We start from the raw sequence: 56,231 nt of genomic DNA, 5'->3' as shown, positions 1-56,231 counted from the left end.
ACCTGCGGGCAGCGTGGGACCGTCATTGAGCGTTACCCCGTTACGCAGCGCATTAAGCGCTTCTGCCGTCGGCTCGCCTTCGACCTGGACGTAATAAATTTTCCCGGTACGCTTACCGGGCTGCGTTAACCGGGCCTGCAGCGCACCATCATTGGTCAGCACCAAAAGCCCTTCACTGTCCCGATCGAGTCGACCCGCAGCATAGATCCCCGACACGGGAATAAAATCTTTTAACGTTCTTCTGCCAGCCTCGTCAGTAAATTGCGGCAAAACATCGTAGGGTTTATTGAACAAAACCACGCGTTTTGGCTGGTTTTCTTTACGCTGTCTGGTGACTTGTCGTGAGCTGAATCGCTCAACCCGGTGATTTCTAAAAGAAGTTTTTTGCATGGTATTTTCAGATTATATCAATTGCCGCATTATAGCCTAAGAACGAGTGTCTTTCATGGCGGCGAACATTAGGGTAGTATTGACATGCTCATTACAAAACATTAACAAAAAATTGCTCTAACGCATTCGTGCAGCAGGACGCAAACGCACATGCAGCGCGATGACAGACGAGCAGAACCAGAAGCGCTCGAAGGAGAGGTGAATGGAAAGCAAAGTAGTTGTTCCGGCGGAAGGTAAGAAGATCACCCTGCAAAACGGCAAACTCAACGTTCCTGAAAATCCGATTATCCCGTTCATTGAAGGCGACGGTATCGGCGTTGATGTAACCCCACCGATGATCAAAGTTGTCGATGCTGCTGTCGAGAAAGCCTATAAAGGCGAGCGTAAAATCTCCTGGATGGAAATCTACACCGGCGAGAAATCCACCCAGGTTTATGGCCAGGACGTCTGGCTTCCTGCTGAAACCCTTGATCTGATTCGTGAATATCGTGTTGCCATCAAAGGGCCACTGACTACTCCAGTTGGCGGCGGTATTCGCTCTCTGAACGTTGCCCTGCGTCAGGAACTTGACCTGTATGTCTGCCTGCGTCCGGTGCGTTATTACCAGGGTACGCCTAGCCCGGTTAAACACCCAGAACTGACCGACATGGTCATCTTCCGTGAGAACTCTGAAGATATCTACGCGGGTATCGAGTGGAAAGCGGACTCTGCCGACGCTGAGAAAGTGATTAAATTCCTGCGCGAAGAAATGGGTGTGAAGAAAATCCGCTTCCCTGAGCATTGCGGTATCGGTATCAAACCATGCTCTGAAGAAGGAACTAAACGTCTGGTTCGTGCAGCAATCGAATATGCCATCGCTAACGATCGTGATTCTGTTACCTTAGTACATAAAGGTAACATCATGAAGTTCACCGAAGGCGCGTTCAAAGACTGGGGTTATCAGTTGGCGCGTGAAGAATTCGGTGGTGAGCTGATTGACGGCGGTCCTTGGGTCAAAATCAAGAACCCGAAAACCGGCAAAGAGATCGTGGTTAAGGACGTTATTGCCGATGCGTTCCTGCAACAGATCCTGCTGCGTCCGGCTGAATATGACGTGATTGCCTGTATGAACCTGAACGGCGACTACATCTCCGATGCGCTGGCAGCACAGGTTGGTGGTATTGGTATCGCTCCGGGCGCGAACATCGGTGACGAATGCGCGCTGTTCGAAGCAACCCACGGTACTGCACCGAAGTATGCCGGTCAGGATAAAGTGAACCCGGGTTCTATCATTCTGTCCGCTGAAATGATGCTGCGCCACATGGGTTGGACCGAAGCGGCTGACCTAATCGTTAAAGGTATGGAAGGCGCGATTAACGCGAAAACCGTAACCTATGATTTCGAACGTCTGATGGACGGCGCTAAACTGCTGAAATGTTCAGAGTTTGGTGACGCGATCATCGAAAACATGTAATCCGCATTCTGGGTTGTATGATAACGGGAGCCAGGTGGTTCCCGTTTTTTATGCCTGCAACATTGTTTCCCCAAAACTCTCTCCAAAACGTTTTCCCAAAAACCAGGCATGCTCACCTCTTTTTTACTTCGACAACTATCCAATCCTTACCTCTGTCGTCGTTATATTTGTCTGTCATTTTTCTTGATTTATGTCCCAATAATTTCTGTGTATCAATTCTTTGTTCCCTATTAATTCTTACTGAAAGCGATCGTTGCTCATGAAAGGTTGGGGCGGTTCCTGCTTCCCATTCAATGCCGTATTTGCCTCTGAAGTGGTCAACTTAAACTGGCTACAGCTTTAGGTTTTTTCCAGTATCAGTTTTTGGGATAACCCACTGATTCCGTTGCGAACTGCCGTTTATTGCACAACTGCTTTACCCATCGGTCATGGTAGAAAGACCCACATCCATACCACTGCCCGCAGCTGCAACGGTGTCGTTCTGATTAAGAACCAATTGAGCGGGTTCGCGTCGAGATAGAGACTCGATTAGCCCTGATGGTCTGCTAAATTGACTACTTTTACCATATTTCGCCCAGACCTTTTAGCATCATAGAGTTTGGAGTCTGCCACTTTCAATAAATCATCAAAGGTAACAAGCTTCCCTTCTCTGGGATGGTAGGTTACTGCACCAATACTGATTGTGACCGGTCTTCTGAGCGAGCTCAGTTTCTCAATGCTTTTCCTTAATCTTTCGCAAGCCAAAAAACAGCCTTTTTCATCCGTTTCAGGGAAAAGCATGATAAATTCCTCACCACCAAATCGTGCGACTTTATCTTGGCTTCGCAGGGTATGGCTAAGTTCTTTGGCGATATTCTTAAGTGCATAGTCACCTTCCTGGTGGCCATAGGAATCATTATATGATTTAAAAAAATCGATATCGGCAATGGCAAGTGACACCGGTACGGGATGTCGCGCCATTCTGGTCATTTCATTCTCAAACCAGAGCATAAACTTTCGGCGATTTGCAATCTCCGTCAGACTGTCCTCAGTGGCCATTCGCTCCAGCATAGTATTGATTTTGTGTAACTCCTCCTTTTGCTTTTTGAGCTCAATTTCCATCTTTTTACGCTCATTAATACTTTGTATCTGAGCAATATAATATTTGACTTCACCATTATCTTCGCGTACCAAAGAAACACTCAGAAGTATCCAGATATAATTCCCGGTCGCTGTCAGATATCTCTTTTCTAGTTGGTAGAATGGAATTTCTCCTCGAGAAAGTGCATCTAATTGTTTTAAATCAGTGCTTAAATCATCGGGGTGGGTTATATTTTGAAAGTTAATGGAAAGCAGATGTTCTTCAGTATATCCCAGCATACGGGTCAGTGAATTGTTAACTTTTTTCCATTGGCCAGAAGAAGCGACAAGAGCCATCCCGATAGTTGAGTTCTTAAAAATAGCTTCGAGTATGTCATTGTTTTTTTGTAGTGCTGAAATAACAATTTCATTTTCACTGATTAATAAATTTATCTCGATTAACGAACCAATACCCTCGGCCATTAAACTAATAAATTCATAGTCATCCTCAGAGAATTCTATGGTTCTTATCTGAGTGGAGGAGAAATTGATTGTGCCCCATAATTTTTCTCTCACCCATATTGGCGCTGAGATATAACTTTCCAGCCTCATACCAATGTAGACTGGATGGGAATTAAAGTCAGGATGTGTTCCTGCATGTTCAACGCTTATTATTCTTTTTTCTCTGACCACTTGCTGACAATAAGTGTTTTTCAGATCAAAAACCATACCAGCTGAAATGTCTCCTCTTGTTGGAGAAACCGCAAGTAGAGAGTAACGCTCACCCTCTATCTGACTAATAATACCAAGAGACAGGTCAAAGGCTTTCAATCCTTCATTCAGAATGGCCAGGTATTTATCTTCAGGGGAAGCATGTCTCCTGGCCAACGCCTCATAAAGAAAGTGAATTCGGTTGATATTAATGTTGTTTTCTTTCATTTTTAACATCGCATTATCTTTTCGTCTTTTTACGCATCAAGATGGTTGCTATTCGGCCTTGATTAGTTTGTCACATTGTACCGTAGCAACAGCAGTCGGTATTCGAATAACTATCTTGCTCATTGCCCCTTGCTGCTTAAAAATTTATCAAAAAATCGAATGGTGATACTCTTTTTATAACAGGTATCTACGATCTTGACTAAGATTTTAGAAGGGTAGCTATTCGCTGCTTCTCATCTGGGCTTATCATCGTGAGGTCGCGCTATGTGTACAAAAAGGGTAGTTATTTGCCTGTCATTAGTTTCTATGCTGTTCACATCCACTACCTGGGCTATCAATAAAGATTATCGGCATAAACTTGAGCAGTCTGGTTGTACTCAGGTCTCTGAGGCGCAAGGTTGTGATATCAACAAATCTAAAGCTGAAAATGCAAAAGCTGGTTTTGTTAATGAGAGCAGCGATACCACAGCATCAGCAACCAGTCCTTATGCAGGTAAGTGGTTAGCTTTGAGTGATAGCGGTGATACGGTTGCGAACATCAGTATTGATAAAAATGATAAAGTCATCGTCAATGGAAAGAGCGTACATGCCACAAAAACAGATGGCGGGCTGCAGTTCAAGCAGGGGATGGTGATTTATACCCTCCAGGGAGACCGTCGCGTGAAAGGTGAGGATGTCTGGCGGGATACGGATGCCGGAACGCAGGGGAAAATCTTCAAAAAGTAAAAATATTTTAGGAACAACAGCTACCAGGAAGCCGTAAAGTTAATAGCCTAATATATCAATTAGTTAGAATTGAAAAATTGCGCGCTACTCTCAGGTTATTTTGTTTACGTCTTCCTGAAGGCGGTTGTATGGTATTTAGCAATTGTAAGGCAAGTAGTTTTCGCTTATCTAATCCAACGTAGTTCGTAGTATATTGAGCGTATTCTTTGTTATCAGGTGTTCTGTATGTCCTATTCCATCGGTGAATTTGCGCGGCTTTGTGGAATAACCGCCACAACGCTGCGTGCCTGGCAACGTCGTTATGGACTTCTCAAACCACAGCGTACGGATGGTGGGCACCGGTTGTATAGCGATGACGATATCCGGCAGGCGCTTAAAATTCTCGATTGGGTGAAAAAAGGCGTACCAATTAGTCAGGTAAAACCGTTGCTGGCCCGCCCTGGCGCCCGGCGAACGAATAACTGGCTCACCCTGCAAGAGAGTATGCTGCAGCGCCTGAATGAAGGGAAAATTGAATCCCTGCGCCAGCTTATTTATGATGCGGGCCGCGAGTATCCTCGTCCTGAATTGGTGAGTGAGGTGTTGCGACCTCTGCGAAGTCAGGTCTCGGCCAACGTGCCGGCTATCATGACACTGCGTGAAATCCTTGATGGCATTATCATTTCTTACACCTCATTTTGTCTGGAAGGGGATAAGCGTGCGCCGGGCGATAACTACCTGATTACCGGCTGGCATCTTACCGACCCCTGCGAAATCTGGCTTGAAGCGCTTTGTCGTACCGGACAGGGACTGCGCATTGATGTGCTTCCCGTGCCGCCCGCGACGCTTGCGCCTGAGATTTTTCCCGAGCGAAAATGGCTGCTGGTGACGTCTGGTAAGCTCACTGCGGCGCGTAAAAAACAGATAGAGCTCTGGCAGCAACAGGTCAACTCCCTCGAAGTGATCCCGCTTTAATCCTCTGTCACGACCTTTCCTGTGTGTCGATCAGCCACTGCTTTAGTAGCTTCTGAATGTTTTCTCTAAAATAATTATTTCTAATTTATTGAATTAAATATATTTATAAATATTTTTTAGCAAAAACTTGGACAAATTTAATTGTTTGTGTAAGTTTTAATTATGCCACTACGTCATGTGGTTCACTTAAGGGTAAGAGCTATGCGCGCACAGCCATCCGTTATCGACAGGTTTGTGGATTACTACGCCAGTTTGGATCGCCAGCCTGTCCCCGCGCTTGCCGGGTTGTACGACGTGCATGCGGTACTTGTCGATCCGTTCGGGGAACATAACGGGCTGTTTGCCATCCAGCGCTATTTCTCGCACCTCCTGGCGAATGTAAACGCCTGCCGTTTTGCTATAGATCCGCCGCTTTGTGAGAGCGGGCGGTTTGCCGTGACCTGGACCATGTACTGGTCGCATCCGCGGATTTCTGGTGGAGAAATACGATCTTTGCCGGGATGTTCAATGGTAGAGACGCATGGTGAGAAGATTTTTCGCCAGCGTGATTATTACGATGCCGGTGAGATGCTCTATGAGCATCTGCCACTGTTGGGCTGGGCCGTTCGCGGTGTGAAAAGGAGGGTGCGCGCATGATGACTGTCCTCATTACTGGCGCAAGCTCCGGGATTGGGGCCGGGCTGGCAAAGTCATGGGCCGATGACGGCTGTCACGTGATTGCCTGTGGTCGCAACCCTGAACGGCTGGAACAATTGCGCCAATCCCATGCCAACATTACAGTACGCCTGTTCGATATGACAGACAGGGACGCCTGTCGCCAGGCGCTGGCGGACTGCAAACCCGAACTGGTTATTCTCTGCGCCGGTACCTGCGAATATCTCGATCACGGCTGGATAGATGCCGAGAAGGTTGAACGGGTGATGGCGACGAATTATCTGGGACCCATCAACTGCCTGGAAGCGCTTCAGACGCAGTTAACCTCCGGTAGCCGCGTGGTGCTGGTCAGTTCGATGGCGCACTGGATGCCGTTTCCTCGGGCTGAAGCCTATGGCGCGTCTAAAGCGGCGCTAACCTGGTTTGCTAACAGTTTGCGTCTGGACTGGGAACCGAAAGGTGTCGCCGTGACTGTCGTTTCGCCAGGATTTGTCGATACCCCGCTTACCCGTAAAAACGATTTTCCTATGCCCGGTCAGGTAAGTGTAGAGCAGGCGGTGAAGGCGATTCGCCGTGGCCTGGTGAAAGGAAAAAATCATATTGCCTTCCCGACAGGCTTTGGCGTGCTGCTGCGTCTGTTGGCCGGGCTGCCTGAGTGTTTCCAGCGCATGTTGCTGCGCAGGATGGTACGTTCATGAAAATTGCTATCATTGGCAGTGGTATTGCCGGACTAACCTGCGCCTGGCGTCTGGCCGGACACCATCAGGTATCGCTTTTTGAAGCGGCGTCGACCCCTGGCGGCCATACTGCGACAGTGGATGTGGCGACTCCGCAAGGGAGTTTCGCGATTGATAGCGGCTTTATCGTCTATAACGACCGAACCTATCCGCGTTTTATGGGCTTGCTGAGCGAACTCGGCATTCAGGGGCAAAAAACGCAGATGAGCTTCTCGGTGCATAATCCGCAAAGCGGTATGGAGTATAGCGGTCATACGCTGACTTCATTGTTTGCCCAACGTCGAAATCTGGTCAACCCCGCATATTGGGGAATGCTGAAAGAGATTGTCCGTTTTAATCGTCTGGCGAAACAGGCATTTAATGAGACCGATGTGAACGCGACGCTTCAGACCTTCCTCGACCAACACCACTTCAGCGTGTTCTTTGCGCGGCATTATATTTTGCCGATGGGCGCGGCCATATGGTCATCTTCACTTCAGGAGATGCGCCGTTTTCCACTGGCGCTGTTCTTACGGTTCTTTGAGCACCATGGCTTGTTGGATATCTGGCATCGACCGCAATGGTATGTGGTGCCGGGCGGATCGCGCGAATACATTCGTGTCATGCTGGCGAAGCTGGGCGATCGTCTGAAATTGCACCTCAATTCACCTGTTCAGCAGGTTATTCGCTACGACAGCGGCGTCAAAATACAATTGGCAGGATCAATACAGACATTTGATCAGGTGATCTTCGCCTGCCATTCCTCGCAGGCTCTGGCTTTACTTGAGGATGCGACCCCAGCAGAACGTGACGTGCTGGGCGCAATTGGCTGGCAACGTAACGAGGTTGTGTTGCACAGCGATCGCCGCTGGTTACCGGTACGCGAACGCGCGTGGGCAAGCTGGAATTACCGCCTGAGTGAGCAAGAGAGGGCCAGCGCTTGCGTCACCTATAACATGAATATTCTCCAGGGATTACCTGAAGGAAGCCCGCTATTTTGCGTGACCCTCAATCCGGACATCCCCATCGACGACCGCTTCGTCTGGCGACGCTTTGTTTACGAGCATCCGTTGTTTAACCCTGAAAGCTGGCGGGCGCAGGCGCGTCGCGCTGAGATCAACGGTCAGCATCGGAGCTGGTTCTGCGGTGCTTACTGGTACAACGGTTTTCACGAAGATGGCGTACGCAGTGCGCTGGATGTGGTACACGGCATTGCCGCAGGAGAGAGGCGCTAAGATGAACAGCTGCCTGTACCACGGCGTATTACGCCACCGACGCCTTCAGCCGGCCACGCACCAGTTTACTTATCAGGTGTTTATGGCTTGGCTCGATCTGGACGAGCTCGCTCAGCTTCCGGGCGTGGGCGTGAAACGTAATCGCTTCGCTGCAACTGCTTTTCATGATGCGGATTACCCGCTGGGAACCCCGTTAAAAGAGAACGTGCTGAATCAGCTTGCCAGCCTGACGGGCGATCGTCCTGAAGGTCGCGTGATGCTCCTGACGCAGTTGCGCTATTTCGGTTTTCATTTTAATCCGGTCAATTTTTACTACTGCTATGACCGCGCGCAGAACCTGCGCTGGGTGCTGGCGGAGGTCCGCAATACGCCGTGGAATGAGCGTCATTACTATGCCGTAGATGCGCAGGAAAAGCGGCCACTGGAAAAAGCGTTCCATGTATCGCCGTTTAATCCGATGGATATGGTCTATCACTGGCGATTTAACTCGCCGGGTAAAACGCTGCATATGCATATCGAAAACCATCAGGCAGAGAAAATTTTTGATGCCACCCTGATGCTCAAACGCGAGCCGTTGACGCCGGCAAGTTTACGCACGTTGCTGCGACGACTGCCGATGATGACGCTGAAAACGGTGTCAGCGATTTACTGGCAGGCGCTACGACTGTGGCTCAAGCGAGTCCCTCTCTACAATCATCCCGTGAGCAGGAGTGAACGATCATGACCGATCCCACCTTTGCGATTGAACCCGATATTCCGCGCAACCTGCGTGTTGCGCGTTGGTTCCTTTTTCGTATGCTGAGCGGCCTTCGTCAGGGTTCAGTCACGGTGCGGGAAGGGGCCCAGGTCTTTCATTTTGGTGATGTTTCGGCTGAATTACGCGCCGACGTACATATTGTTTCGCCCACAGTGTATTGGCGGGTGTTGACGGGGGGAAGTCTTGCAGCGGCAGAGTCCTGGATGGATGGAGAGTGGGAAACGCAGCAGCTCACGCCGTTATTGCAAATATTTGCGCTCAACAGCACCCTGCTGGGGCGACTGGAAAGTGGATTCCGCCTGCTTGGCCGACCCGTTGAGCGTTTACGTCATTGGACGCGCCGCAACCATCGGCAACAGGCAAAAGAAAACATTGCCGCGCATTACGATCTCGGCAATGCCTTTTACGCGCACTTTCTGGATGAGGATTTACTCTATTCCAGCGCCTTGTTCACCTGCCCCGAGCAGTCGTTAGCGCAGGCTCAGCAGGCCAAAATGGCGCGACTTTGCGATCAGCTGGCGCTGACCGCGAATGATCATCTGTTGGAAATTGGGACCGGCTGGGGAGCGATGGCGGAATACGCCGCGCGTCATTACGGATGCCGGGTGACCACCACGACCCTGTCGCAGGAGCAGTTTGCCTGGGCGAAAGCGCGCATTGCCCGCGCTGGTTTACAGGAGAGAGTCACCGTATTGCTCTGCGACTACCGCGACCTGACCGGGGAATTCGACAAACTGGTATCAGTTGAAATGATCGAAGCGGTGGGGCAGCGCTATCTGCCGACGTTTTTCCGTACGTGTCAGACACGCCTGCGCCCTGGGGGCAAAATGGCGCTTCAGGCGATTACCATTCAGGATCAGCGCTATCGCGATTACAGTAAAAGTGTCGATTTTATTCAGCGCTATATCTTTCCGGGAGGTTTTTTACCCAGCATCACCGCGATGAGCGGCCTGATGACAAAACATACTGACTTTGTGGTTCGCAACCTGTTCGATATGGGGCCCGACTACGCCCGGACTCTTGCGCACTGGCGGCAAGGATTTGTTCACGGCTGGCATGAAATTGAAAAGCTGGGCTTTGATGAGCGTTTTCGCCGTATGTGGTTGTACTACTTCGGTTACTGCGAAGCCGGATTTAACGCCCGCACAATCAGTGTGGTGCAACTGACGGCGGAGCGTCCATGAAGCGCCATTTACAGGTCTTTCTCCTGGCTGTCGGGTTCGATCTGTACTGGTTCATGGTGGTGTTATTTCGTGAGCGCGGTCTGGTGTTATGGCTTGGTCTGGCTATTCTGGCCTGCTTCATGTTGCCTGCGGCGCAACGACTGTGCGCGTTAATGCTGACAGCTGCGGGCGGTGGTTTGGATGCGTTGTGGGCGCTGACCGGGTTGATTGATTTTCACGGCGAAGCATTGTTGCCGTTATGGATGCTTGCGCTCTGGCTCATGTTCGCCGTCATGTGGACGCACCTCACCTGTTCGACCTCCTTGCCAGGATGGATGCTGGTAATCATGGCCACCGGTGGTGGACCGATCGCTTATCTGATAGGAGAGCGTTTGGGAGCCATTACTTTTCTGGAGCCGACATTTATTGTGGTCGGTTTAATGGCGACGGGCTGGCTGGTGTTGATGCTGTTTTTTCATATTTTTATGGGGAGACACCAATGAAACTTGCCTTACTGATACTGCTGGGAGTAATGGCGATTGCGCCGTTTGCAGGTGCCACAGACTGGTTAAGCTGGCGGAAAGTCGGTGATGCGACGCTCACCTGGGGGCCATTCACGATCTATAACTCACAATTACGCACTCCGGATGGGCGCTATCGTGGGTTGAAAGAGGATCAGGCACTGATTATCACCTATCAGCGCAATATTGAACGGCAAGAACTGGTGGATGCCACCCGTGATCAGTGGCGAGCGCAGGGTATTTTGGCACGGGAAGCGCAGAGCGAGTCCTGGCTTCGCATGTTGGGTGAGTTATGGCCAGACGTTGCGCCGGGTACACAACTGGTTTTTGTCTTCCAGGATAAGCAGGGGCAATTTTGGTATCGCTTGTCAGTGGCACAAAGGCATTTCATCCCGCTTGGCCCACCACAGTCGGCGGCGTTCAGCGAAAACTTTCTCGCTGTCTGGCTGGGTTCCCGTACGCAATATCCTGAGCTGCGGCAGCAGCTCACCGGAGGTAATAAATGAAACGTTTATTAGCCCTAAGCTTACCGCTGATGATGCAACTTTCTGGTTGTAGCGCCGAAATTACCGAGTATCGCCAGCAGCAGCCGACGCTGGATATCTTTCAGTATTTTCAGGGAGAAACGCAAGCATGGGGGATGGTTCAGGATCGCAGCGGTAAACAGCTTCGTCGTTTCCATGTCGATATTAACGGCGATGTGGTGGGGGACACATTGACCCTCAATGAACGCTTTGTGTACGACGATGGAGAGAAGCAGCAGCGTGTATGGCATATCCGTAAAGTCAGCGCCGATCGTTACGAAGGTACCGCTGGCGATATTGAAGGCGTGGCGAAGGGGCAAGCAGCGGGCAACGCGTTCAACTGGCATTACAGTATGAATGTGAAAGCCAGCGGCAGAACCTGGTTGCTGAATTTTGATGACTGGATGTACATGCAGGATGCTAACCATTTGTTTAATAAAACGGAGATGAAGAAATTTGGTCTCACCGTCGGCACGGTGACGCTCTTCTTCTCCCGTAAAACGCAATAGCGAGGAAGACGCCATGAAAATGCAACCCATCGTTGGGATCAGCGGCTGTTTAACGGGTGCTGCCGTTCGCTTTGACGGCGGGCATAAGCGGGCAGAATTTGTGATGGAGAGGCTGGCCCACTGGGTGACTTTCCGGCCAATTTGCCCGGAGATGGCGATGGGCTTGCCTGTCCCCCGACCGGCGCTGCGGCTGGTACAGACGACGACCGGGGATATCCGTATGCGTTTTAGCCATGCCCCTCACGAAGACGTAACCGACAAAATGGACGACTTTTGCGAGATGTATCTGGCTGGGCTGGAAACATTGTCTGGTTTTATTGTCTGTGCCAAATCCCCCAGCTGTGGCATGGAACGCGTGCGTTTATATGATGAAAAAGGGAATCGTGGGCGTAAAGACGGGGTAGGGCTCTTTACTGCTGCGCTGATGGAGAAATATCCGTGGCTGCCGGTTGAGGAGGATGGACGGCTGCACGATCCGGTTCTGCGTGAAAATTTCGTCGAACGTGTTTTCGCGTTACATGAGCTCAATACGCTGCGCCAAAATGGTCTGACGCGGCGGACGCTACTGGAATTTCATAGCCGTTATAAACTGCAATTGTTGGCCCACCATCAGGCCGGATACCGGGAAATTGGTCCATTTGTCGCATCACTGCATGAGTGGGACGATCTGGACGCGTTTTTTGCGGTCTACCGCGACAAATTAATGGCAATCCTGAAGAAACCGGCCTCGCGTAAAAACCACACTAACGTGCTGATGCACATTCAAGGGTACTTCCGTAATCAGTTAACGATGCGCCAACGCGGTGAGTTACGCGAGGTTATCCTTAATTATCGCGCCGGGCTACTGCCCATATTGGCCCCGATGACGCTGTTGAAACATTATCTGGCGGAATACCCGGACGGCTACCTGCTGACGCAAAATTACTTTGATCCTTACCCGCAAGATTTAACATTGCGACTGTAAGATCTTTACCATCGAGGTTTGCAATTAACGGTAGCGTGTTGAACGTGCCTGCAATGAAATTGTTTCCCTGTCTTATTATCCACTCGTTAGCAGGGAGTCATCAAGGCTTGTTGTGGGCTCGTTATGAGCGATTTAGCTAATAAAAGGCAAAACGAGAGTAAAGCCTCCAACATAAAGTGCTGACCAGCTCGCCGCAGATATCAGACTGACTACATATACTTTCACTGGATGAAGCCGCAACATTCCAGCCACTAGTGGCACAATATAACGGAGTACGGCAATAAAGCGTGAAGTAAAAAGTATCGGTACTGAACTGTTTTGCAACCGGCGTCGAACCCGTACTACTGTATCGGCATGATGGGACATTATGCGTGCAAGCCAGGCCAGGTGTCCCATCATCATTCCAAGATGATAATTAACAATTGTCCCGCACCATGCTCCAATCATTACAGCAATTCCCGCTTCCCATGGTGAAAGCGTCGCCTTGCCGACAGAAATTACAGCAACCAACATAACAGATGCTGGCGGCAATACAGCAGAAATGAGGAACGTAGATTTTGCGAATGCTATTCCAAAAAGAAGGCTCCACAGGCTGAAAGGATGAAGCGCGAAATGGTTCATCAACGCGTTTACCCACTCCATCAGTAATTCTCCAGTTAAGGTCACTTTACAATTTAACCCTGATACGACTCAATCAGGCCTCAACACAGATGAATTACTGACTGTTGCATGAAATCCCGGTGGTGACAGCTATTTGCACATAGCAGCAGAATACAGTCGAGCGGGATAGAGTAAAGGAAGATGAATCGAACGCACTTAATCTGAAACCAGCCACATATCAGCCTCTTCAAACATTTCCTGAACAGTACGACTTATCTGTTCTTTCTCATGTTTGCTCGCGTCAGTGTTGATGGCTGGCAGGGTCATCATCGGTTTAACCCGGACCTCAGCATCGGGGAAGATTCGGTGAACTCTTTTTGTTAATTCGTCCAGAATGATATCTTTTGCACGGGGCAGTCCATCAAAATTCCTTTTGTCATAAACGAGTTCCACAAACATTGCTCATTGTCTCTTTGCTGGATGAATATACAGTATTTATACTGCGTTTTTATGCGGATTTCAATAGAAGGCGTAATCGATGCCACAACATAACGATGTTGAAATCGCCAGGCACGATTCGAAACGGCAAGAACTGAATGGGCCTCTTAGGCAATCCATGCCTGAATATCCCCTCTATCTCACTACAGCATGATTCTTTGTAGGTGCAGGGTTTTCATAAGCCGCTTAAGCGAAAACCGGACGGATGACCGTTGCAAAGGTTCAGTCAATGCTTACAGCACCGGCGTGTATGCCAATGATGAATCGCATTACGGCGCCTTGCTGGAAATGGGATAAGCCTGGAAAATGGGGGAATTTGCCGGAAGCCAGGGAACGCTGAACGAATGGTACATACAGTCAGACTGGCGTTTGTCAGTCTGACTATTTGCCAAAATTTAATAAATAACCGTTATAATGACAGCTTGTATGCTTTCATGTCTGCAATGCGGAATGAAGTAATTTCCCGTTATTTTAAGTGCTTAGACTCCGGCATCATTCTCACAAGCGTATTATCCTTCTGTATATAGTGATGGAATAATGCTGCCCCAGCATGGGCTGCAATCAGGAAGTAGCCGATATTGGCAAGTGTTTCGTGAATGTCCTTAACAACTGACTTTATCTCTCCGTTACTGTCAACGAAAGGAGGAATATTTAATCCCAAAAAAGTCCAACTCTTACCACCGAAAGCCATCGTTAAGATCCCTAACAATGGTAGTGCCAGAAAAGAAACATAGAGCAGGATATGCATCAATTTGGCAGACGCCAGTTGCCATGCTGGTGGGGGAGGTATGATGGCCGGGTCACTGTATTTATGCTTAATAATTAAACGCACTATCATTAAAAACCAAACAAATACGCCGGCATTGTAATGGGTCTCTTTCATCAACAGGTAAGCATTACCGCCTTTGGGAAACCAGCCACGGAGCTCCATAGCTGCATAGGTTATTGCTATTAACATCAATGTTAGCCAGTGTAAGTGGATCTGAAGCTTTGAGAACCTGGACATTATTTTTTCCTCAAACGATATGTCGCTGCTACCGTATCGCAGAAAGCTTAACAAATCCTTATTATCAATAGGAGATTAGGATTTAGTTATTTTCAACCTGATACCAGGTGTAATGTATTGACGTGTTACCTGGGCCTCATGGGCCTCCTGGACCTACAGTTCAGGTTTTGATAGCGCTGCGTTCTGTTAACAAAATCAAAAGTCAAGTTTTTTGGTGAGAAATGGATGAGATTCATCCCCCAAAAAGCGTCAGATGTCTGGTTGAGCTGTGAACAATCCAGCGATTATCGTGAGATAAATCTCAGTTCCTGTTCTTTAAAGCCTATATCCTTAGCAGTGTGATGGTTATTTGTGTTTTCCTGTACAGTAATTGGATAACGGTATGGCAGATATAACATTCGCTATGGAGTGTGATTCACGTCACGAGGCGGTCTCAGGAAATAAAGAAAAGTTGGATGTGCAAAGCAATGTGAAATACACAAACCGCAACCAACTTGCGATTGCAGCGGTCCTGTTTTTAGGCGGTATCGCTGGAGTTATTGCTTTGGTATTGTATCTAATGGTGCAGGAAGGGGTGTTTTTGTATTAATTGTTTAGCTATTTTAATGTGATTACTGAGTCACGAGTGGATGCTGAAACAAGCTGCTTCTTCCGTACTTATAAATGGAATTACATCGTACGGAATAGCAGTTTGGGACGAAAGATTGAAGATTTTACCGTCATAATTGCTGCTTACAAAAGAAAATGACTTTAATATGAATTCAAAGTCAGCTGGAAGTGTTGTAGGTTGCGTATTTATTTCGTTATAAAATCGTTTACAGCTCCCATTTAAATCTAAACCAGAAAATATTATTCTTTCAAACTTTAAGCTAATGGCTATTTGTAATGCGCTAAATGCGACCGTTGCACTACCAAAATGGCCATAGGTGACATCAGTTGAAAATGCGATCGTTTTCACTTTTCTGAAGGCTGAACACTTAATTTTAAGGTTTTTATTAGCAAAGGATTTTATTTTATAACGAATTTTTCGGCCAATGCCTCCTCTGGATTTGCAAATGTCCTTTAAAAGAAAGCATGTGCTGAGTAAGTTCTCTTTCTCGGTCATGTCAGCTCTTTTAACAACATCCTCACTAATAAAAGTATGTTGGGCATAGGTACAATATTTATAAAATAATTCTTTATTATTTTCATAAAATGAACCGTCACAAACAACATAGATAAATACAGGTATATTGTTGTTAACCAAATAACCTGCGCTACCATTTACGCAAATGCAGTTTTTACTACGCATTATATCAAGGGGCGTATCTAATGATGACGGTCCAGACAAGTAAATAATACAATCATCGGAAATCCTTTCACCGATTATTCTATAAAGTACTTCGTGCGTGATGAGCATGATGGTTACCGTTGATGTTATTTTCGAAATAATAACATTGCGTATCTGGATAAAATAAAAGAGATGTTACGTTTTGTTTTTTTAATCTAGATGATTGATTTTATGAATGTATATTTATTATTGTAATGGTAAATGTTTTTTTTGAGGGTGAGGGCATGTAGATCAGGAAGATATGATGATATTGGGTTTTATTTTTCGGTTTTTAAAATCTTAATATTCATAGAGCGAATGAATTTGATTCCGGATTTCTTACTTCGTGAGAATATTTCAGTCGGACTCGTTACTTTTAGTTACAAAAAGCAGGCGTTATTTTAATGATACTCTTATAAAGAATAGGCTGTTGTAACATCGTTGTTCGACAGTGATTATTATGTAACATAATCCCTGACGGGCTATCATTGACAGCCCGTCAGGAAGAGGAAATAACATTAGAACTGATAGTTTAAGGATACCCAATAGTTGCGACCTGGGTTTACGTATCCGGTGGTTGATTGCGCCGTCTGATAGTAATCCCCCGCGTAGGTGCTACTACGGCCCACCTGGTAAAGTTTAACCTCGCTAAAGTCTTTATCCAGCACGTTATTGATTGCCGTATTCAGCGTCAGATCTTTGGTCAGTTTGTAAGACATTCCCATGTCCAGGACGGTCCAGGCTTTTAAATTAGCACCTTTATCGTCATAGACGGCTTTTTGTACTGCGCTGAGATTGTCGTAATTTTCCGTGAAGCGTGGGGCTTTACCGCGATACCGTGCGCTCAGCCAGGCGTTCATATCTTCCGTTGCCTGCCAGTTCAGACGGGCGTTAGCCATATGCTTTGGCGTGTAGCTTAACGGCGCGCCTTTATTGTCACCGTCTTTTTGCTTACTCTGGGTGTAGGTGTAATTGAGGGATAGGGTCAGTACATCCGACCAAAGAGGGAAGGTGCTGGCAAATTCAATGCCATCGGTTCTCGCCTTACCGCTATTGGTATAGCTATTGGTATTGTCATCGATAGAATACGAGACAATTTTATTTTTATATTCGGTATAGAAACCGGTTATGTTGGCGTTCAGCCCGGCGTCGTTCTCATAATACAGCCCGGTTTCGTAGCTGATACTTTCCTCCGGTTTGAGGTCCGGGTTACCGACCGTATTCACCGTTCCTTGTGCGGTTACGCCGCTGATCCCGTTATGTAACTGGCTCAGTGATGGCGCTTTATAACCGGTCGTTACGCCGCCTTTGAGCGTCCATTCCTCAGATACGTCCCAGACCATATACGCACGCGGGCTGAGATGACCACCGAAGATATCGTTATGTTCATAGCGTGTCCCTGCGGTTAAGGCCAGCGAGTCGAGAATATGCCATTCATCTTCGGCATAGGCTGCCCATGTTTTTTGATGGAACGTCTCGCCGGTATTAGTCAGCACCACACCATCTTTCATCCGCGCATCCCAGTATTCTCCGCCGAGGGTTAACAGATGCGAATCACCTAGTGGCGTCAGCAGTACGGAGTCCAGAATGACGTTGGTGTTTTTAAGCTCACGCGCATCACCGGCCCGGCCAGCGTTTTCTGGCGTGAGTGCGGAGGAGACCAGTTGTCGGCCCTTGTTCTCGGTTTCGTTCCAGCCAAGGGAGGATTTCCAGGTACCAAATGTTAAGGCGGTATCGTGACCGAGGGTCACTTTGTTACGCTCATAGCGCAGCGTTTTATCATAACCTCCCGTCAGGTTACCCAACTGACCATCATCGTTGTCATAACGCTGTCTGGCGGCGTCGAGATCCAGCCACAGCGTATTGCTTTCATTGGCTTTCCAGTCGAGTCGCGTGCCGATATTGTAGTTTTCCGACTCGGTTGGATAAGGTATGCGGGTGGAAGAGGTATCGCTCAACGAAGTGATACTGGAACCCTGACGTTGGGTGGTGCTTCCTCGCACCTGCATATCCAGTACGCCTGCGATTAATGGGCCGCTTGACCAGAAGTTGGCGACCGTGCTGTTACCCCACTTATTACTCTCCTGCAGATTAACGCCGGTATTGATGGAAGTGCTCCATTTGTCGGTGCTTTTTTTGGTGATGATATTGACTACGCCACCGATTGCGTCAGAGCCATAAAGTGTCGACATCGGGCCGCGAATTACCTCAATATGGTCGATCGCCGCCAGTGGAGGCATAAAACTGGTATTCATGGCAGAGAAGCCGTTTGGCGTCACGTCGCTACTGCCATTCTGACGAATACCGTCAATCAGAAGCAGGGTATAGCTGGCGGGCATGCCACGAATGCTGATCTCCAGACCACCGGTTTTACCGGTGCTACTTTCAACATCGACCCCTTCAACAGAACGCAGGGCTTCACCTAAATCATTATATTTATTGGTTTGTAATTCTTGCTGTGAAATTACAGAGACGCTGGCGGCGGCATTGGTGATTTTCTTTTCGTAACCGGAAGCGGTTACCACCATGACATCTTCGGCGAAAACAAAGGGGCTGGAAAACCCTAAACAGGACAGAACGACAGAGGCAACAGGTTTTAAACGCATAGTCAAACTTCCTTTGTTAAAAATCAAAGGCAGTAAGATAAGCGATCGAAATGATAATACAAATAATTATCATTACAAATTTACATAACTTGTCACTTCTGGTGATTTTCTTGAATAAATATACATAAAATGTCATGAGTTTTAGATAAAGGAAAATCGGGGTGGCCAATAATCCTTATTGATAACTATTAGTCTGTGATTAATATGGCATTGAATACATGGCTAAGGTTTACTCAATTTTCTGAGATTCAGGTCGTACTCATAACGGAGTATCAGAAAAAAGTATGATAATTTTAGAAAATCGTCATACTTTTCTGCGCCGCATCATTTTTTTCGTCATTTCTGTCCGCCATAATCCTATCCCCAGGAGGCCGTTAAACGGCTATCAGTCGTTCGGCGGTATAAAAATAACGCAAATCTGGAAAAAATAATGATCAAAGGCAAGCTGGCACTGCTGACGTGCGCATTGACTCTCGCATTAACCTCACCACTCTTTGCTGCACAAAATGCCAGCGAAGGACAGACGTTAAAGCTGGCAATTGGACCAGAGCCAACGGAGGGGTTTGACCCGATGCTGGGATGGAGTCATGGCAGCTATTTGCTTTTGCATGCACCATTATTAAAACAAAATGCTGATATGAGTTGGGGAAACCTGCTGACGGAAAAAGTAGAAACCAGCGCTGATGGCAAAACCTGGACGTTGACGTTAAAACCCGACCTTAAATTCTCTGATGGTTCCCCGTTAACTGCTGAAGATGTGGTCTTCACTTATAACAAAGCCGCAAAAAGCGGCGGCAAAATCGATATGGGTAACTTCGCCCATGCCAGCCTGAAAGATAACCGTACGGTAGAAATTACGTTGCGTAGCCCGCAAAGTACTTTTGTGAATGTGCTCGGTTCATTAGGCATTGTTCCGGAAAAACGGTATGACGAAAAAACATTTGCGAAAAATCCGATTGGTGCGGGTCCCTATCGACTGGTGAGCTTTCAGCCGGGTCAGCAATTGATCGTGGAGGCTAACCCTTGGTATGCCGGCAAGAAAAATGATTTCAGTAAGCTGGTGTTTGTTTTCCTTGATGAAGATAACGCTTATGCCGCAGCGCGCAGTGGTCAACTGGGACTCGTGCGCATTGCACCTTCGATGGCGGTTGCCCCTCAGCAGCAGAATTTGAAGCTTTGGGTTCGCGACAGCGTGGAAAATCGCGGCATTGTGTTCCCGATGGTTCCTGCGGGTAAAAAAGATGCTAACGGTTATCCGGTCGGTAACGATATCACGGCCGATGTTGCCATCAGACGTGCCATCAACTACGCCATCGACCGCAAGCAGCTTGCCGATCAGGTTATGGAAGGTCATGCGATTCCGGCGTATAGCGCGGTTCAGGGTCTGCCATGGCAGGGACAATCAGTTGCGTTCAAAGATGGCGATAGCGAAAAAGCGCGAACGATTCTGGAAGAAGCCGGCTGGAAGGTGGGTAAAGACGGTGTACGAGTGAAAGACGGTAAAGAAGCTCGCTTGACGTTGTGGTACGCCAGCGGTGACAGCACGCGTCGGGATTTAGCCGAAGCCGTACGTGCGATGCTGGAGCCAGTGGGTATTCAGATTTCTCTGCAATCCGGAAGCTGGGAAACCGTTGAGCGGCATATGCATGCCAACCCGACGCTGTTTGGCTGGGGAAGCCTGGATCCGATGGAGCTTTTCCATCACTACAGTAATCAGGCTGCGGGCGTGGAATACTACAATCCAGGGTATTACAGCAATCCCGCCGTTGAGCAGCATCTTAAACAGGCAATTGACGCTCCAGACTGGCAAAAAGCGTTGCCGTTCTGGCAACAAGTGGAATGGGATGGCAAGCAAGGAGCAGGTGTACAAGGGGATGCGGCCTGGGCATGGCTGCTGAATATTCAGCACACTTACCTGGCAAATCCGTGCATTGATCTTGGCAAAGGCGCACCGGAAATTCACGGTAGCTGGTCACTGCTCAATAATCTGGATGAATGGACCTGGACCTGCCGTTGATGAAGTCTGTTGTAGGCCATTTTCTACGGCTGATGGTGTTATTAGTGCTGGTTGCGGCTGGCACTTTTATGCTGCTCAGCTTTTCTCCTGTTGATCCGATTCGGGCTTATATCGGTAACGATCTCCTGCACGTGCCGCCGGAACAATACGCGCGTATTGCGGCTCGCTGGGGATTGGACCAACCGCTATGGGAGCGTTTTGGGCACTGGTTTGTCCGGGTATTACAGGGCGATCTCGGCTACTCAATGTTGTTTAACGCGCCGGTTGCCAGCGTGATCAAGGAGCGCTTTGCGACCTCGTTTGCACTGCTAAGCGGCGCGTGGCTGCTGTCAGGAATACTTGGAACGATGCTGGGATTTGTTGCGGGACGCTATCTGAATCGCTGGCCGGATAAAGCAATCTGTCGCCTGAGCTATCTGCTTTCTTCGTTGCCGACCTTCTGGATTGGCATGCTGTTGCTGGCGTTATTTGCCGTGCGCTGGCCGGTCTTTCCGGTCTGCTGTGCATGGGAGCCTGGCAATAGCGGTGATATGGCAACATTGAGTGAACGTCTACGCCACCTGGTGCTTCCCGTTTGCGCGCTCAGTTTGTTGGGCCTGGGACAAATTACGCTCCATACGCGGGAAAGTATCGCCAGCGTGATGAAAAGCGAATTTGTTCGTTTTGCGCGTTCTCAGGGAGACAAAGGTTGGTCGCTGTTGCGCCATCAGGTTTTGCGCCACGCCATCACGCCAGCGCTGTGCCTGCAGTTTGCCTCACTGGGTGAACTGCTGGGCGGCGCACTACTGGCAGAAAAAGTGTTTGCTTATCCAGGACTGGGGCAGGCCACTATTGATGCCGGATTACGTGGCGATCTGCCGTTACTGATGGGAATTGTGTTGTTCAGTACCGTATTGGTTTTCATTGGCAACTCGGTGTCTACCTGGCTTGTTCATGCGTTGAACCGTGCTCTGGAGCGACCTGATGCTCTATAACCCGACGCCGACGCTGATTCGTCTTTTGTTCTCTTTTAGCTGCCTGCTGGGCATTGCGGTGTATGGCGCGACGACGCTGGATAACCCATTGAGCGTTAATCTGCTTGCCCGGCATTTACCGCCTGATGCGTTGTACTGGTTTGGCACCGATAATCTCGGTCGCGATCTTTGGATCCGTTGCTTTCAGGGCGCGTTAACCAGTCTGCAAATTGGTATTGGCGCGGCCCTGTGCAGCGGTTTCATTGCATTAATGATGGCGGCTGTTTCGCGTATGCATCCGCGTCTGGATGTGTTTATGCGCCTGATTACCGATGCCATGCTGTCGATGCCGCATCTGCTGTTGCTCATTTTGATCTGTTTTACGCTAGGTGGTGGGAAAAACGGCGTGATTATGGCAGTTGCGCTGACCCACTGGCCGCGTCTGGCTCTGATCCTGCGTGCCGAAGCGCAGCGCGTGGCGCACAGTGACTATCTGACGTTGACCTGGCGTCTGGGACACGGACATTTTTACTGCTGGCGACATCACTATCTACCCGCTTTGTTACCCCAATGGCTAACGGGAACACTGCTGATGTTTCCCCACGCGGTGTTGCATAGCGCGGCGTTAAGCTTCCTCGGTTTTGGACTGGCGCCTCATGAACCGTCACTGGGACTGCTGCTGGCGGATGCGCTGAGATTTATCAGTCATGGCGACTGGTGGTTAGTGCTGTTTCCGGGGCTGATGCTGTTCAGTCTGGTGATGTTATTCGATCAGCTCGCAAGGGCGGTGCATCGTTTATGGTTACGAGGTGACGCATGTTAAGTTTAAGGCAGGTCTCGCTGGAGGTGGCGCGTTATCGCTGGTACGGCGCGCGAAACTGGTCTTCGCTGTTGCAGGATATCTCTTTCGACGTGGCTCCCGGCCAGATGGTGGCGTTAGTTGGAGGAAGCGGGGAGGGTAAGAGCCTGCTGCTGCAATGCCTTCTCGATCTCTTACCGGACAATTTGCGCTTCCACGGCGCTATCACGTTGGAGGGTAAAACGCTGGACAGCGAGGATATTCGCAAATGTCGTGGCAATACTTTCAGCTATGTCCCGCAAGGCGTTCAGGCGCTTAATCCGCTACTCTCGATTGAAAAGCATCTGCGTAGGGCAAGTCATCTCTCCGGCAAGGAGTGGAATGCCGGGAAGATTGACCAATTGCTCAAACGTAGCCAACTGGAAAGCCGTGTATTGGATGCCTTCCCGCGGCAGCTTTCTGGTGGTATGGCGAAACGTGTTCTGGCCTGTCACGCGTCACTGAGTCAGGCTCGTTATATTCTGGCGGACGAAATTACCGCCTGGCTTGATGCACCGTTGGCTAATCAACTGCTTGAACAACTGCGCGAGCTTTGTGAGAAAGGGGCTGGCGTGTTATGGGTAACGCACGATCTCACACTGGCAGCCCGCCATGCGGACCGCATTGTCGCGCTGCATCAAGGAAGGGTGTCGGATAACGTCAGCAGAGAGCAGTTGTTACGCGGAGAGATCAGCGAGCATCTGCAACGTCAATGGCGGGCGCTACCTGAAATAAGTCAACTTTTTGGAGAGCGGGATGCTGTGCTGTCGTGATGTGACCATTCGCCAGGGAGAACGGGTTTTGTGGCAAAATCTGACCTTCTCTCTGCGCCCTGGAGAACGCATAGGAGTTTGTGCCCCTAGCGGAACAGGCAAAACGACGCTGGGGCGCGTGCTGGCGGGTTGGCAAAAACCGACTTCAGGCGAGATCCTGATCGATGACCAACCGCTGCCGATGCACCAATATTGCCCGGTGCAGCTGGTGCCGCAACATCCGGAATTAACCTTTAATCCCCGACGCAGTACTGGCGATGCGGTTCATGATGCCTGGCTACCTGATGCGGAAATGCTTACCCGTCTTCATATTAACCCTGAGTGGTTAACTCGCCGTCCAGGACAGCTTTCTGGCGGTGAACTGGCGCGCATCGCCATACTTCGCGCACTGGATCCGCGGACGCGTTTTCTTATTGCCGATGAAATTACCGCCCAGCTCGACCCTTCCATTCAAAGAGATATCTGGGCGCTGCTGCTTGAAGAATGTCAGCGTCGGCCATTGGCTATGCTGATTATCAGCCATCAGCAGGCGTTGCTTGATCAGGTCTGCTCCAGGAAACTTATTGAAGAGTAAGGCAAGGGCTTTCAGTTGGTCTATTGATTAAATTGATATGTTATATTATAACATTTCACTCGCAAATGATTTGAGGGTGAAATTTTGGCTATTCGTATTAAAAAACTGACAATCGCTCTGGGGATGCTTTTAGTCAGTGGTTCGGTTATGGCGCACGGTCATCATTCCCATGGTGCGCCGATGAGTGAAGCGGAACAAAAGGCATCGGAAGGGGTGTTTGATGACAACCAGGTACAAAACAGGGCACTGACCGACTGGGATGGCATGTGGCAATCAGTCTATCCGTATCTGGGCAGCGGTGAGCTTGATCCGGTATTCAAAAAGAAAGCGGAGAAAGACAAAAGCAAAACGGCAGAACAAATTAAAGAGTACTACCGTAAAGGTTATGCAACTAACGTAGACACCATTGGCATCGAAAATGACGTGATGGAATTTCACACCGGTAGTCAGGTTGTATCGTGTAAATACGACTACGCCGGGTATAAAATACTGCACTATAAATCAGGCAAGAAAGGTGTACGTTATCTGTTTGAGTGTAAAGACGCTGACAGCAAAGCACCAAAATACGTACAATTCAGCGATCATATTATCGCGCCGCGTAAGTCCAGCCATTTCCATATTTTTATGGGAAATACCTCACAAGCCGCCTTGCTGGAAGAGATGGAAAATTGGCCTACCTACTATCCTTATCAGTTAAAGGGCGAAGAGGTCGTGGATGAGATGCTGCACCATTAAGCCGGACTAAACTTATCTGTACACACCCGCCGCCAGTGGCGGGTTTTTTAATTAATAACCTTCTCTTTCCATCACCCGATGCATTCGTTAGCATATTGTCTCGCAGCAAGTGCATGTGTTTTTTCAGGAAGAGGTTAATGTGTTCGCAGAGTATGGAGTTCTGAATTACTGGACGTACCTGGTAGGGGCTATTTTTATCGTGCTGGTACCGGGGCCAAATACAATATTTGTGCTGAAAAATAGCGTCGGACGGGGAGTAAAGGGCGGATATCTCGCCGCCAGCGGTGTGTTTATCGGTGATGCCGTACTGATGTTTTTGGCTTATGCCGGTGTTGCCGCATTGATTAAAACAACGCCTGTTTTGTTCAACATTGTTCGCTATCTCGGCGCGTTTTATCTGCTGTATCTTGGCGCGAAAATCCTGTATGCAACACTCAAATCGAGGGCTGGCGATGCGACGCCTGAGGAAGTCCCGTTTGGTGCTATTTTTAAACGAGCATTAATTCTGAGCCTGACCAATCCCAAAGCTATTCTTTTTTATGTCTCGTTCTTCGTGCAGTTTATTGATGTCAATGCGCCGCACTCAGGGCTGTCATTCTTTATTCTGGCTATTACGCTTGAGATAGTGAGCTTTTTCTATCTGAGCTTTCTTATTTTCTCTGGCGCGTTCGTGACGCAGTATATCCGTACGAAAAAGAAACTGGCCAAAGTGGGCAATTCTCTTATCGGTCTGATTTTCGTTGGTTTTGCTGCTCGTCTGGCCACGCTTCAGTCGTGATGCCATTGGCCCGTTGATTACGGCGGGCCTTCAATATTACGTACTGCAATTCATTTACACTTGTATTGTTATAACCAATAAATGGTATTTTAAATGTATATTTAGAGGCGTACCCTGTGTACAGCAGCGGTTCAGAAAGAACTCGCTGGTTGTCGACTGGAAAAGGGAAGAAAAATGCTTCAAATTCCACAGAACCATATCCATACACGCTCTACTCCATTCTGGAACAAAGAAACGGCACCTGCCGGAATTTTCGAACGCCACCTTGATAAAGGAACCCGTGCCGGGGTTTATCCTCGACTTTCGGTTATGCAGGGGGCGGTCAAATATCTCGGATACGCAGATGAACACAGCCCGGAGCCAGTACAGGTGATGGTGATTGAAGCCGGTCAGTTTGGCGTTTTTCCGCCGGAAAAATGGCATAACATTGAAGTGATGACCGACGATACTTACTTTAATATCGACTTTTTTGTTGCCCCGGAAATTCTGATGGAGACTGCAAATCAACGAAAAGTCGTGCGTACCGGCAAGGAGTAAATCATGGGCAAAGCAACCTATACCGTAACAGTGACCAATAACAGCAATGGTGTGTCAGTCGATTATGAAACTGAAGCGCCGATGACGCTGTTGATTCCGGATGTGGCCGCTGAAGTGGTTAAGGACCTGGTCAATACGGTACGTTCATACGATACCGAGAATGAGCACGATGTCTGCGGTTGGTAGATGTTAGCCTCTGCTTCTGATTGAATATCATCGTTTTTGATTTATAAACCGCACTGCGTTTTGACGGCGCAGCGCGGTTTTTTTATCCGTGCTATCCGGGAAATATTCGTAAAAAGATTTATTAAGAATACCTTAAGAAATCCGCATTGATTGCTAATGTTGGATCATTCACAGGGGTTATGATCGTGAAACAGTCACAATACAGAACCTCGCTTATGAAACTGAATACCCGACTAACATTACCTACTTTCATTCTTGGGCTGGTCATCGTAACGATCCCGTTCACTGCGAACTGGAATCTACCTTTGCTCAACGGTACTGTCGTCAGATGGATTGAGAATGGCCAGGCGTTATGGCTGCTGTTTGGTGCGCTTTTTACTCTCAGCTACATCCGGCCCTTATCACGTCCCGAAGGCGAGAAGCAATTTTGGCTTTGGGCGGCTGTGTGGTGGTTGGTGTTGCTGGGTCGCAGTACCAGTTGGGGCCGTGATTATTTCCCTGATCAACCTAAACTTCTGTTCAGAGCTATCTCAGTGGTATTGATTGCGATGATTATTCTGCCTGTCCTGATATCAAAACACTTACGCCAGGATATTGCCTGTCGCTTACGCAATGAACCGCTACCGCTGTGGCTATTAGCGATCACCATCTGTGCATTTTTGATATCCGATACGGTAGAGCATCATCGTCTGCTGGCCCCTATCTTTTTGCACAATGCGCAGTACGGCGATCTCATTGAAGAGCTGTATGAACTCCCGTTTATGGCAGGATTGTTCCTGATGAACCTCGGTTTTATGCAGCGGGATAAGCAGGTGGAATCAGCTACCATTCGTTTTAGTGAACCACAACTGGCGAAGTAACGAGAAAATGCCTGAGTCTGGGGATCCAGACTCAGGCGGCCTGGTGGTGACTTACCCAATGGCCTCACACAAGCGTGATTTCATGTCGCTATACGTTTGTGCGGCATACTTTTCTGCCCATCCCTGATCGCTAATGTGCTCAATATTTACGGCGCAATACTTGGTTTCCGGCGTTTTTGAAATAGGATCGAGGTTATCCTGGGTTAACTCGTTACATGCGCCAATCCACCATTGATAGGTCATATACACCGTTCCGACGTTAATGCGATCGGAGACATCCGCGCGGCTGATGACCTTACCTCGACGCGAACTGACCCATACCAGGTCACGATGACGAATACCTAATTTTTCTGCATCATGAGTATTGATTTGCACATACCCTGGTTCATCTGCCAGGGCTTGCAGCGCTGCACAGTTGCCGGTCATTGAGCGACAGGAGTAGTGCCCAACTTCACGCACCGTACACAGTACCAGTGGATATTTTTCATCAGGAACTTCTGCGGGCGCTCGCCACTGTGCGGCAAACAGTTTGCCTTTGCCATTGGCGGTATCAAATTGGCTGTTCGCATAGAGGTAAGGGGTACCGGGGTGATCGAGTTCCGGGCATGGCCACTGCACATGGCCCATCTCACCCATTTTCTCATAGGTTACGCCGTAGAACAGAGGGCATAGTTCGCGCATCTCATCCCAGATTTGCTGGTTACTTTGATACTGCATGGGATAGCCCATTTCGCTGGCCAGCAGGCTGATGATCTCCCAGTCACGCTTTACGTCACCTGAGGGTTCAATCGCTTTTTCAAAACGCTGGAAGCCGCGATCGGCGCAGGTAAAGACGCCACCGTGTTCGCCCCAGGAGGTGGCTGGCAGGAGGACGTCAGCCATTTCCGCTGTTTTGGTCATGAAGATATCTTGCACGACGACAAAATCGAGCGCGTTAAAGCCTTCGCGAACCAGACCCAAATCAGCCTCGGTTTGCAACGGATCTTCCCCCATGATGTAGTAGGCTTTAATTTTGCCTTCGATAGCCAGATGCGGAACTTCGGTGATGCGGGTCCCAACCTTGTCATCCATCTGATTAACATCAATCCCCCAGGCGTTGGCGAATTTCTCCCTGACGGTGAAGTCGGTCACGTCCTGATACCCTGGGAACTGGTTAGGTAGCACTCCCATATCGCACGCGCCCTGGACGTTATTTTGCCCACGCACCGGACCAACGCCGACGTTAGGGCGTCCCACATTACCGGTCAGCAACGCCAGACTCGACAAGCCTCGAACCACGTCAACGGCCTGACCAAACTGGGTGACACCCATTCCCCACATCACGGTTGCCGATGGCGCAGCGGCAAAAGTACGCATCGCCTGACGAACCTGCTGTGCGGGAACGCCCGTCAAATGTTCAACGGCTTCAGGCGCATAGTCCTTCACGGTTTCCCAGTATGTTTCCAGTCCTTCCGCATGCTTTTGTACATACTCGCGATCGTAGAGTTGCTCATCGATGAGAACATGGCCAAAGGCGTTGACCAGGGCCATATTGCAACCGTTTTTCAATTGCAAATGTTGGTCTGCGATACGAGCAGTTTCAATACGACGTGGGTCGCAGACAATGATTTTTGCGCCGTTTTGGCGAGCTTTAATTACCCGGCGGGCCACTATGGGGTGCGAGTCGGCACAGTTATAACCAAAGATCAGCAGACATTTTGAGTTTTCAATGTCGCTGATGGAATTGCTCATGGCACCATTGCCTAACGTTTCCTGTAACCCGGCAACGGAAGGGCCGTGGCATACACGGGCACAGCAATCGACATTGTTGGTATGGAGAACGCCACGCGCGAACTTTTGCATCACGTAGTTGGTCTCATTCCCTGTTCCACGTGAAGACCCGGTAGTCATGATGGCACGGGGACCATAGGTATTTTTGATTTCAGATAAGCGTTTTGCGGTGTAACGAATAGCTTCATCCCAGCTAACGGGAGTGAATTTTCCACCTTTTTCATACCGGATCATCGGGCGAGTCAGACGGGGAGTCAGAAGGCGAGTGTCGTTAAGAAAGTCCCAACCATAGTAGCCTTTCAGGCATAACTGATTTTGGTTCGTTACCCCCTCTGCGGCCTCGGCGCGGATGATTTTGTTATTTTCCACAACAAGCTTGAGCTTGCACCCGGCCCCACAGTATGGGCATACACTGGTGATTTTTTTCATCAATAACAGACCTGTTAAATGCTGAAATAGCGCGAATTGTAAACGGAGCCACGCGATACGCATCGCGGACTACGATTTGTCATAGTGACGGACTGTTAAAGCATAAAGTGTGCCAGAAGTGAAAACCCAGCAATTGCAGGTGCTGAGGGGGAATGAGACAAACCTGAATGACTGACGATTCGACATTAATGACGAGCTACGTCAGGGCAAGTTCCGCCATTGAATGGTTTAACCTTATGAAAGATCAGAAAAAGATGAAAACATCAGGTGATACTGATCACAAATTTTAATTTTTCAGCGCTATGCTATGCTTTTATACAACGAGCGAATCGTTAACTTAAAAACATAAGTGAGGGATATTATGGGCATCATTTCATGGGTGATTTTCGGTCTTATCGCTGGGATTTTGGCAAAATGGATTATGCCGGGTAAAGATGGCGGCGGATTCTTTATGACCATTATCTTAGGGGTTGTTGGTGCGGTAGTAGGGGGGTGGATCAGTACCTTCTTTGGTTTTGGTAAAGTCGATGGTTTCAACTTCGGCAGTTTCGTCGTAGCCGTTATCGGCGCAATTGTGGTGCTGCTTATCTACAGAAAAATCAAAAGCTAAGCAAACATACTGACAAAAAAGGCCACTGATAAGTGGCCTTTTTCAGATTACCACCAGCCCAGTTCTGTTCCCAGAACGACGATGATAGCCACGCCAATCATAATGAGCGTTGTTTTTTTCATCGTTATGCTCCCGGCGCAGCGTAGCCGCCAATAAAAAACCAGGATAAGAAAACGACAGCGGAAATGAAAATGATGACGGGGAAAATAATACCGAGTCGCATACGATTATCTGCCAGGGTTATTTAAAGACGGGTCAGCATAGCAGGGGTTAATGTACGACAAAAGTGGTTTTATCCTGACGCTTTTTATCCTTGTACATTGCACTGTCTGCGAGATGAAGCGCACAGTTTATATCCGTCTCCAGCGGATCGATTTCCACCACGCCCAGACTGGCACCAGGATAAAACAAATGAATGTCGCCCAGGTGATAGTCGCCGCAAATTTGCTGTTGCAACTGATTTTTCACCTGCTGCAGGCGATCGCGCTGCTCCTTGTCATCTTCCGGTGACAAGCTAACGACTAAAAATTCATCACCGCCCAGTCGACCAAGAATATCATTGTCACCGCATTCACGGAGCAGGCGCTGCCCAATCTGGATTAGAAACTGGTCGCCGATCTCATGACCAAATCGATCGTTAATCAATTTGAAATCATCCAAATCAATATAGGCAAAGATTATTTTCTGTCTGAGATGTTGGGCGAGCGAGAAAAGTGTCTCGACGTTTTCAAAAATTGCGCGCCGATTCGGTAATCCGGTCAGGGCATCAGTGTAGGAGTGAGCAACCAGCGCGGCGTTCGCTTCGCGTAGCTGCGCCACCAGCGACTCTTTTTGAATCGACTGGGCGATAAGTCCGGCAAACAGATGCAACACCTGTTCACCACGTTCGCTCAACGCATGCTGGCGGCGGCTGGTAGCACAGAGTGTTCCGTAGAAAGTGCCGTCGGGAAGATGAACCGGAGTACTCAGGAAGGTGGTGATTTCCAGCGCGCGGGCAGCGCTGCATTCCGGCCAGCGTGTGGGTACGTTGTCGCTGTACAGACAGTTTTCATCTATGGCGAGTTTGCACAACGTCTCATCCCACGGTACGGACAGCCCTTCGGGGATTTGCATTTGTCGGCTATTACGCGCGTACAAAATATGCTGCAGGCGGGCATCTAAATCAACCTTGGTTAAATAGGTGGATTCCATCTCTGTCACCACTTCCAGCATCTCCAGAAGTTGGCGAACCAGACTCTCAACTGACTGCTCCATGGCTAAGGATTGTGAGACTCTGGCGAGGATCATGTCCGACATGAGGTGTAAATACTCTTGAGTGATGACAGGGCTGATGTGGGCGCATGATAGAACATCCGGGAGCAAGATGAAACACGCGTTCCTGGCTGAAATGTAATCACAAAATTGAAATCGTAACGTTAAACATGGAGATAGAAGGGAAGTCGGGGTAATCTGCCGGAATAATGCTTTTAAACAGGAGTAGAGATGAAACTTACGACTATTGTTTTGCCCGGCTTGCTGGTGCTGGCAGGATGTACCACGCAGCCTGACGCCCCCAAACCGCCAAAAATAGGCATGGCGAATCCGGCATCGGTGTATTGCGAACAAAAGGGCGGTTCGCTGATTGCGGTGCAGACTCCACAAGGCGTAAGGTCAGACTGCAAACTACCAGGTGGGGAAGTGATTGATGAATGGGCGCTCTGGCGCAGAGATCATCCCACCACGGTCAAGTGATACACGGTCAGCATTGACGTAGCCAGTCTGCCAGCACCTGCGCGTGGTTTTGCTGGGTATTTTTCGCCGCATACAGTAGCGTTAAGGTTTGCTTTCGGGCAATCTCTGCAAGACGCTTTCCTTCCTGCTGCTGTTGAGCCAGTTCAGCGCGATATTGCTCAGAAAAATGCGAGAAATCGAGCAGCTCCGCGTGGAATGCCTTGCGTAAATCAGATGACGGGGTAAGTACTTTATTCCATTCGTTGAAAATAAGATCGCTCTTTTTCACCCCACGAGGCCACAACCGGTCGACCAGTACACGATACCCATCACTTTTTTCTGCCGGATCATACACGCGTTTGCACTGAATATTCATCTCTTCATCCGCTCCATTCCGCCATTGCTAATACGGTAAAATAAGATCGTAAAACGTGACCATTATAGCATTCGACCAGCCCTGCCTCCCAATTTAAGGGATTGTGATACCAACAAAAAATCGGTAGGCTGAGGCTCCTTATAGTGTCCCTCATTGTCTGGACATAAGGAAAGTTTAATGGAAATTTCCCCGATTAAAGATACGCTTCGCATTGCGCTGGTGGGCGATTACAACCCCGATATTGTGGCGCATCAGGCGATTCCTCTTGCCATCGATGATGCTGCTGCCGTCCTGGAATTAGTGGCTGATTATGACTGGCTAACCACATCTGATATCAGCAGCAGTGAGGATCTGGTTGGCTATGATGCCATCTGGGTCGTGCCAGGCAGTCCTTATCGCCACCTGGAAGGGGCGCTGATCGCGATACGCTATGCGCGTGAAAACAGCATCCCATTCCTGGGAACCTGTGGCGGTTTTCAGCATGCGATTCTGGAGTATGCCCGCAATGTGCTGGGCTGGAGCGATGCCGCCCATGCGGAAACAGATACCACGGGTCGGATAGTGATCGCACCGTTGAGCTGTTCGCTGGTAGAAAAAACGGATGATATTGAACTGCGTGCCAATACGCTGATTGCCAAAGCCTACGGACGGGATGTTATCTCGGAGGGATACCACTGCAACTATGGCGTATCGGAAGATTTTGCCGCTTTGCTGGAGAGCGGCGATCTTCGTGTTACCGGTTGGGATGAAGCAGGTGATATTCGCGCCATTGAGTTGGTGACGCATCCTTTTTATGTCGGCACACTCTTTCAGCATGAACGTGGGGCACTGGTGGGAAAACCCGTGCCGTTAGTTCAGGCGATGCTGCGCGCTGCGCGAGGATAAAAAACGGGCAGGTCGATCACCACCTGCCCGCTGCATTATGCGCTCGCTATCTCCCGATTGCGTCCCGCACACAGACCAAATACCGCCATCAGCATTGCCAACACGGCGACCCCGGCTAACGGCATCAGCCAGCTCCCGTTGAGGTCGTGAATTTTCCCCATCAGCGGTGGCCCGCAGGCGGCCAATAAATACCCGACAGACTGTGCCATGCCGGACAAGGCCGCAGCCTGATGCGCCGAGCTTGCGCGCAGGCCAATAAAGGTCAAGCCGAGGATCATAGTCGCGCCTGAGCCAAAACCAAACAGTATGGTCCACAGCAAAGCCTGGTCGGGTATGAGGGCGAATCCCGCCGCGCCGATAGCGCACATTAACGAAACCAGAGCGGCGATGGCGCGCTGATCCTTAAATCTGTTCAGAATGAGGGGAATCAATAACCCCGGCGCGGCAGTTGCCAACTGCAGTAAACCATGCAACGAACCGGCCTGAGATTCACTGTAGCCATGGCTAATTAAAATGGCGGGTAGCCAGCCGATGATGACGTAATAGACAAGGGAGTTGATCCCCAGAAACAGCGTCACTTGCCAGGCGAGGCCAGAGCGCCAGATTGCGCGGGAATGCAAGGCGCGCGAGTTACTCAGGCTGGCATGAGCGGTCTGGCGGCATTGAGGCAACCAGATAATCAGCGCCAGAAGTGGAAAGGCTATCAGAACCATCAGCGCCCCGCGCCAGCCAAATCCACTTAATGCCAGCGGTACTACAATGGCCGAACCCAGTGCGGCCGCCGCGCCCATGGTCAGCGAGTATGCGCCAGTGAGTTTTGCCACATGTTGGGAAAAATCGCGCTTAATCAACCCGGGTAGTAGCACATTTCCCAGAGCGATACCGCACCCAATGGTGGCAGTACCGCTAAACAGGAATCCTGACGAAGGTAGCGAACGTATCGCAATACCTGCGCAAATCAACAGCATAGCGGCAAACAGGCTGCGTTCGATGCCCCAACGGCGCGCAACGGCGGCAGCCAGGGGGGATACCAGCGCGAAGGCCAGCAGCGGCAGAGTGGTCAGAAGTCCCGTCTGGGCGGTACTCAGGCCGTAGTCGGCGCGAATGGCATCCAGCAATGGGGCCGCTCCGGTAAAGGTGACACGCAGTGTGGTGGCAATCATCAGGATCCCCGCGATCAGCAGCACTGTGTTTTTGCCGCGGGAGGAGGGTGTAGTAATCATTTTTTTCTCATATCGTCAGGCGAGGCGATACTTTAGCGTTTTTACACTATGGATGAATCAAGCTAAAATGACAGTTTATCGCTAAAATAGGACATTATTATGTTGGGGCTGAGACTGGATGGTTATGAACCCGATTTGCATCATGATGCAGCGGTCGCATTTTGTATTCAGGCTCGGGAAGATGAACTTTTCAGCCCTCTGCATCAGCATCGTAAGGGGCAATTGATCCTGGCGCTGCATGGCGCGATCACTTGTGAGGTTGAAAACGCCATGTGGATGGTGCCTCCGCAATATGCGGTGTGGATCCCCGGCGAAATTCCACACAGCAACCATGTTACAGTGGGCGCGCAATTATGTTTTCTGTTTATTGAACCGCAGGCGGTCGTGATGCCTGAACGCTGTTGCACGCTTAAAATCGCCCCATTATGTCGGGAACTCATTCTGGCGCTGGCGTCCAAAACGGATGCTCAACGACTGGAACCGGTAACCCAGCGGTTGACGCAGGTGTTATTTGATGAACTCCCGCAGCAGCCGCAGGAGCAAATGCAATTGCCGGTATCCGATCACCCGAAAATCCGCAGAATGGTGGAGACGATGGCGCGGGAGCCTGCGCAGTGGCAAACGCTAGGGCAATGGGCCAGCGAATTTGCGATGAGTGAGCGAAACCTTGCCCGTCTGGTTGTCAGGGAAACAGGATTAAGCTTTCGTCGCTGGCGTCACCAGCTTCAACTGATTCTTGCGCTGCAGGCGCTGATAGATGGTCATAACGTGCAACAGGTTGCGCAAATGCTCGGTTACGATTCGACCACAGCATTTATCACCATGTTCAAAAAAGGCCTGGGGCAAACACCAGGCCGTTATCTGGCGGGCCTGGCTACTGCTTCCCAACAATCAATGAGACCAGACCTGCCGCAATGAGCGGTCCCACCGGCACACCGCGAAAGAGCGCCACGCCCAATACCGTGCCGACCAGTAAACCTGCAACAAGCTGGGGCTGACTGCCCATAAGCGTGACGCCGCGCCCGCCGAGCCATGAGACAAATACCCCAACGGCAATAGCGACCAGTGATTTCCAGTTCACAAAGGAGTGGATGAGCGTGGAGGGCGGTAGCGTTCCACTGGCTATTGGCGCCATGACGCCAATGGTCAGAATGATAATCCCGACGGTCAGACCCTGTTTTTCTATCCATGGGAAGAAAGTATTGAGAGGGGTAACTCGAACAATGATCAGCACCAGGATTGAAACAGCGACAGTGGTGTTGTGGCTGACAAAGCCCAGAGCTGCCAGTCCGAGGAGGATCAGCAGAGTGACATCAAACATCGTAGTTTCCTTACCAGAAGAAATAATAAGCCTGTTTACTGTACGCGTAAACGCGTGACGGAACAGGCTTTTTTTATGATTATGATTTTTTTTTGGCTAACGCACGAGGCGACGTTTTTTACTGCTAACGCCAACCGTTATTGCTCGCGGCGGAAAGGGATTAATTCAGGTTGCGCGATACGCAGATAATCTGTGGTATCCATGATCACAGATTTTTCCAGCAACCCGGCATTAAACGCAATTTCATTGAAACGCTCAAACAATAGCGGATCGGCAACCAGTTTGAGATTAGGATGGAAGCTAAACGGTGGGATCGCGCCAAAAACGCAGCCTGTCAGTGCATCGACTTCCGCCGGGCTGGCAAGCGATGCTCTTAACCCACCAATATGACCCGCTAACAAACTGAGATCGGCCTGCTGGTCCGCGGGAAGAATTGCCAGCACATGCTGATTAACGCCATTGCCTTTGACCTTACAGACCAGGGCTTTTGCTCCCTGGCCAAGTGCGGTGCCGCGAATTTCAGAAACCGCCTCACATTTGCCGACGGCTTCATGGCTTACCACGCGGTACGTTGCGCCTTGCTCTGATAACAGCGAAATTAAACGCTCATGCGTTGCGTTACCTTTGTTCACTTCCGTCATGACTGACTCCTGGTACAACAATGAAAATCCTGCAGAAAAATAATCACACACCGGCGCGTTTTTTCTGTTTGTTCAGATAAAGCTGTGCATCAGATGCTTTGTAAGCATCATCAATAGTGTCGTTCGGCTGCATATTATAAACCCCGGTGGAGAAGGTGATGGATATATCATGCGCAATAATTTTTAAGTTATAGCGAATCCTTTCCAGCAGGCGGGGCGTTAAATCACTGGGGTGGTCAATGAGGATAATACAAAACTCATCGCCACCGAGGCGGATGGCATAATCGCTTTTGCGAATAGAGCTTTGAATGGCTTTGGCCAGATGGGTGATAATCCGATCGCCTTCTTTATGCCCTAATGTATCATTGATGACTTTCAGCTTATCGCAGTCGATGGCGATAAAAGTGACGAGAGTGCCCGCATTGACCAATTGCTGCAAACGTTGTTCGAGCATAGGGGTTAAAATTTTCCGATTGTAGAGTCCAGTCATTGCGTCACTGATATTTTCGCGCGTGACGTTGTGATACAAGCGAAAATGCGTTCTGACCAAATTCAACAGCAGAATTGTTGCCAGCAGATAGAAAGCGAAGATTTTCCAGGACGAGACAATAAAATACATTAAATCAAGTGATAAGGTGACTCGTATTCCGCCTGGAATGTCTTTCTCGTAGTGAACATAGTGAAACAGGTCAGTCTCACTTTGGTTAACGAGGATTTCTCTACCGGAGCTGATATCCGAGAGCGTAACGTTAAGATAGCGCCAGACCAGAGGCCGGTCGCTGGTATAAAAAATATTCTTTAAATTCTCTTTGTTGATATCCACCATTACTACACCTTTTAACTTACCGGTATAGTAGACCGGCGTTAAAAAGCTCATCACCTTTTTCCCGGTCAGGTTATCCTGATAAATACTGGAGATCACCGTGCGCCCAGTGAAAATACCGTCAATATCATTCTGGTCGATGCCCAGGCTGCCTTTTTGCAAAAATGTCCAGTTATGTATCGCAAATTGGCGCGAGTCGATCCGGTCATAAAAATAGACGTAATTATTTTTGAGGTCGACGTAATATCTGAATTTATACTCCAGCGTACCTAAACCCTGACCGTAATCTTTCTGTTCTCGATTAGCGTTGACCGCCTTATCAAAAGAGGGCAGCAGGAATATGTCTTCAAGTTTTTCGCTACATTTCGTTGAGGTGGTTTGCAGCGTTCCGTGCAAAAGCGGGTAGTTATGCTCTATGAGATTGAGCCCATGAGTGCCGTTCACGCTGTCGAAAGCGTTGCAAAGTGTTTTTTGTTGTTCGACAGAAGCGGGTTCCTTGGGGGATGAAAATGTGCGCATCAGATGGGCTGCAATGCTTTGATTAGTATACCTATCATAAAGAAACGATGAATCGGCTTTCTCATTGATATAGCGCATATACGCATTCATTGCTTTATCGCTGGCAATGAGCTCATAAACCAAAAAAGAAGACGTCAAAACAATTACGCTTACGGAGATAAAGAGCCTGAGCGCTTTATGATGCAATTTCATAATGATTTACAGCCCTGGAGTAGAGATGCGATTTTAGCACATGCACCAGTAACGCTCTAACGGAGCGGCGGGATAAACCATTGCAAAATGTCACTATTCTGGAAAGAGGAATACAATCAGCCGGAGCCAGAGCTACGGCTGATTGTTGTCGGTCAATTATTACTGGTTGTACTTTGCTTATGGAACAGTTCGCGAAATACTGGGTAAATATCATCCTGATCGCGAATATGCTGCATCGCAAAGTTATCAAAGGTTGATTGCAGATGTTCGTATTCACGCCACAGGGTCTGGTGAGCGCGGCGAGTGATTTCGATATAGCTGTAATACCGCACTACCGGCAGCAGTTTTTTCGCCAGAATTTCATGACACAACGGTGAATCATCCGCCCAGTTATCACCGTCCGAAGCCTGTGCGGCATAGATGTTCCACTGCGCCGGGTTGTAGCGCTCTTTTACCACTTCATCCATTAGCTTCAACGCGCTGGAAACAATGGTTCCCCCGGTTTCCTGAGAGTAGAAGAACTCATGCTCATCCACCTCTTTCGCCTGGGTATGGTGGCGAATATAAACCACTTCCACGTTTTTGTAGGTCCGGCTCAGGAACAGGTACAGCAGGATATAAAAACGCTTAGCCATATCTTTGGTCGATTGATCCATTGAGCCGGAAACGTCCATCAGACAGAACATCACCGCCTGGCTTGAAGGATCGGGCCGTTTTTCATAATTTTTGTAGCGTAAATCAAAGGTGTCGATAAACGGTACGCGTTCGATTTTTGCCCGTAATTCGGCAATCTCTTTGCGTAACCGTTCCTCTTCCAGCAACTGCGCGGGCTCACTTTTGGCAATGGTTTCCAAATCCGCTTCAAGCGCGTGTAGCTCGCGACGCTTACCTGCGGTCATGGCCGTACGACGTGCCAGTGAGTTTTGCAGTGAGCGCACCACGCTGATGTTGGCCGGCACACCGTTAGAGGTAAAACCTGCCCGGTGCGTTTTATACTCCGTTAACTGGCGCTGCTGATTCTGCTTCAGGTTAGGCAGTGCTAAATCTTCGAACAACAGATCGAGATATTCATCTTTAGAGATCTGGAAGACGAACTCATCCTGGCCTTCGCCGTCCTGGCTGGCCTGGCCTTGCCCGCTGCCTGAACCGCCGCCTCCGCCCTGCGGGCGTTCAATACGGTCGTTCTGTACAAAATGGTCGTTACCCGGATGCACACGATGGCGCAGTCCACCACGCCCCTGATGAAACATCGGTTCGCTAATATCATCGGTAGGAATAGAGACAGATTCGCCGCTATCCACATCAGTCACCGAACGCTTGTTAATGGCCTCGGAGATCGACTGTTTAATTTGCGATTTATAACGGCGTAAAAAGCGCTGGCGGTTTACCGTGCTCTTGTTCTTGCCGTTAAGACGCCGGTCAATAAACCAGGTCATAAGCCCCCCGTACTGCATTTGCCAACTTACGCTTCATCCTTCAAGTTGTCTCTGCGTTGGCTCACTCCAGTCACGTACTTATGTACGCTCCTGGGGATTCACTCATTTGCCGCCCTGATACCTCTTGAATGGTTTCGCGTACAGAAGAACTGTTGGCCCGGTAAATGGATAAAATTTTCCGGGCCGTTTATGTTGTTAAGATGATTTACGTACGCGCAAATACCATTCGCACAGTAAACGCACCTGTTTACGTGTGTAGCCTTTTTCCATCATACGATCGACAAAATCGTCGTGCTTTTTCTGCTCGTCAGTCGAGGTTTTCGCATTGAACGAAATGACCGGCAGCAGTTCTTCGGTATTGGAGAACATTTTCTTCTCAATAACCGTGCGCAGTTTTTCGTAACTGGTCCAGTTTGGATTACGACCGCTGTTATTCGCTCTGGCACGCAGAACAAAATTGACTATCTCGTTACGGAAATCTTTCGGGTTACTGATACCAGCCGGTTTCTCAATTTTCTCCAGTTCTGAGTTCAGCGACTCACGGTCAAACAGTTGACCGGTATCCGGGTCGCGATACTCTTGATCCTGAATCCAGAAATCCGCATAGGTGACATAACGGTCGAAAATGTTCTGTCCGTATTCGGAATAAGATTCGAGATAAGCCGTCTGGATCTCTTTGCCGATGAATTCAGCATATTTCGGGATCAGGTAGCCTTTCAGGAATTCAAGATAACGTTCAGCTAACTCCTGCGGGAATTGTTCACGCTCGATTTGTTGCTCCAGTACGTAAAACAGATGCACAGGGTTAGCTGCCACTTCGGCATGGTCAAAGTTAAAGACGCGAGAGAGGATCTTAAACGCGAAACGCGTTGACAGACCATTCATTCCCTCATCGACCCCGGCGTAATCCCGATACTCCTGATAGGATTTCGCTTTAGGATCGGTATCTTTCAGGCTTTCACCATCATAAACGCGCATCTTCGAGTAAATGCTCGAGTTCTCCGGCTCTTTCAGGCGAGAAAGAATGGTAAAGCGAGAGAGCGTTTCCAGCGTCCCCGGAGCGCAAGGTGCATGGGTCAGCTCGCTATGATTAAGCAGTTTTTCGTAAATTTTGATCTCTTCGGAGATCCGCAGGCAATAAGGCACTTTGACAATGTAAACACGGTCAAGGAACGCCTCATTGTTTTTGTTATTACGGAACGTCACCCATTCGGACTCGTTCGAGTGGGCAAGAATAATCCCGTTAAACGGCAGGGCAGAGATACCTTCTGTCCCGTTGTAGTTTCCTTCCTGGGTTGCGGTCAGCAGAGGATGCAGCACTTTAATCGGTGCTTTAAACATCTCAACGAACTCCATAATCCCCTGGTTTGAACGGCACAGTGCGCCCGAATAACCGTAGGCATCAGGATCGTTTTGGGCGTGGTGTTCGAGCTTACGAATATCCACTTTCCCGACCAGCGCAGAGATATCTTGGTTGTTTTCATCACCAGGCTCTGTTTTAGCGATAGCGATCTGCTCCAGAATAGACGGCCAGACTTTGACAACGCGGAATTTTGTAATGTCCCCGCCAAAATCATGCAGACGTTTCGCAGCCCAGGGCGACATGATCGTCCCGAGATAGCGACGCGGGATCCCATACTCTTTTTCCAGAATTTGCGCGTCTTCCTGCGGATTAAACAGGCATAATGGATGATCGTTTACCGGGCTACGTTCGCCGTTGGCACTCAGGACATAAATCGGTACTCGCTGCATCAGCGACTTCAGCCGTTCAGCAAGAGATGATTTCCCCCCTCCCACAGGCCCCAGCAGATACAGAATCTGCTTCTTCTCTTCCAGACCTTGAGCCGCATGCTTCAAATAAGAAACAATCTGCTCAATGGCATCTTCCATGCCGTAAAACTCTTCAAATGCGGGATACCGTGCAATCACCCGATTCGAAAAGAGTCGAGAAAGTCGAGGTTCGTGGGCAGTGTCGACCATGACAGGCTCACCAATAGCCATTAATAGCCGCTCAGCCGCATTGGCATAAGCACTGCGATCTTGCCGACAAGTGGTAAGAAACTCCTGCAGTGTGAACTCTTCGTCCTTGGCAGCTTCATAACGCTGGCGATAGTGATCGAATATATTCATGGTATGCCGTCCTTTCGTTTTTTAGCACATGTTAAGAGCCGTTCATATGAATAGTAGAGGCCCCTGAAGAGGTAAACTGAACGACGTCGTTGCCGAAGAAATAAGCAACTCTCATGCCATTGTGGTGGTCAGGAGATCAACGTATTCGGTGATACACCTTCTAAAATTAAGCGTAGATGGCATTTGCAAAACTTGCCTGTGCGCGCAAATGAATTTCAATGGCATATCAATAACTCATCGGCAAAAAAAGCACATCTAATGTAAAGATATGGGGCAGGATTCATGCGGTGTTCACCTTCCTGCAAGCAAATTGTCATCACTCGCTGAGAAATTAGGGGGTTACATTCTGGGGGGAATACGTAAAATAGTTGGGTTGAAGCGTATTGGCGGTTACACTTTGACCGCTACACATTTGAATAAGGAATTATGGACTGTGACCAAACTCAAACTTCTGGCATTGGGCGTCCTTGCCGCAACCGCAGTTAGCACCGCACAGGCGGAAAGTCAGTGGACTGTTGGTGCTGGTGTCGGCGTGATTAACAGCCCGTACAAACAGTATGACCGCGATGTTTATCCCGTTCCGGTTGTTACCTATGAAGGCGATAACGTCTGGTTCCGCGGTCTGGGTGGCGGCTACTATCTGTGGAATGACACGGCAGATAAGCTCTCCATCATGGCGTACTATGATCCGACGCACTTCAAGCCGGGTGATAGCGATAGCCATGCTCTGCGCCAACTCGACAAGCGCAAAGGCAGCTTGATGGCTGGCCTCTCGTATGTACATAACACCCAGTATGGTTTCCTGCGCACCGCACTGGCGGGTGATACCCTGGATAACAGCAACGGCTTTATCTGGGATCTGGCCTGGCTCTACCGTTACACCAATGGTGCGCTGACTCTGACGCCGGGTATCGGTGTGCAGTACAGCAGCGAAAACTACAACGACTATTATTATGGCGTTTCCAATAAAGAGTCTCGCCGCAGTGGCCTGAAAAGCTACAACGCTGACGATGGATGGGATCCGTTCCTGGAGCTGACTGCGAGCTATAACTTCCTTGGCAACTGGGACGTATACGGCACAGGCCGTTATGTGCGTTTGAGTGATGAAGTGAAGGATAGCCCGATGGTTGATAAATCCTGGTCTGGCATCTTCTCGGTGGGTGTGACCTACAAGTTCTGATATCACTGCGTGTCAAATACTAGCCCGCTGAGATGCGGGCTTTTTTACGTCATTAAAATTAAGATAACCCCCAGATCATGATGGTGCAATTTGTGCACCTTAACAGGACATATGCCAGTTGTTTTGCTTTACTGTGGTGCATCAACTCAGGAGGGTGCGATGACCGTGAAACAGGTGATGTTTACAAAACAGGTATCACTTCCTGCTATTGGGCAGGGTACATGGTATATGGGCGAGGATGCTGGCCGACGCCGGGATGAAGTATCTGCGCTGCGGGCTGGTTTGGATCTCGGCCTGCGGCTGATCGATACCGCCGAAATGTATGCTGATGGTGCAGCGGAAGAGGTGGTTGGTGAAGCTTTGACGGGGTGCCGTAATAGCGCTTTTTTAGTCTCGAAAGTTTACCCATGGAATGCGGGTGGGCAGAAGGCCATTGCTGCTTGTGAAGCGAGTCTTCGCCGACTGAAAACCGATTATCTGGATCTCTACTTGTTGCACTGGACGGGAGATTTTTCATTTGCCGAGACCGTTGACGTCATGGAAGTGCTTATCGCACAGGGCAAAATTCGCCGTTGGGGGGTGTCTAATCTCGATTACGATGATATGCAGGCGTTATGGCAGGTCGCTGGTGGGCGGGAATGTGCAACTAACCAGGTGCTCTATCATCTGGCATCGCGCGGTATTGAATATGATTTACTGCCGTGGTGCCAGCAGCAGCAGATGCCGGTCATGGCCTACAGTCCGCTGGCTCAGGCGGGGCGATTGCGCAGTGGCTTGCTTTCTAACCCTGTGGTCAACGACATCGCACGCACACACCATGTTAGCGTCGCGCAGATTTTACTGGCGTGGGTGATTCGTCTTTCGGGCGTGATGGCGATCCCAAAAGCGGCAAGCGTAGCGCATGTCGAACAAAATGCTGCCGCGTTGGAAATCACGCTCTCGGTTGATGAACTGAAGCTGTTGGATGAGGCATATCCGGCACCAAAAGGTAAAACGGCGCTGGATATGGTCTGATTTGTCAAATGACGATGCTCAGGTCTCCGGCTACGTGTTGTTTGTAGGCCGGATAAGGCGTTAGCCGCATCCGGCATGGTGCTCTGAGCTGTTTCAGGCAATGGAGACAATCTTAGCGTTTAGCAACCTGAATGGTTTGCGCCAGGCGAGACGGTTTCTCGGCGGTAGTTTTCTGCGGTTCGGTCGCGTAAGCCGTTTCGACGCAAACAAACGTTTTGTAGCCATCATCCGGCATGTCACCCATGCTAATGGATAGCGCCGGGCCCGGGTTCCAGCCGACAACGTTCAGATGGTGGTGATGGATCACGTTAATATTGCGATTCAGCGCATCATCATGAATGACGCTGCACGCTTGCGGATTCAGATAAACACGATCGGTGCGGTCTGGGAAAGTCTGAATGCCGTCAGCCAGTACATCTTCTTTAGCATCATTCACTTTATCGATCAGGCGATCGCCAAGACCACTGACTTTCACTGCCGCAATATCACCGACGTTGAAATAGGTATGCAGCGCGGAGGTGGTTTCAAACTCACCGTGAGCTTCCAGTTCCATCTCGCAGGTGGCGCCTACTTTGAAGCGGGCTAGCAAGCAGAATTCGTGTGGCCACAGCTGACGCGTTTCAGCGCTACTTTGCAGCTCAAATGTCAGGACCACGCCATTGTCGTCTTCATTGTGCGCTTTCAGCGTCCATGGCAAGTTACGAGCAAAACCATGAGAAGGCAAACCTTGTTGAGTCGCCGGGCCAAACCACGGCCAGCAAATGGGGACGCCGCCACGCAGCGCTACGCCGGTTTTGAACGGGGTATTGTTACTTAGCCACAGGACTTCCTCTTCGCCGTTTGGTTTCCAGGATAGAAGATGTGCGCCCTGCAGCGCGAAAGAAGCTTTAACCTGTGGGTGATCGACAACAAGAACCTCAAGCTCATCAAGCTGACGGCGGGATAGGACAGGGGTAATTTGTTCGATTACCGGAAGTGCAAAAATTTTATTAATCATTACGCAATCCTTTTTAACCTTGAATAATTCGGGTTGCAGGACGGCGGCAAGTGAACGACAAATTCGTCAGGAACGAATTTGAACAACCGAAGGTTGCCTTCGGTCAGGGACATGGATGTCCCTGATTCACCTCGATGAGCTTACTGTAGTAAGCGATTCGAGTGAGAGAGCGTAGCCAACACACCTGCAACTTGAAGTATGACGGGTATCTTCAGGCAAAAAAAAGAGCGACCAGAGTCGCTCTTACAGATTACTGTTTCATCTCAACTTATTTGGAGATGTGAGCAATCAGATCCAGAACTTTGTTAGAGTAGCCGGTTTCGTTGTCGTACCAGGATACCAGTTTCACGAAGTTGTCGTTCAGTGCGATACCTGCTTTAGCATCGAACACGGAAGTGCAAACTTCACCGTTGAAATCGGTAGATACTACGTCGTCTTCGGTGTAACCCAGAACGCCTTTCATCGGGCCTTCGGAAGCAGCTTTGATTGCTTTCTTAATTTCTTCGTAAGAAGCAGCTTTTTCCAGACGAACGGTCAGGTCAACAACGGATACGTTCGGGGTAGGAACGCGGAACGCCATACCAGTCAGTTTGCCGTTCAGTTCTGGCAGAACTTTACCTACAGCTTTAGCAGCACCGGTAGAGGACGGGATGATGTTCTGGGATGCGCCGCGGCCGCCGCGCCAGTCTTTGTGAGACGGGCCATCAACGGTTTTCTGAGTAGCGGTGGTCGCGTGAACAGTTGTCATCAGACCTTCGATGATGCCGAAGTTGTCGTTGATAACTTTAGCCAGCGGAGCCAGGCAGTTAGTGGTGCAGGAAGCGTTAGAAACGATGTCCTGACCTTCGTATTTGTCAAAGTTAGCGCCTTTAACAAACATCGGAGTGTTATCTTTGGACGGACCAGTCAGAACCACTTTTTTCGCGCCAGCAGTGATGTGCTTACGAGCGGTTTCGTCTGTCAGGAACAGGCCAGTAGCTTCAGCAACTACGTCAACACCAACTTCGTCCCATTTCAGGTTAGCCGGATCACGTTCAGCGGTAACACGGATTTTTTTACCGTTTACGATCAGATGACCGTCTTTCACTTCAACGGTACCGTTGAAACGGCCGTGAGTGGAGTCATATTTCAGCATGTAAGCCATGTAGTCAGCGTCTAACAGGTCGTTGATTGCAACGATCTCGATGTCAGAGCGTTCTTGAGCAGCACGGAAAACAATGCGACCGATACGGCCAAAACCGTTGATACCTACTTTGATAGTCATATATTCCACCAGCTATTTGTTAGTGAATAAAAGGTTGCCTGTAAAATTACAAAAACCTTACGCAGCGTCAAGCGGAATCGTGTCAATCATTGCGACAAATCAATCTGCTGCCTAAGCTTTGCGCAACTGACTCGCCTCACTCTTCCTTTGGGCTTGGAACCACATGGGGTCGGCGGCCCGAATTTTAAAGGGCAATTAAGATAAAAACGTGAGTCTGATCACGAATTACAGGCTGCCATTTCGCAAGGATCAAGTTTAGAACAAAAGTTCGCACTCCGGTGTTAATGTTTTGTTAGAATCTGTCTCGCAATGTGAGTTTAGATAAAGTGAGATGTGAGCAAATGGCTAATCAACCTTCTCCAGAAGAACTGAAAAAAAATTTAACCGAAATGCAGTTCTACGTGACGCAGAATCACGGGACAGAACCGCCATTTACCGGGCGTTTGCTGCATAACAAGCGTGACGGCATCTACCATTGTCTGATCTGCGACAAACCGCTATTTCGTTCCGAGACAAAATATGACTCTGGTTGCGGCTGGCCCAGCTTTTACGAGCCCGTCAGTGAAGAGGCTATCCGTTACATAAAAGATACGTCACATGGCATGCAGCGCATTGAAATTCGCTGTGGTAACTGTGATGCGCACCTCGGACACGTCTTTCCGGATGGCCCTAAACCTACCGGTGAACGTTACTGCGTTAACTCAGCGTCTTTGAACTTCACCGATGGTGAAAACGGTGAGCAAACCAAGGGCTGAGGAAACGATTCAGCAAATTATTCTACGAAGAGTGGATTTAACATGAATCTTGATGAGATGATCAACAGCATGACGCCGGAAGTTTATCAGCGCTTATCTACAGCCGTTGAACTCGGAAAATGGCCGGATGGCGTCGCGCTAACGGCAGAACAAAAAGAGAACAGTTTACAGCTGGTGATGTTATGGCAGGCGCGAAACAATATTGACGCGCAGCATATGACGATTGATACCAATGGTGAGATGGTGATGAAGAGTAAGCAACAGCTGAAAGTGGAATTTGGTATTATGCCCGAACCGATTGCGACGTTTAAATCCTGATTATCCAGGCCCGACAAACATCGGTGTCGGGCCCGCAGTTGATGTTATTTCTTATTCATCATCGCCTTCAGATCGGCAAACGGATTATATTTCGCCTCGCCGACGTCTTTCTGCGCATCTTCCCCCGCCACTACAGTAGAACCATACTGATCCACCTCAGTATATTTCGAATGCTCATGATCGTGGCAATACAGGCATAGCATCTCCCAGTTACTACCATCTTCCGGGTTATTGGAGTGATCGTGATCGATGTGATGTACCGTCAGCTCGCGCAGATTGGAATACACGAACTCACGTGAACAACGTCCGCAAACCCAGGGGAAGAGTTTTAGCGCCTTTTCCCGGTATCCGACTTCCAGACGGGCGTAATTTTTAGGGATAAAAGCCATAAAAGCGCATGCCTCCAGTAGATAATGAAGAGCTGCGCCAAAAGCTGGCGCAGCAGAATGGGCTAATCATAACCTATTGTGTCAGGCGTTGGGATCAGTGTTTGATGCCTAGCGAATCGGCTAACTGCCTCGCTAATTGATTATTGTCATCTGCGCCGTACTCCCAGAACATGGCGCCTCCCAACCCTTTGCTTTTGATGTAGTCGGCTTTTATCGCCACCGAACGCGGATTTTCATAGGAGAGGGCAAAGAGTGTTTTTCCATCCGCAGACTGCACCGACAGCCACGGCACTTTTGCTTCATCATCCCAGTGCTGGCTAAAGCGTTTTTGCGGATCGTTGATCAACTTCGCCACAATATCGTTGTACTTCACATAGGTATCTTTGCTCAGATCGACGCCCAGTGATTTGAACAACTCAATTTGCGCTGGCCCGAAATAGGGCTGGGTAGCCGGGTTTTTCTGCGCGTCAGGTTTGCTCCAGTCAATACCTGGCTCAATGGCGCGTTTTGGTACGCGTCCATAAAAGCCAATGCCCAGATTCATTTGGCTCGGTTTCAGACCGGCTGCGAGATAGTTACTGACCACAAAATCGGCGCTGTACTTATCCGCCGCAGCGACCGTCGGCCATTGCGTCGAATTATACAGGTTCGAGTTAAAATACTGGGTGCCGTAAGCCATGTCATAGGTCATCAGGTTGATGTAATCGAGCGATGGCGCAATGGCTTTCACATCTACCCAGCTTTTCGGACTTTCCGCATTCGCACCCACGGCATGTTGGTGAAGCGACAAGCTGTTTGGGCAGGTGTTATTGGTTGGAAATTACGCCACCAAATGGGGCTGCGAGTCTCTTTTTTGGCCTACAGATTTGCAGAAATGCGCAAATCTGTAGGCTGGAGGAGGCGTTTAAAATTATTTGTGCTGGGTTTCCAGCCAGTCATCAAGTGTATACAGCGTTGCGCCCGCCGCCGCCATATCTATAAAGGCGTTTGCACTGTCCTGGGGTTGAATATTAACGCCACGGCAACCGTCGGTAATAACGCTGACGGTATAACCCAAGTCGAGCGCATCGAGAACGGTAAATTTGACGCAATAATCAGTTGCCAGCCCCATGATGATGAGGTCGGTAATATGATGTTGCTGTAGCCACGCATTCAGTGCTGTAGCCTGGCGACGACCGTTATCAAAAAACGCACTGTAACTGTCGACCAGCGGGTTCTCGCCCTTGGTAAAGGTTTGAGTTATTGCCCGCTGGTTCAGCAGTGGATGCAGGGTTGCACCTTCGCTGTGCTGTACGCAATGGTCAGGCCAGAAGGTTTGCGCGAGGCCATCGAGTTGTCCCTGACTGTAGGGGGCAACCTGATGCTGACTGGCAAAGCTGCCGTGATGAGCCGGGTGCCAGTCCAGGCTGGCAACGACGGTGTCACCGCGTATGGCACACCAGTCAATCAGACGGTTGGCAATATCAATTGTGCTGTCGCCTTGCGGAACGGCGAGCGCACCACCGGCACAAAAGTCATTTTGTAAATCGACCAACAGTAAGGCTCGGGTCATGGGCATAAACTCCTTTATTCGTCCGGGGTAAGCTCACCGCGCAGATTTTGCGTCATTGCTTCACGAATGGTCTGCGTATCCAGTCCCTGACTCAGTAAATAGTGCAATTTGGTGAGCGTGGCTTCGACCGTCATATCCGCGCCGCCAATCACACCCGCATGTGCCAGGGCATTCCCCGTCGCATAGCCCCCCATATTTACCTTGCCGGACATGCACTGGGTCAGGTTAACCACCACAATGCCACGTGAGCTCGCATCTTCAAGTTCTTGCAGAAACTCTTTATTTTGCGGCGCATTGCCCACGCCGTAAGAACGCAGAATTAACGCTTTTACCGGCTGGCGCAGGAAGTTTCGCACCACATCAGCGGAGATACCGGGGTAAATGGTGACCACGCCAATCGGTTGTGGCGTAATAGGGTGCACAATCAGTTCGCCGGTGCCATGTGGTGCAGGCGGTGTCCCCAGGCGACGAATGTGGATCCCTGCCTCCAGCAGCGGTGCAAGGTTGGGTGAGGCAAAGGCGTCAAAACCATCGGCGTGCGCTTTAGTGGTACGGTTGCCACGAAATAGTCGATTGTTGAAAAACAGAGTCACTTCATTAATCGGATAATTTGCCGCAACGTACAGCGCATTGAGCAGGTTGATTTGCCCGTCTGAGCGTAGCTCGGCTAACGGTATTTGTGACCCTGTCACAATTACGGGCTTACCCAGATTTTCCAGCATAAAAGAGAGCGCCGAAGCCGTAAACGCCATGGTGTCGGTGCCGTGCAGAATAACAAAGCCATCATAATCGTCGTAGTGCGCTTTAATGTCTTCCGCAATATGCTGCCAGTCTTCCGGTGTCATATCGGAGGAATCCATCAGCGGGGCGTATTCGTGGATGGTGAAGTCTGGCATCTCCGGACGGTGGAATTCAGGCATCAATGCCAGCTGGCGCTGCAGGTGACCGGAAACGGGAATATAACCCTGTTCTGAGCGCTGCATACCAATGGTACCGCCGGTATAGGCAACGTAAATTGATTTTTTCTGCATGACTTTTCTTCTGTCTCAAAGAAAACCCCTCTTCATCCCGAAGAGGGGTCAATAGTTAGCGAACGTTGGCGCAGGTCAGGCAAAACGCATAGCGGTTTTGCGGATCGTTGAATGCGGCCAGCTTATCGCTTTCGGCTTTTACTGCACTGGCCGCAGAGGCCAGCGGTGGCGGGAGCATAGCCTGTATGGCGTCAGGTAACATGGCACGAACGGAGCCTGACATGCTGTTCATCACCATATCAACGAATGTTGGTTCGTCCTGATAATACTCAATGTGCCACTGTTTCAGTTTGCCAAGCTCAGCCGCTTTCGCGATGGCGTCGTCAAAATCACCGAGGCTATCTACCAGACCGTTGGCCTTCGCATCCTGACCGGTCCAGACGTGGCCCTGGGCGATTTTGTCAATCTGCTCAGGCGTTGTCTTACGCGCATCTGCGACCAGCGTGATAAAGCGCTTGTAGCCGTTCTCAATGCTCAGTTGCATCATCTGCTGCACTTCCGGCGGTAATGCTTTGGTGACGGAGATATCCGCCAGCGGGGAGGTCGCTACGCCGTCAGTATGTACGCCGATAGAGTCCAGGCTATTTTCAACGGTATTGATCACACCAAAGATGCCGATTGAACCGGTCAGAGTGCTGGGGTTCGCCACAATGTAGTTGGCTGGCGTGGAGATCCAGTACCCACCGGAGGCTGCCATGCCGCCCATGGACACCACAACCGGTTTACCCGCCGCTTTTGCCGCAGCCAGCTCAGCACGGATCACTTCAGAGGCGCTCACGCTGCCACCAGGGCTGTTAACGCGCAGAACAATGGCTTTCACTTTCGGATCAAGACGCGCTTCACGGATTTGTGCGGCAGTGGTGTCACCGCCCACATTCCCAGGCGTTTCTTCACCGTCCATAATCGCGCCATTGGCGAAGATAACGCCAATACTGTCGCCAGTGTCGGCCGGGGTTTTCAGCGTGTAATCGTAATAGCTGATGGCGCGGTAGTTTTTATCCGCTTTGCTCCAGCCAAACTGTTTGGTCAGCATTTTTTCGACTTCAGCGCTGGAGGCGAGTGCATCCACCAGTTTGTTGTCGAGCGCATATTTCGCGGTATCACCATCGACTTTCGTCAAACCGTCCAGCATGGCCTGCGCGCCGGGGAACACCTGTTGTGCAGGGATTTGGCGGTTGGCGGCGACCGTGTTGAGATAGTTCTGCCACAGCTCGCCGATCCAGCGGCTGTCTGCTTCACGCGCGGCAGGAGACATATCATCGCGGATAAATGGCTCGACGGCAGACTTATAGGTTCCGACGCGGAACACGTGTGTGGAAACTTTCAGCTTGTCGAGCAAGGATTTGTAGTACAGGCCGTTGGTGGCAAAGCCGTGCAGATCAACGGAACCTTGTGGAGAGAGGTAAATTTTGTTGGCAAAACTGGCGAGATAATACTGCCCCTGGCTGAAGTTATCGCCCACGGCAAAGACCGGTTTACCGCTATCGCGGAATTCCCGTAGCGCTTTGCCGATATACTGCATGGACGGCTGATCGGCCCCGGCAAAGTTTTTCAGGTCCATCACGATACCGGTGATGTTGCGGTCATCTTTCGCCTGGCGAATGGTATTCACGATATCGAACAGGGAGTTTTCCTGCAGACGATCGGAACTGGCGCCAAACAACTGACGGCCAATAACGCTTAACCGACTGGTACTCGAGGGCTTATCAACAATCACGCCCGAGATATCCAGCAGCAGTGCGCCTCGCTCAGCATGTTCGCTGGTGTTGCTGCTACTGACCTGCATCCAGATGCCCACACCAACCAGCACCAAAAAGATGAAGAACAGGTTAAGCACAAATTCACGGACGAAATTGAGTAATCGCCATGTCCATTTAAAAAATCCGGCAATAAATCGCCACAGGGTTCGCATGTATTCTCCCTACCGATTAACAACACGCCACCCGAAATTCCGGAGAAAGGCGTTAAGATGAGGCTATCGTAATGACCCGACAGGCACTTGTCAGCAGGAATCGCCGCCTGTGCTGTAACAAAATCCGCTCACGTGTTAATTTTGTGAACAAATTTCATTGTTGGAGTTAAGCAAATGGATGCACTCGAATTACTTATCACCCGTCGTAGCGCTTCTCGTCTCGTCGAGCCAGCCCCGACAGGAGAGCAACTGCAAAATATTCTGCGGGCGGGAATGCGCGCTCCGGACCACAAAACGCTGCAACCGTGGCAATTCTATGTCATTGAGGGAGAAGGGCGTGAACGCTTTAGCGCCGTACTTGAGAAAGGCGCGATTGCCGCAGGTAGCGATGAAAAAGCTCAGGAAAAAGCGCGCAGCGCACCGTTTCGCGCGCCGCTGATTATTACCGTGGTGGCGAAATGTGAAGAAAACGACAAGGTTCCGCTGTGGGAACAGGAAATGTCTGCCGGTTGTGCAGTAATGGCCATGCAGATGGCGGCAGTTGCCCAAGGCTTTGGCGGTATCTGGCGCAGCGGTGCATTAACCGAAAGTGCGGTTGTTCGCGAAGCATTCGACTGTCGTCCACAGGATAAAATCGTCGGTTTCCTCTATCTGGGCACACCGCAGCTCAAAGCCTCCACGACGATTAACCTGGCCGATCCGAGCGCATTCGTCCGTTATTTCTGATAACAACGGCAAAACTGTCTGGATTATGAGCAAAGAGACCCGAATTCAGACAGTCACTCTTACCACATCATGGAATGAGCGCTACCATATCCGGATTGCACTGACAGGAGATGTCCATGAGCGAGCAAGCTATTCGTTTAACGCAATACAGCCACGGAGCCGGTTGCGGTTGTAAAATTTCCCCCAAAGTACTGGAAACCATCCTGCACAGTGAGCAGGCGAAGTTTGTTGATCCGAACTTACTGGTGGGTAATGAAACACGCGATGACGCGGCGGTATACGATCTGGGGAACGGCACCAGCGTAATCAGTACCACCGATTTTTTTATGCCGATTGTCGATAATCCGTTTGATTTTGGGCGTATTGCCGCCACTAACGCCATCAGCGATATTTTCGCCATGGGCGGCAAACCGATTATGGCAATTGCTATTCTTGGCTGGCCGCTTGATAAGCTGGCGCCGGAAATCGCCCGCGAAGTCACCGAAGGTGGGCGCTTTGCCTGCCGTCAGGCGGGTATCGCGCTGGCGGGCGGTCACTCTATTGATGCCCCTGAGCCTATCTTTGGTCTGGCGGTAACCGGTATTGTCCCGACCGAACGTGTGAAGAAAAACAGCACCGCCGAGGCAGGATGCAAACTGTTCCTGACCAAGCCGCTGGGGATTGGCGTCCTGACTACCGCAGAAAAAAAATCACTGCTGAAGGACGAACACAAAGGACTGGCGACGGAAGTGATGTGCCAGATGAACATTGCTGGTGCGGCATTCGCCGACATAGACGGCGTGAAAGCCATGACCGACGTTACTGGTTTTGGTCTGCTGGGACATCTGAGTGAGATGTGTCAGGGGGCCGGCATTCAGGCGCAGATCGTCTACCAGGATATTCCTAAGCTTCCCGGTGTTGAAGAGTACATTGCACTGGGCGCAGTGCCGGGTGGCACCCAGCGTAACTTTGCCAGCTACGGCCACCTGATGGGTGAAATGCCGCAGTCGGTACGCGATCTGCTCTGCGATCCGCAAACCTCCGGCGGTTTGCTACTGGCGGTAACGCCGGAAGCTGAGGCTGAAGTTAAAGCGGCAGCGGCGCAGTTTGGCATCGACCTCACCGCGATTGGTGAGTTAGTGGAAGCTCGTGGCGGTCGCGCCATGGTTGAGATCCGTTAACTCGATGCGGTTGTTTATTGCCGAAAAACCGAGTCTGGCGCGCGCTATCGCCGATGTGTTGCCAAAGCCACATCGCAAAGGTGACGGCTTTATTGAATGCGGAAACGGACAAGTGGTGACCTGGTGCATCGGTCACCTGCTTGAGCAGGCGCAGCCAGACGCCTACGACAGTCGCTATGCTCGCTGGAGTCTGGTCGATCTGCCGATTGTCCCGGAAAAGTGGCAACTGCAGCCGCGTCCCTCAGTGACCAAGCAACTTAACGTCATTAAGCGTTTATTGCATGAGGCCAGTGAAGTCATTCACGCAGGTGACCCCGATCGTGAGGGGCAACTGCTGGTGGATGAAGTGCTGGATTACCTGCAACTGGCGCCTGAAAAGCGCCAGCAGGTGCAACGTTGCCTGATTAACGACCTTAACCCGCAGGCTGTGGAGCGGGCTATTGAGCGTCTGCGCGCCAACAGTGAGTTTATTCCGCTGTGCGTCTCGGCGCTGGCGCGTGCGCGTGCCGACTGGCTGTACGGCATCAATATGACACGCGCTTACACCATTCTTGGGCGTAATGCGGGTTATCAGGGCGTACTTTCGGTCGGACGCGTACAGACGCCAGTGCTCGGCCTGGTGGTGCGTCGCGATGAAGAGATTGAAAACTTTGTCGCCAAAGACTTCTTTGAGGTAAAGGCGCATATCGTGACGCCTGCTGATGAGCGGTTTACCGCTATCTGGCAGCCGAGCGAAGCGTGTGAGCCGTATCAGGATGAAGAAGGGCGCTTGCTGAATCGCACGCTGGCTGAACACGTGGTAAACCGCATTAACGGTCAGCCAGCGATAGTCACCAGCTATAACGATAAACGGGAATCAGAATCTGCGCCGCTGCCGTTCTCGCTGTCGGCATTGCAGATTGAAGCGGCGAAACGCTTTGGCTTAAGCGCCCAAAACGTTCTGGATATCTGTCAGAAGCTGTATGAAACCCATAAGCTGATTACCTATCCGCGTTCGGATAGCCGCTATCTGCCGGAAGAACACTTTGCCGGACGTCACGCGGTGTTGAACGCGATTAGCGTTCATGCGCCGGATCTGCTCCCACAACCGGCGGTCAATCCAGATACGCGAAACCGCTGTTGGGACGATAAAAAAGTGGATGCGCACCACGCCATCATTCCTACCGCACGCACTTCGTCCATCAACCTGAATGACAACGAAGCGAAAATCTACAACCTGATTGCCCGTCAGTATCTGATGCAATTTTGCGCGGATGCGGTATTCAGGAAGTGCGTTATTGAGCTGGATATCGCCAAAGGCAAGTTTGTCGCCAAAGCACGTTTTCTGGCGGAAGCCGGATGGCGCACGCTGCTTGGCAACAAAGAGCGCGACGAAGATAACGACGGGACGCCGTTGCCGGTGGTGGCAAAAGACGACGAGTTGCTGTGTGAAAAAGGCGAAGTGGTTGAACGCCAGACTCAACCGCCACGACACTTTACCGATGCCACGCTACTGTCAGCAATGACCGGGATTGCGCGCTTTGTGCAAGACAAAGATCTGAAAAAGATCCTGCGTGCAACGGATGGCCTGGGAACGGAAGCCACACGCGCCGGGATTATCGAGCTGCTGTTTAAACGTGGTTTTCTGGTGAAGAAAGGGCGTTATATCCATTCCACCGATGCCGGAAAAGCGCTATTTCACTCACTACCTGAAATGGCGACGCGTCCGGATATGACCGCGCACTGGGAATCTATCCTGACCCAAATCAGTGAAAAGCAGTGTCGTTATCAGGACTTTATGCAACCGTTGGTGGGAACGCTGTATCAGCTTATCGATCAGGCGCGCAGCACACCGGTACGACGCTTTCGTGGAATTGCTGCACCGGACGGTGGTGGTGGCGATAAGAAAAAGAGTGCGCCGCGTAAACGCCCGGCGAAAAAAAGCCCGCCATCTGAAGAGGCGGGCGTGTAGTTTCCAGGTCGGATAAGGCACGTGTGCCGCATCCGGCGTACGGAATGAATTAGATCACTCCCTGGCCCAGCATCGCGTCGGCAACTTTCACGAAGCCCGCGATGTTGGCGCCACGTACGTAGTTGGTTTGCTTGCTTTCGCCGCCGTACTCAACGCAGGCATGGTGAATATCCAGCATGATGTGGTGCAGGCGCGCATCCACTTTCTCCGCTTTCCAGCCCAGACGTGCGGCGTTCTGCGCCATTTCCAGACCGGATGTGGCGACGCCACCGGCATTGGCGGCTTTACCCGGCGCAAACAGTACGCCCGCTTCGAGGAACTGGTCGGTGGCTTCGATGGTGGTCGGCATGTTCGCGCCTTCAGCCACGGCCTTGACGCCGTTGGCGATAAGCATTTGCGCGGCTTCCACATCGAGTTCGTTCTGCGTGGCACACGGTAGGGCGATGTCGACCGGAACTGACCACGGTTGTTTGCCTTCCAGGTAGGTCAGGCCAAACTCACGGGCATAATCTGCTACGCGACCGTCGCGGCTGTCTTTGATTGCGCACAGCCGCGCCAGTTTTTCTTTGGTAAATCCGCTTTCATCGACCACAGTACCGCTGGAATCGGAAGCGGTAACCACCCGCGCGCCAAACTCCATGGCTTTCTCAATGGCGAATTGCGCTACGTTACCGGAGCCAGAAACCGCTACGCGCATACCTTCAAAGCCCAGACCATGGCGTTTGAGCATCGCTTCGGTGAAATACACCAGACCGTAGCCGGTCGCTTCCGGGCGGATCAGACTGCCGCCGAAAGAGAGACCTTTACCGGTAAAGACGCAGGCGCTGTTGTTGGAGAGTTTTTTCATCATCCCGGCCATAAAGCCGACTTCACGGCCGCCCACACCGATATCGCCCGCCGGAACATCTGTATCGGGACCTAAATGGCGGAACAGTTCGGTCATCAGCGCCTGGCAGAAACGCATGATTTCGCCTTCACTTTTCCCTTTTGGATCGAAATCGCTCCCGCCTTTACCTCCGCCCATTGGTAGCGTGGTGAGGGCATTCTTAAACGTCTGCTCGAAGCCAAGGAATTTCAGGATCG

58 protein-coding genes and 3 pseudogenes (2 of these 61 running past the window's edge) are annotated in these 56,231 nt (G+C 50.1%); 34 read left to right on the top strand and 27 right to left on the bottom strand.

What is annotated here, in order from left to right:
• A protein-coding gene (gene rluE / locus NMD08_RS15495) for a 23S rRNA pseudouridine(2457) synthase RluE (protein ID WP_187252620.1) crosses the window boundary here: on the bottom strand, positions 1–390 show its 5' portion. 234 nt of this gene lie to the left of the window's left edge; only the first 390 of its 624 coding nucleotides appear in the window; the start codon lies at positions 388–390; its stop codon lies off the left edge, out of view.
• Between the two features lie 202 nt (positions 391–592).
• Between rluE and icd the strand changes: the two genes are divergently transcribed.
• On the top strand, positions 593–1,843 hold the full coding sequence (gene icd, locus NMD08_RS15490) for an NADP-dependent isocitrate dehydrogenase (RefSeq protein WP_003841892.1): 1,251 nt from the start codon (positions 593–595) through the stop codon (positions 1,841–1,843).
• Between the two features lie 112 nt (positions 1,844–1,955).
• On the opposite strand, the pseudogene NMD08_RS15485 reads toward icd, so the two are convergent.
• Positions 1,956–2,153 (bottom strand): annotated as a pseudogene (locus tag NMD08_RS15485) (integrase); the annotation flags it as partial.
• A 218-nt stretch (positions 2,154–2,371) separates the two neighbouring features.
• Entirely contained in the window at positions 2,372–3,850 is a 1,479-nt protein-coding gene (locus tag NMD08_RS15480) for a diguanylate cyclase (RefSeq protein WP_370618490.1), read from the bottom strand.
• Positions 3,851–4,105: 255 nt separating this feature from the next.
• Here NMD08_RS15480 and NMD08_RS15475 point away from each other — a divergent pair, with 255 nt between their 5' ends.
• From NMD08_RS15475 to NMD08_RS15425, 11 genes are all read left to right on the top strand, one after another.
• On the top strand, positions 4,106–4,567 hold the full coding sequence (locus tag NMD08_RS15475) for a hypothetical protein (protein ID WP_222841214.1): 462 nt from the start codon (positions 4,106–4,108) through the stop codon (positions 4,565–4,567).
• A gap of 225 nt (positions 4,568–4,792) precedes the next feature.
• Positions 4,793–5,521, top strand: a complete 729-nt coding sequence (locus tag NMD08_RS15470; protein ID WP_187259567.1) for a MerR family transcriptional regulator — start codon at positions 4,793–4,795, stop codon at positions 5,519–5,521.
• Between the two features lie 201 nt (positions 5,522–5,722).
• Positions 5,723–6,157: a nuclear transport factor 2 family protein gene (locus tag NMD08_RS15465; RefSeq protein ID WP_151218950.1), complete on the top strand. Its 435-nt coding sequence runs from the start codon at positions 5,723–5,725 to the stop codon at positions 6,155–6,157.
• Positions 6,154–6,873 carry an SDR family NAD(P)-dependent oxidoreductase gene (locus NMD08_RS15460; protein WP_151218951.1) on the top strand — a complete coding sequence of 240 codons (720 nt, stop codon included), beginning with the start codon at positions 6,154–6,156 and terminating at the stop codon, positions 6,871–6,873. Before NMD08_RS15465 ends, NMD08_RS15460 begins: the two co-directional genes overlap by 4 nt.
• A complete protein-coding gene (locus NMD08_RS15455) occupies positions 6,870–8,126 on the top strand; it encodes an NAD(P)/FAD-dependent oxidoreductase (protein WP_370618488.1) in 1,257 nt (418 codons plus the stop codon). Before NMD08_RS15460 ends, NMD08_RS15455 begins: the two co-directional genes overlap by 4 nt.
• Position 8,127: 1 nt before the next feature.
• Complete coding sequence (locus NMD08_RS15450) at positions 8,128–8,850, top strand: DUF1365 domain-containing protein (RefSeq protein WP_370618486.1); 723 nt, start codon at positions 8,128–8,130, stop codon at positions 8,848–8,850.
• Complete coding sequence (locus NMD08_RS15445; protein ID WP_187252572.1) at positions 8,847–10,067, top strand: cyclopropane-fatty-acyl-phospholipid synthase family protein; 1,221 nt, start codon at positions 8,847–8,849, stop codon at positions 10,065–10,067. Before NMD08_RS15450 ends, NMD08_RS15445 begins: the two co-directional genes overlap by 4 nt.
• Positions 10,064–10,549, top strand: a complete 486-nt coding sequence (locus tag NMD08_RS15440; RefSeq protein ID WP_187252571.1) for a DUF2878 domain-containing protein — start codon at positions 10,064–10,066, stop codon at positions 10,547–10,549. Before NMD08_RS15445 ends, NMD08_RS15440 begins: the two co-directional genes overlap by 4 nt.
• A complete protein-coding gene (locus NMD08_RS15435) occupies positions 10,546–11,073 on the top strand; it encodes a hypothetical protein (RefSeq protein ID WP_151218956.1) in 528 nt (175 codons plus the stop codon). Before NMD08_RS15440 ends, NMD08_RS15435 begins: the two co-directional genes overlap by 4 nt.
• On the top strand, positions 11,070–11,600 hold the full coding sequence (locus tag NMD08_RS15430; protein WP_370618483.1) for a DUF3833 domain-containing protein: 531 nt from the start codon (positions 11,070–11,072) through the stop codon (positions 11,598–11,600). Before NMD08_RS15435 ends, NMD08_RS15430 begins: the two co-directional genes overlap by 4 nt.
• Positions 11,601–11,613: 13 nt before the next feature.
• Positions 11,614–12,564 carry a DUF523 and DUF1722 domain-containing protein gene (locus tag NMD08_RS15425; RefSeq protein ID WP_151218958.1) on the top strand — a complete coding sequence of 317 codons (951 nt, stop codon included), beginning with the start codon at positions 11,614–11,616 and terminating at the stop codon, positions 12,562–12,564.
• A gap of 132 nt (positions 12,565–12,696) precedes the next feature.
• Here the strand turns inward: NMD08_RS15425 and NMD08_RS15420 are convergent, their stop codons facing one another.
• The 3 genes from NMD08_RS15420 to cybB all read right to left on the bottom strand — a co-directional run bounded on the left by NMD08_RS15420 (position 12,697) and on the right by cybB (position 14,668).
• Positions 12,697–13,206: a DedA family protein gene (locus NMD08_RS15420; RefSeq protein ID WP_370618481.1), complete on the bottom strand. Its 510-nt coding sequence runs from the start codon at positions 13,204–13,206 to the stop codon at positions 12,697–12,699.
• 174 nt (positions 13,207–13,380) lie between these two features.
• Positions 13,381–13,623 carry a DinI family protein gene (locus NMD08_RS15415; RefSeq protein ID WP_151218960.1) on the bottom strand — a complete coding sequence of 81 codons (243 nt, stop codon included), beginning with the start codon at positions 13,621–13,623 and terminating at the stop codon, positions 13,381–13,383.
• A gap of 505 nt (positions 13,624–14,128) precedes the next feature.
• Complete coding sequence (gene cybB / locus NMD08_RS15410; protein WP_151218961.1) at positions 14,129–14,668, bottom strand: cytochrome b561; 540 nt, start codon at positions 14,666–14,668, stop codon at positions 14,129–14,131.
• Between the two features lie 382 nt (positions 14,669–15,050).
• Between cybB and NMD08_RS15405 the strand changes: the two genes are divergently transcribed.
• The gene (locus NMD08_RS15405) at positions 15,051–15,257 is read left to right on the top strand and encodes a hypothetical protein (RefSeq protein ID WP_151218962.1); all 207 of its coding nucleotides are present in this window, start codon (positions 15,051–15,053) and stop codon (positions 15,255–15,257) included.
• Positions 15,258–15,287: 30 nt separating this feature from the next.
• Here NMD08_RS15405 and waaZ read toward each other — a convergent pair whose 3' ends face one another.
• Together waaZ and NMD08_RS15395 are read right to left on the bottom strand one after the other, a co-directional pair.
• The gene (gene waaZ / locus NMD08_RS15400) at positions 15,288–16,067 is read right to left on the bottom strand and encodes a 3-deoxy-D-manno-oct-2-ulosonate III transferase WaaZ (RefSeq protein WP_151225346.1); all 780 of its coding nucleotides are present in this window, start codon (positions 16,065–16,067) and stop codon (positions 15,288–15,290) included.
• Between the two features lie 428 nt (positions 16,068–16,495).
• Positions 16,496–18,583 carry a TonB-dependent receptor gene (locus NMD08_RS15395; protein WP_370618479.1) on the bottom strand — a complete coding sequence of 696 codons (2,088 nt, stop codon included), beginning with the start codon at positions 18,581–18,583 and terminating at the stop codon, positions 16,496–16,498.
• A gap of 430 nt (positions 18,584–19,013) precedes the next feature.
• Between NMD08_RS15395 and NMD08_RS15390 the strand changes: the two genes are divergently transcribed.
• From NMD08_RS15390 to NMD08_RS15345, 10 genes are all read left to right on the top strand, one after another.
• A complete protein-coding gene (locus NMD08_RS15390; protein ID WP_151225347.1) occupies positions 19,014–20,600 on the top strand; it encodes an ABC transporter substrate-binding protein in 1,587 nt (528 codons plus the stop codon).
• Positions 20,600–21,574 carry an ABC transporter permease gene (locus NMD08_RS15385; RefSeq protein WP_151219102.1) on the top strand — a complete coding sequence of 325 codons (975 nt, stop codon included), beginning with the start codon at positions 20,600–20,602 and terminating at the stop codon, positions 21,572–21,574. The genes NMD08_RS15390 and NMD08_RS15385 overlap by 1 nt, the downstream gene beginning before the upstream one ends.
• Positions 21,564–22,376 (top strand): ABC transporter permease, encoded by an 813-nt coding sequence (locus NMD08_RS15380; RefSeq protein WP_151218966.1) that lies wholly within the window; start codon positions 21,564–21,566, stop codon positions 22,374–22,376. Before NMD08_RS15385 ends, NMD08_RS15380 begins: the two co-directional genes overlap by 11 nt.
• The gene (locus tag NMD08_RS15375) at positions 22,370–23,164 is read left to right on the top strand and encodes an ATP-binding cassette domain-containing protein (RefSeq protein ID WP_151218967.1); all 795 of its coding nucleotides are present in this window, start codon (positions 22,370–22,372) and stop codon (positions 23,162–23,164) included. Before NMD08_RS15380 ends, NMD08_RS15375 begins: the two co-directional genes overlap by 7 nt.
• Positions 23,148–23,738, top strand: a complete 591-nt coding sequence (locus tag NMD08_RS15370) for an ATP-binding cassette domain-containing protein (RefSeq protein ID WP_151218968.1) — start codon at positions 23,148–23,150, stop codon at positions 23,736–23,738. The genes NMD08_RS15375 and NMD08_RS15370 overlap by 17 nt, the downstream gene beginning before the upstream one ends.
• Before the next feature lie 84 nt (positions 23,739–23,822).
• On the top strand, positions 23,823–24,473 hold the full coding sequence (gene zinT / locus NMD08_RS15365) for a metal-binding protein ZinT (protein ID WP_210904984.1): 651 nt from the start codon (positions 23,823–23,825) through the stop codon (positions 24,471–24,473).
• A gap of 139 nt (positions 24,474–24,612) precedes the next feature.
• Positions 24,613–25,251 carry a leucine efflux protein LeuE gene (gene leuE, locus NMD08_RS15360; protein ID WP_151218970.1) on the top strand — a complete coding sequence of 213 codons (639 nt, stop codon included), beginning with the start codon at positions 24,613–24,615 and terminating at the stop codon, positions 25,249–25,251.
• A 174-nt stretch (positions 25,252–25,425) separates the two neighbouring features.
• Entirely contained in the window at positions 25,426–25,788 is a 363-nt protein-coding gene (yeaR, locus tag NMD08_RS15355) for a DUF1971 domain-containing protein YeaR (RefSeq protein ID WP_151218971.1), read from the top strand.
• Positions 25,789–25,791: 3 nt separating this feature from the next.
• Positions 25,792–25,974 carry a DUF1869 domain-containing protein gene (locus NMD08_RS15350; protein WP_003840863.1) on the top strand — a complete coding sequence of 61 codons (183 nt, stop codon included), beginning with the start codon at positions 25,792–25,794 and terminating at the stop codon, positions 25,972–25,974.
• Positions 25,975–26,189: 215 nt separating this feature from the next.
• Positions 26,190–26,834 carry a hypothetical protein gene (locus NMD08_RS15345; protein WP_151218972.1) on the top strand — a complete coding sequence of 215 codons (645 nt, stop codon included), beginning with the start codon at positions 26,190–26,192 and terminating at the stop codon, positions 26,832–26,834.
• A gap of 51 nt (positions 26,835–26,885) precedes the next feature.
• Here the strand turns inward: NMD08_RS15345 and fdhF are convergent, their stop codons facing one another.
• Positions 26,886–29,033 carry a formate dehydrogenase subunit alpha gene (gene fdhF / locus NMD08_RS15340; RefSeq protein WP_370618476.1) on the bottom strand — a complete coding sequence of 716 codons (2,148 nt, stop codon included), beginning with the start codon at positions 29,031–29,033 and terminating at the stop codon, positions 26,886–26,888.
• Positions 29,034–29,394: 361 nt separating this feature from the next.
• Between fdhF and NMD08_RS15335 the strand changes: the two genes are divergently transcribed.
• Complete coding sequence (locus NMD08_RS15335) at positions 29,395–29,643, top strand: GlsB/YeaQ/YmgE family stress response membrane protein (protein ID WP_151218974.1); 249 nt, start codon at positions 29,395–29,397, stop codon at positions 29,641–29,643.
• A gap of 47 nt (positions 29,644–29,690) precedes the next feature.
• Here NMD08_RS15335 and yoaJ read toward each other — a convergent pair whose 3' ends face one another.
• The 3 genes from yoaJ to NMD08_RS15320 are packed head-to-tail and all read right to left on the bottom strand — an operon-like array spanning position 29,691 to position 30,939.
• Entirely contained in the window at positions 29,691–29,765 is a 75-nt protein-coding gene (gene yoaJ / locus NMD08_RS15330) for a protein YoaJ (RefSeq protein ID WP_099530266.1), read from the bottom strand.
• Positions 29,766–29,767: 2 nt separating this feature from the next.
• Positions 29,768–29,866 carry a YoaK family small membrane protein gene (locus tag NMD08_RS15325; protein ID WP_032941789.1) on the bottom strand — a complete coding sequence of 33 codons (99 nt, stop codon included), beginning with the start codon at positions 29,864–29,866 and terminating at the stop codon, positions 29,768–29,770.
• Positions 29,867–29,913: 47 nt separating this feature from the next.
• On the bottom strand, positions 29,914–30,939 hold the full coding sequence (locus NMD08_RS15320; RefSeq protein WP_151225350.1) for a GGDEF domain-containing protein: 1,026 nt from the start codon (positions 30,937–30,939) through the stop codon (positions 29,914–29,916).
• A gap of 186 nt (positions 30,940–31,125) precedes the next feature.
• Here NMD08_RS15320 and NMD08_RS15315 point away from each other — a divergent pair, with 186 nt between their 5' ends.
• Entirely contained in the window at positions 31,126–31,374 is a 249-nt protein-coding gene (locus NMD08_RS15315; protein WP_187252566.1) for a DUF333 domain-containing protein, read from the top strand.
• Positions 31,375–31,381: 7 nt separating this feature from the next.
• On the opposite strand, the gene NMD08_RS15310 is transcribed toward NMD08_RS15315, so the two are convergent.
• Positions 31,382–31,729, bottom strand: coding sequence for a DUF488 domain-containing protein (locus NMD08_RS15310; RefSeq protein WP_187252565.1), 348 nt, complete (start codon positions 31,727–31,729; stop codon positions 31,382–31,384).
• Between the two features lie 177 nt (positions 31,730–31,906).
• On the opposite strand from NMD08_RS15310, the gene NMD08_RS15305 reads away from it, so the two are divergent.
• Complete coding sequence (locus NMD08_RS15305) at positions 31,907–32,614, top strand: CTP synthase (RefSeq protein WP_151225351.1); 708 nt, start codon at positions 31,907–31,909, stop codon at positions 32,612–32,614.
• Between the two features lie 35 nt (positions 32,615–32,649).
• Here NMD08_RS15305 and NMD08_RS15300 read toward each other — a convergent pair whose 3' ends face one another.
• On the bottom strand, positions 32,650–33,837 hold the full coding sequence (locus tag NMD08_RS15300) for a CynX/NimT family MFS transporter (RefSeq protein ID WP_151218978.1): 1,188 nt from the start codon (positions 33,835–33,837) through the stop codon (positions 32,650–32,652).
• A gap of 99 nt (positions 33,838–33,936) precedes the next feature.
• Between NMD08_RS15300 and NMD08_RS15295 the strand changes: the two are divergent.
• Positions 33,937–34,735: pseudogene (locus NMD08_RS15295) on the top strand (helix-turn-helix transcriptional regulator).
• On the opposite strand, the gene NMD08_RS15290 reads toward NMD08_RS15295, so the two are convergent.
• The 5 genes from NMD08_RS15290 to yeaG all read right to left on the bottom strand — a co-directional run bounded on the left by NMD08_RS15290 (position 34,712) and on the right by yeaG (position 40,899).
• Positions 34,712–35,158, bottom strand: a complete 447-nt coding sequence (locus tag NMD08_RS15290; RefSeq protein ID WP_003832453.1) for a DUF441 domain-containing protein — start codon at positions 35,156–35,158, stop codon at positions 34,712–34,714. The pseudogene NMD08_RS15295 and the gene NMD08_RS15290 overlap by 24 nt on opposite strands.
• A 137-nt stretch (positions 35,159–35,295) precedes the next feature.
• Entirely contained in the window at positions 35,296–35,799 is a 504-nt protein-coding gene (locus NMD08_RS15285; protein ID WP_151218980.1) for a YbaK/prolyl-tRNA synthetase associated domain-containing protein, read from the bottom strand.
• 43 nt (positions 35,800–35,842) lie between these two features.
• Positions 35,843–37,333 carry a diguanylate cyclase DgcJ gene (gene dgcJ / locus NMD08_RS15280; protein WP_278237879.1) on the bottom strand — a complete coding sequence of 497 codons (1,491 nt, stop codon included), beginning with the start codon at positions 37,331–37,333 and terminating at the stop codon, positions 35,843–35,845.
• A 152-nt stretch (positions 37,334–37,485) separates the two neighbouring features.
• Positions 37,486–38,769, bottom strand: coding sequence for a YeaH/YhbH family protein (locus NMD08_RS15275; RefSeq protein WP_048214373.1), 1,284 nt, complete (start codon positions 38,767–38,769; stop codon positions 37,486–37,488).
• Between the two features lie 195 nt (positions 38,770–38,964).
• Positions 38,965–40,899, bottom strand: coding sequence for a protein kinase YeaG (yeaG, locus tag NMD08_RS15270; protein WP_043016649.1), 1,935 nt, complete (start codon positions 40,897–40,899; stop codon positions 38,965–38,967).
• A 433-nt stretch (positions 40,900–41,332) separates the two neighbouring features.
• Between yeaG and NMD08_RS15265 the strand changes: the two genes are divergently transcribed.
• Together NMD08_RS15265 and NMD08_RS15260 are read left to right on the top strand one after the other, a co-directional pair.
• Positions 41,333–42,079, top strand: coding sequence for a MipA/OmpV family protein (locus tag NMD08_RS15265; protein WP_151218982.1), 747 nt, complete (start codon positions 41,333–41,335; stop codon positions 42,077–42,079).
• Between the two features lie 159 nt (positions 42,080–42,238).
• Positions 42,239–43,093 carry an aldo/keto reductase gene (locus NMD08_RS15260; protein ID WP_370618472.1) on the top strand — a complete coding sequence of 285 codons (855 nt, stop codon included), beginning with the start codon at positions 42,239–42,241 and terminating at the stop codon, positions 43,091–43,093.
• Positions 43,094–43,205: 112 nt separating this feature from the next.
• Here the strand turns inward: NMD08_RS15260 and NMD08_RS15255 are convergent, their stop codons facing one another.
• Together NMD08_RS15255 and gapA are read right to left on the bottom strand one after the other, a co-directional pair.
• Positions 43,206–44,090 (bottom strand): D-hexose-6-phosphate mutarotase, encoded by an 885-nt coding sequence (locus NMD08_RS15255; RefSeq protein ID WP_151218984.1) that lies wholly within the window; start codon positions 44,088–44,090, stop codon positions 43,206–43,208.
• Between the two features lie 268 nt (positions 44,091–44,358).
• On the bottom strand, positions 44,359–45,354 hold the full coding sequence (gene gapA / locus NMD08_RS15250) for a glyceraldehyde-3-phosphate dehydrogenase (RefSeq protein ID WP_003030697.1): 996 nt from the start codon (positions 45,352–45,354) through the stop codon (positions 44,359–44,361).
• 341 nt (positions 45,355–45,695) lie between these two features.
• Between gapA and msrB the strand changes: the two genes are divergently transcribed.
• On the top strand, positions 45,696–46,109 hold the full coding sequence (gene msrB / locus NMD08_RS15245; protein ID WP_061067757.1) for a peptide-methionine (R)-S-oxide reductase MsrB: 414 nt from the start codon (positions 45,696–45,698) through the stop codon (positions 46,107–46,109).
• A gap of 42 nt (positions 46,110–46,151) precedes the next feature.
• Positions 46,152–46,427 (top strand): YeaC family protein, encoded by a 276-nt coding sequence (locus NMD08_RS15240; RefSeq protein WP_151218986.1) that lies wholly within the window; start codon positions 46,152–46,154, stop codon positions 46,425–46,427.
• Between the two features lie 44 nt (positions 46,428–46,471).
• Here the strand turns inward: NMD08_RS15240 and yajD are convergent, their stop codons facing one another.
• The 5 genes and pseudogenes from yajD to sppA form a co-directional block, all read right to left on the bottom strand.
• Positions 46,472–46,816, bottom strand: coding sequence for an HNH nuclease YajD (gene yajD, locus NMD08_RS15235; protein ID WP_003030690.1), 345 nt, complete (start codon positions 46,814–46,816; stop codon positions 46,472–46,474).
• Between the two features lie 94 nt (positions 46,817–46,910).
• A pseudogene (locus NMD08_RS15230) lies at positions 46,911–47,588 on the bottom strand (glycosyl hydrolase family 18 protein); the annotation flags it as partial.
• A 138-nt stretch (positions 47,589–47,726) separates the two neighbouring features.
• Positions 47,727–48,368, bottom strand: a complete 642-nt coding sequence (pncA, locus tag NMD08_RS15225) for a bifunctional nicotinamidase/pyrazinamidase (protein WP_151218987.1) — start codon at positions 48,366–48,368, stop codon at positions 47,727–47,729.
• Positions 48,369–48,382: 14 nt separating this feature from the next.
• Entirely contained in the window at positions 48,383–49,399 is a 1,017-nt protein-coding gene (gene ansA, locus NMD08_RS15220) for an asparaginase (protein ID WP_151218988.1), read from the bottom strand.
• Between the two features lie 55 nt (positions 49,400–49,454).
• Entirely contained in the window at positions 49,455–51,311 is a 1,857-nt protein-coding gene (gene sppA / locus NMD08_RS15215; RefSeq protein ID WP_151218989.1) for a signal peptide peptidase SppA, read from the bottom strand.
• Positions 51,312–51,485: 174 nt separating this feature from the next.
• Here sppA and NMD08_RS15210 point away from each other — a divergent pair, with 174 nt between their 5' ends.
• From NMD08_RS15210 to NMD08_RS15200, 3 genes are all read left to right on the top strand, one after another.
• Positions 51,486–52,037, top strand: coding sequence for an NAD(P)H nitroreductase (locus NMD08_RS15210; protein WP_151218990.1), 552 nt, complete (start codon positions 51,486–51,488; stop codon positions 52,035–52,037).
• A 116-nt stretch (positions 52,038–52,153) separates the two neighbouring features.
• Positions 52,154–53,197 (top strand): selenide, water dikinase SelD, encoded by a 1,044-nt coding sequence (gene selD, locus NMD08_RS15205; protein ID WP_187252559.1) that lies wholly within the window; start codon positions 52,154–52,156, stop codon positions 53,195–53,197.
• Between the two features lie 4 nt (positions 53,198–53,201).
• Positions 53,202–55,148 carry a DNA topoisomerase III gene (locus NMD08_RS15200; protein ID WP_286545343.1) on the top strand — a complete coding sequence of 649 codons (1,947 nt, stop codon included), beginning with the start codon at positions 53,202–53,204 and terminating at the stop codon, positions 55,146–55,148.
• A gap of 49 nt (positions 55,149–55,197) precedes the next feature.
• Here the strand turns inward: NMD08_RS15200 and gdhA are convergent, their stop codons facing one another.
• Positions 55,198–56,231: the 3' portion of an NADP-specific glutamate dehydrogenase gene (gene gdhA / locus NMD08_RS15195; RefSeq protein WP_151218991.1), read on the bottom strand. 310 nt of this gene lie beyond the right edge of the window; the window shows 1,034 of its 1,344 coding nt (coding positions 311–1,344); its start codon lies off the right edge, out of view — the gene reads right to left on this strand; it ends in the stop codon at positions 55,198–55,200.

The sequence above is a fragment of the Citrobacter meridianamericanus genome (assembly GCF_041320245.1).
Lineage (GTDB): Bacteria > Pseudomonadota > Gammaproteobacteria > Enterobacterales > Enterobacteriaceae > Citrobacter > Citrobacter meridianamericanus.
This window is presented reverse-complemented; position numbering and strand designations above follow the sequence as displayed.

Excerpts from the sequence above, each read along its gene's own strand:
- NMD08_RS15200 (WP_286545343.1), top strand. The coding sequence starts at position 53,202 with ATGCGGTTGTTTATTGCCGAAAAACCGAGTCTGGCGCGCGCTATCGCC.
- cybB (WP_151218961.1), bottom strand. The coding sequence starts at position 14,668 with ATGTCCAGGTTCTCAAAGCTTCAGATCCACTTACACTGGCTAACATTG.
- NMD08_RS15450 (WP_370618486.1), top strand. The coding sequence starts at position 8,128 with ATGAACAGCTGCCTGTACCACGGCGTATTACGCCACCGACGCCTTCAG.
- msrB (WP_061067757.1), top strand. The coding sequence starts at position 45,696 with ATGGCTAATCAACCTTCTCCAGAAGAACTGAAAAAAAATTTAACCGAA.
- NMD08_RS15325 (WP_032941789.1), bottom strand. The coding sequence starts at position 29,866 with ATGCGACTCGGTATTATTTTCCCCGTCATCATTTTCATTTCCGCTGTC.
- NMD08_RS15445 (WP_187252572.1), top strand. The coding sequence starts at position 8,847 with ATGACCGATCCCACCTTTGCGATTGAACCCGATATTCCGCGCAACCTG.
- NMD08_RS15430 (WP_370618483.1), top strand. The coding sequence starts at position 11,070 with ATGAAACGTTTATTAGCCCTAAGCTTACCGCTGATGATGCAACTTTCT.
- NMD08_RS15455 (WP_370618488.1), top strand. The coding sequence starts at position 6,870 with ATGAAAATTGCTATCATTGGCAGTGGTATTGCCGGACTAACCTGCGCC.
- yeaR (WP_151218971.1), top strand. The coding sequence starts at position 25,426 with ATGCTTCAAATTCCACAGAACCATATCCATACACGCTCTACTCCATTC.
- NMD08_RS15375 (WP_151218967.1), top strand. The coding sequence starts at position 22,370 with ATGTTAAGTTTAAGGCAGGTCTCGCTGGAGGTGGCGCGTTATCGCTGG.
- fdhF (WP_370618476.1), bottom strand. The coding sequence starts at position 29,033 with ATGAAAAAAATCACCAGTGTATGCCCATACTGTGGGGCCGGGTGCAAG.
- NMD08_RS15425 (WP_151218958.1), top strand. The coding sequence starts at position 11,614 with ATGAAAATGCAACCCATCGTTGGGATCAGCGGCTGTTTAACGGGTGCT.
- NMD08_RS15345 (WP_151218972.1), top strand. The coding sequence starts at position 26,190 with ATGAAACTGAATACCCGACTAACATTACCTACTTTCATTCTTGGGCTG.
- NMD08_RS15470 (WP_187259567.1), top strand. The coding sequence starts at position 4,793 with ATGTCCTATTCCATCGGTGAATTTGCGCGGCTTTGTGGAATAACCGCC.
- NMD08_RS15310 (WP_187252565.1), bottom strand. The coding sequence starts at position 31,729 with ATGAATATTCAGTGCAAACGCGTGTATGATCCGGCAGAAAAAAGTGAT.
- pncA (WP_151218987.1), bottom strand. The coding sequence starts at position 48,368 with ATGACCCGAGCCTTACTGTTGGTCGATTTACAAAATGACTTTTGTGCC.
- sppA (WP_151218989.1), bottom strand. The coding sequence starts at position 51,311 with ATGCGAACCCTGTGGCGATTTATTGCCGGATTTTTTAAATGGACATGG.
- gapA (WP_003030697.1), bottom strand. The coding sequence starts at position 45,354 with ATGACTATCAAAGTAGGTATCAACGGTTTTGGCCGTATCGGTCGCATT.
- NMD08_RS15285 (WP_151218980.1), bottom strand. The coding sequence starts at position 35,799 with ATGACGGAAGTGAACAAAGGTAACGCAACGCATGAGCGTTTAATTTCG.
- NMD08_RS15210 (WP_151218990.1), top strand. The coding sequence starts at position 51,486 with ATGGATGCACTCGAATTACTTATCACCCGTCGTAGCGCTTCTCGTCTC.
- NMD08_RS15465 (WP_151218950.1), top strand. The coding sequence starts at position 5,723 with ATGCGCGCACAGCCATCCGTTATCGACAGGTTTGTGGATTACTACGCC.
- NMD08_RS15380 (WP_151218966.1), top strand. The coding sequence starts at position 21,564 with ATGCTCTATAACCCGACGCCGACGCTGATTCGTCTTTTGTTCTCTTTT.
- NMD08_RS15420 (WP_370618481.1), bottom strand. The coding sequence starts at position 13,206 with ATGGAGTGGGTAAACGCGTTGATGAACCATTTCGCGCTTCATCCTTTC.
- NMD08_RS15305 (WP_151225351.1), top strand. The coding sequence starts at position 31,907 with ATGGAAATTTCCCCGATTAAAGATACGCTTCGCATTGCGCTGGTGGGC.
- icd (WP_003841892.1), top strand. The coding sequence starts at position 593 with ATGGAAAGCAAAGTAGTTGTTCCGGCGGAAGGTAAGAAGATCACCCTG.
- NMD08_RS15335 (WP_151218974.1), top strand. The coding sequence starts at position 29,395 with ATGGGCATCATTTCATGGGTGATTTTCGGTCTTATCGCTGGGATTTTG.
- NMD08_RS15415 (WP_151218960.1), bottom strand. The coding sequence starts at position 13,623 with ATGTTTGTGGAACTCGTTTATGACAAAAGGAATTTTGATGGACTGCCC.
- NMD08_RS15320 (WP_151225350.1), bottom strand. The coding sequence starts at position 30,939 with ATGTCGGACATGATCCTCGCCAGAGTCTCACAATCCTTAGCCATGGAG.
- NMD08_RS15405 (WP_151218962.1), top strand. The coding sequence starts at position 15,051 with ATGGCAGATATAACATTCGCTATGGAGTGTGATTCACGTCACGAGGCG.
- NMD08_RS15370 (WP_151218968.1), top strand. The coding sequence starts at position 23,148 with ATGCTGTGCTGTCGTGATGTGACCATTCGCCAGGGAGAACGGGTTTTG.
- NMD08_RS15350 (WP_003840863.1), top strand. The coding sequence starts at position 25,792 with ATGGGCAAAGCAACCTATACCGTAACAGTGACCAATAACAGCAATGGT.
- NMD08_RS15290 (WP_003832453.1), bottom strand. The coding sequence starts at position 35,158 with ATGTTTGATGTCACTCTGCTGATCCTCCTCGGACTGGCAGCTCTGGGC.
- NMD08_RS15275 (WP_048214373.1), bottom strand. The coding sequence starts at position 38,769 with ATGACCTGGTTTATTGACCGGCGTCTTAACGGCAAGAACAAGAGCACG.
- NMD08_RS15460 (WP_151218951.1), top strand. The coding sequence starts at position 6,154 with ATGATGACTGTCCTCATTACTGGCGCAAGCTCCGGGATTGGGGCCGGG.
- NMD08_RS15385 (WP_151219102.1), top strand. The coding sequence starts at position 20,600 with ATGAAGTCTGTTGTAGGCCATTTTCTACGGCTGATGGTGTTATTAGTG.
- waaZ (WP_151225346.1), bottom strand. The coding sequence starts at position 16,067 with ATGCTCATCACGCACGAAGTACTTTATAGAATAATCGGTGAAAGGATT.
- NMD08_RS15300 (WP_151218978.1), bottom strand. The coding sequence starts at position 33,837 with ATGATTACTACACCCTCCTCCCGCGGCAAAAACACAGTGCTGCTGATC.
- NMD08_RS15440 (WP_187252571.1), top strand. The coding sequence starts at position 10,064 with ATGAAGCGCCATTTACAGGTCTTTCTCCTGGCTGTCGGGTTCGATCTG.
- dgcJ (WP_278237879.1), bottom strand. The coding sequence starts at position 37,333 with ATGAAATTGCATCATAAAGCGCTCAGGCTCTTTATCTCCGTAAGCGTA.
- NMD08_RS15475 (WP_222841214.1), top strand. The coding sequence starts at position 4,106 with ATGTGTACAAAAAGGGTAGTTATTTGCCTGTCATTAGTTTCTATGCTG.
- NMD08_RS15260 (WP_370618472.1), top strand. The coding sequence starts at position 42,239 with ATGACCGTGAAACAGGTGATGTTTACAAAACAGGTATCACTTCCTGCT.
- NMD08_RS15435 (WP_151218956.1), top strand. The coding sequence starts at position 10,546 with ATGAAACTTGCCTTACTGATACTGCTGGGAGTAATGGCGATTGCGCCG.
- NMD08_RS15240 (WP_151218986.1), top strand. The coding sequence starts at position 46,152 with ATGAATCTTGATGAGATGATCAACAGCATGACGCCGGAAGTTTATCAG.
- NMD08_RS15480 (WP_370618490.1), bottom strand. The coding sequence starts at position 3,850 with ATGTTAAAAATGAAAGAAAACAACATTAATATCAACCGAATTCACTTT.
- NMD08_RS15390 (WP_151225347.1), top strand. The coding sequence starts at position 19,014 with ATGATCAAAGGCAAGCTGGCACTGCTGACGTGCGCATTGACTCTCGCA.
- yeaG (WP_043016649.1), bottom strand. The coding sequence starts at position 40,899 with ATGAATATATTCGATCACTATCGCCAGCGTTATGAAGCTGCCAAGGAC.
- NMD08_RS15395 (WP_370618479.1), bottom strand. The coding sequence starts at position 18,583 with ATGCGTTTAAAACCTGTTGCCTCTGTCGTTCTGTCCTGTTTAGGGTTT.
- yajD (WP_003030690.1), bottom strand. The coding sequence starts at position 46,816 with ATGGCTTTTATCCCTAAAAATTACGCCCGTCTGGAAGTCGGATACCGG.
- selD (WP_187252559.1), top strand. The coding sequence starts at position 52,154 with ATGAGCGAGCAAGCTATTCGTTTAACGCAATACAGCCACGGAGCCGGT.
- ansA (WP_151218988.1), bottom strand. The coding sequence starts at position 49,399 with ATGCAGAAAAAATCAATTTACGTTGCCTATACCGGCGGTACCATTGGT.
- NMD08_RS15255 (WP_151218984.1), bottom strand. The coding sequence starts at position 44,090 with ATGATTAATAAAATTTTTGCACTTCCGGTAATCGAACAAATTACCCCT.
- NMD08_RS15315 (WP_187252566.1), top strand. The coding sequence starts at position 31,126 with ATGAAACTTACGACTATTGTTTTGCCCGGCTTGCTGGTGCTGGCAGGA.